This window comes from Xylanibacter brevis P6B11 (assembly GCF_000621825.1).
GTDB lineage: Bacteria > Bacteroidota > Bacteroidia > Bacteroidales > Bacteroidaceae > Prevotella > Prevotella brevis.
The window spans coordinates 1-57,671 of sequence record NZ_JHXG01000003.1 but is presented as its reverse complement, the minus strand read 5'-3'; the positions used below and the strand labels follow the sequence as shown (position 1 = coordinate 57,671).

General features: G+C 49.6%; 46 protein-coding genes, 5 tRNA genes and 2 rRNA genes (1 of these 53 running past the window's edge). 13 read left to right on the top strand and 40 right to left on the bottom strand.

All coding sequences use genetic code 11. The features are described from left to right. The 20 genes from rplJ to T496_RS0100175 form a co-directional block, all read right to left on the bottom strand. Positions 1 to 462 carry the 5' portion of a 50S ribosomal protein L10 gene (gene rplJ, locus T496_RS0100270; RefSeq protein WP_027448961.1) on the bottom strand. Its footprint begins 54 nt before the window's first position, so 462 of the gene's 516 nt are visible here — the first part of the coding sequence; the start codon lies at positions 460 to 462; its stop codon lies beyond the left edge, outside the window. A gap of 20 nt (positions 463 to 482) precedes the next feature. Then, positions 483 to 1,175, bottom strand: coding sequence for a 50S ribosomal protein L1 (gene rplA, locus T496_RS0100265; RefSeq protein ID WP_027448960.1), 693 nt, complete (start codon positions 1,173 to 1,175; stop codon positions 483 to 485). 23 nt (positions 1,176 to 1,198) lie between these two features. Next, positions 1,199 to 1,639 (bottom strand): 50S ribosomal protein L11, encoded by a 441-nt coding sequence (rplK, locus tag T496_RS0100260; RefSeq protein WP_027448959.1) that lies wholly within the window; start codon positions 1,637 to 1,639, stop codon positions 1,199 to 1,201. A 95-nt stretch (positions 1,640 to 1,734) separates the two neighbouring features. After that, a complete protein-coding gene (gene nusG, locus T496_RS0100255; protein WP_027448958.1) occupies positions 1,735 to 2,280 on the bottom strand; it encodes a transcription termination/antitermination protein NusG in 546 nt (181 codons plus the stop codon). A 7-nt stretch (positions 2,281 to 2,287) separates the two neighbouring features. Next, the gene (secE, locus tag T496_RS13035) at positions 2,288 to 2,482 is read right to left on the bottom strand and encodes a preprotein translocase subunit SecE (RefSeq protein ID WP_044109409.1); all 195 of its coding nucleotides are present in this window, start codon (positions 2,480 to 2,482) and stop codon (positions 2,288 to 2,290) included. Between the two features lie 23 nt (positions 2,483 to 2,505). Then, positions 2,506 to 2,578, bottom strand: a tRNA-Trp gene (locus T496_RS0100250). 87 nt (positions 2,579 to 2,665) lie between these two features. Beyond that, entirely contained in the window at positions 2,666 to 3,850 is a 1,185-nt protein-coding gene (gene tuf / locus T496_RS0100245) for an elongation factor Tu (RefSeq protein WP_027448957.1), read from the bottom strand. Between the two features lie 66 nt (positions 3,851 to 3,916). Further along, positions 3,917 to 3,988 (bottom strand) — tRNA-Thr (locus T496_RS0100240). Between the two features lie 12 nt (positions 3,989 to 4,000). Next, positions 4,001 to 4,073, bottom strand: a tRNA-Gly gene (locus T496_RS0100235). Positions 4,074 to 4,091: 18 nt separating this feature from the next. Beyond that, positions 4,092 to 4,174, bottom strand: a tRNA-Tyr gene (locus tag T496_RS0100230). Between the two features lie 49 nt (positions 4,175 to 4,223). Then, a tRNA-Thr gene (locus T496_RS0100225) sits at positions 4,224 to 4,297 on the bottom strand. Positions 4,298 to 4,398: 101 nt separating this feature from the next. Then, the gene (gene hpf, locus T496_RS0100220) at positions 4,399 to 4,698 is read right to left on the bottom strand and encodes a ribosome hibernation-promoting factor, HPF/YfiA family (RefSeq protein WP_027448956.1); all 300 of its coding nucleotides are present in this window, start codon (positions 4,696 to 4,698) and stop codon (positions 4,399 to 4,401) included. Between the two features lie 38 nt (positions 4,699 to 4,736). Further along, a complete protein-coding gene (locus T496_RS0100215) occupies positions 4,737 to 5,612 on the bottom strand; it encodes a tyrosine-type recombinase/integrase (protein ID WP_027448955.1) in 876 nt (291 codons plus the stop codon). A 95-nt stretch (positions 5,613 to 5,707) separates the two neighbouring features. Further along, a complete protein-coding gene (gene rpsU, locus T496_RS0100210; protein WP_027448954.1) occupies positions 5,708 to 5,899 on the bottom strand; it encodes a 30S ribosomal protein S21 in 192 nt (63 codons plus the stop codon). Positions 5,900 to 6,502: 603 nt separating this feature from the next. Further along, entirely contained in the window at positions 6,503 to 7,807 is a 1,305-nt protein-coding gene (locus tag T496_RS0100200; protein WP_027448953.1) for a DUF58 domain-containing protein, read from the bottom strand. 20 nt (positions 7,808 to 7,827) lie between these two features. After that, positions 7,828 to 8,805 (bottom strand): AAA family ATPase, encoded by a 978-nt coding sequence (locus T496_RS0100195; RefSeq protein ID WP_027448952.1) that lies wholly within the window; start codon positions 8,803 to 8,805, stop codon positions 7,828 to 7,830. 2 nt (positions 8,806 to 8,807) lie between these two features. Further along, a complete protein-coding gene (locus tag T496_RS0100190; RefSeq protein WP_027448951.1) occupies positions 8,808 to 10,037 on the bottom strand; it encodes a hypothetical protein in 1,230 nt (409 codons plus the stop codon). Further along, positions 10,034 to 10,624, bottom strand: a complete 591-nt coding sequence (locus T496_RS13030) for a DUF4129 domain-containing protein (RefSeq protein ID WP_044110353.1) — start codon at positions 10,622 to 10,624, stop codon at positions 10,034 to 10,036. Before T496_RS13030 ends, T496_RS0100190 begins: the two co-directional genes overlap by 4 nt. Before the next feature lie 59 nt (positions 10,625 to 10,683). After that, complete coding sequence (locus tag T496_RS0100180) at positions 10,684 to 11,682, bottom strand: hypothetical protein (protein ID WP_155808558.1); 999 nt, start codon at positions 11,680 to 11,682, stop codon at positions 10,684 to 10,686. After that, on the bottom strand, positions 11,657 to 12,625 hold the full coding sequence (locus tag T496_RS0100175) for a stage II sporulation protein M (RefSeq protein WP_027448949.1): 969 nt from the start codon (positions 12,623 to 12,625) through the stop codon (positions 11,657 to 11,659). Before T496_RS0100175 ends, T496_RS0100180 begins: the two co-directional genes overlap by 26 nt. 120 nt (positions 12,626 to 12,745) lie before the next feature. Here T496_RS0100175 and T496_RS0100170 point away from each other — a divergent pair, with 120 nt between their 5' ends. Then, positions 12,746 to 13,459, top strand: coding sequence for an RDD family protein (locus tag T496_RS0100170; RefSeq protein WP_027448948.1), 714 nt, complete (start codon positions 12,746 to 12,748; stop codon positions 13,457 to 13,459). On the opposite strand, the gene T496_RS0100165 is transcribed toward T496_RS0100170, so the two are convergent. Beyond that, complete coding sequence (locus T496_RS0100165) at positions 13,460 to 15,238, bottom strand: aminopeptidase P family protein (protein ID WP_027448947.1); 1,779 nt, start codon at positions 15,236 to 15,238, stop codon at positions 13,460 to 13,462. A gap of 613 nt (positions 15,239 to 15,851) precedes the next feature. Here T496_RS0100165 and T496_RS0100160 point away from each other — a divergent pair. After that, on the top strand, positions 15,852 to 16,838 hold the full coding sequence (locus T496_RS0100160; RefSeq protein ID WP_027448946.1) for a malate dehydrogenase: 987 nt from the start codon (positions 15,852 to 15,854) through the stop codon (positions 16,836 to 16,838). Between the two features lie 62 nt (positions 16,839 to 16,900). Then, positions 16,901 to 17,416, top strand: coding sequence for a gamma carbonic anhydrase family protein (locus tag T496_RS0100155; protein ID WP_027448945.1), 516 nt, complete (start codon positions 16,901 to 16,903; stop codon positions 17,414 to 17,416). Here the strand turns inward: T496_RS0100155 and T496_RS0100150 are convergent. Continuing rightward, complete coding sequence (locus tag T496_RS0100150) at positions 17,394 to 18,488, bottom strand: metallophosphoesterase (RefSeq protein WP_027448944.1); 1,095 nt, start codon at positions 18,486 to 18,488, stop codon at positions 17,394 to 17,396. The two genes, T496_RS0100155 and T496_RS0100150, sit on opposite strands and share 23 nt — an antisense overlap. A gap of 91 nt (positions 18,489 to 18,579) precedes the next feature. On the opposite strand from T496_RS0100150, the gene T496_RS0100145 reads away from it, so the two are divergent. Together T496_RS0100145 and T496_RS0100140 are read left to right on the top strand one after the other, a co-directional pair. Continuing rightward, entirely contained in the window at positions 18,580 to 19,638 is a 1,059-nt protein-coding gene (locus T496_RS0100145; RefSeq protein WP_027448943.1) for a TIGR04133 family radical SAM/SPASM protein, read from the top strand. A 55-nt stretch (positions 19,639 to 19,693) separates the two neighbouring features. Further along, complete coding sequence (locus tag T496_RS0100140) at positions 19,694 to 19,930, top strand: hypothetical protein (protein WP_027448942.1); 237 nt, start codon at positions 19,694 to 19,696, stop codon at positions 19,928 to 19,930. A gap of 44 nt (positions 19,931 to 19,974) precedes the next feature. Here the strand turns inward: T496_RS0100140 and T496_RS0100135 are convergent, their stop codons facing one another. Both T496_RS0100135 and gltX read right to left on the bottom strand, forming a co-directional pair. Beyond that, entirely contained in the window at positions 19,975 to 21,222 is a 1,248-nt protein-coding gene (locus tag T496_RS0100135) for a 3-deoxy-D-manno-octulosonic acid transferase (RefSeq protein WP_027448941.1), read from the bottom strand. Beyond that, entirely contained in the window at positions 21,222 to 22,739 is a 1,518-nt protein-coding gene (gene gltX / locus T496_RS0100130; protein ID WP_027448940.1) for a glutamate--tRNA ligase, read from the bottom strand. The genes T496_RS0100135 and gltX overlap by 1 nt, the downstream gene beginning before the upstream one ends. A 231-nt stretch (positions 22,740 to 22,970) precedes the next feature. Here gltX and T496_RS0100125 point away from each other — a divergent pair, with 231 nt between their 5' ends. Continuing rightward, complete coding sequence (locus tag T496_RS0100125) at positions 22,971 to 25,034, top strand: HD family phosphohydrolase (protein WP_027448939.1); 2,064 nt, start codon at positions 22,971 to 22,973, stop codon at positions 25,032 to 25,034. A gap of 175 nt (positions 25,035 to 25,209) precedes the next feature. Further along, positions 25,210 to 26,820, top strand: coding sequence for an OmpP1/FadL family transporter (locus T496_RS0100120; RefSeq protein ID WP_027448938.1), 1,611 nt, complete (start codon positions 25,210 to 25,212; stop codon positions 26,818 to 26,820). Between the two features lie 15 nt (positions 26,821 to 26,835). Here the strand turns inward: T496_RS0100120 and priA are convergent, their stop codons facing one another. The 9 genes from priA to pflB are packed head-to-tail and all read right to left on the bottom strand — an operon-like array spanning position 26,836 to position 38,788. Next, a complete protein-coding gene (priA, locus tag T496_RS0100115) occupies positions 26,836 to 29,106 on the bottom strand; it encodes a replication restart helicase PriA (protein ID WP_027448937.1) in 2,271 nt (756 codons plus the stop codon). A gap of 3 nt (positions 29,107 to 29,109) precedes the next feature. Beyond that, positions 29,110 to 29,706, bottom strand: coding sequence for a porin family protein (locus tag T496_RS0100110; protein ID WP_162164183.1), 597 nt, complete (start codon positions 29,704 to 29,706; stop codon positions 29,110 to 29,112). 54 nt (positions 29,707 to 29,760) lie between these two features. Further along, a complete protein-coding gene (gene porN / locus T496_RS0100105; protein ID WP_027448935.1) occupies positions 29,761 to 30,801 on the bottom strand; it encodes a type IX secretion system ring subunit PorN/GldN in 1,041 nt (346 codons plus the stop codon). A 25-nt stretch (positions 30,802 to 30,826) separates the two neighbouring features. Then, complete coding sequence (gene porM / locus T496_RS0100100) at positions 30,827 to 32,386, bottom strand: type IX secretion system motor protein PorM/GldM (protein WP_027448934.1); 1,560 nt, start codon at positions 32,384 to 32,386, stop codon at positions 30,827 to 30,829. Between the two features lie 14 nt (positions 32,387 to 32,400). Then, positions 32,401 to 33,261, bottom strand: coding sequence for a type IX secretion system motor protein PorL/GldL (gene porL / locus T496_RS0100095; RefSeq protein ID WP_027448933.1), 861 nt, complete (start codon positions 33,259 to 33,261; stop codon positions 32,401 to 32,403). A 19-nt stretch (positions 33,262 to 33,280) separates the two neighbouring features. Beyond that, a complete protein-coding gene (gene porK / locus T496_RS0100090; RefSeq protein WP_027448932.1) occupies positions 33,281 to 34,744 on the bottom strand; it encodes a T9SS ring complex lipoprotein PorK/GldK in 1,464 nt (487 codons plus the stop codon). Positions 34,745 to 34,775: 31 nt separating this feature from the next. After that, a complete protein-coding gene (locus T496_RS0100085; RefSeq protein ID WP_027448931.1) occupies positions 34,776 to 35,714 on the bottom strand; it encodes a PorP/SprF family type IX secretion system membrane protein in 939 nt (312 codons plus the stop codon). Between the two features lie 54 nt (positions 35,715 to 35,768). Then, a complete protein-coding gene (gene pflA, locus T496_RS0100080; RefSeq protein WP_027448930.1) occupies positions 35,769 to 36,509 on the bottom strand; it encodes a pyruvate formate-lyase-activating protein in 741 nt (246 codons plus the stop codon). Between the two features lie 32 nt (positions 36,510 to 36,541). Then, positions 36,542 to 38,788, bottom strand: coding sequence for a formate C-acetyltransferase (gene pflB, locus T496_RS0100075; protein ID WP_027448929.1), 2,247 nt, complete (start codon positions 38,786 to 38,788; stop codon positions 36,542 to 36,544). Between the two features lie 160 nt (positions 38,789 to 38,948). Between pflB and T496_RS0100070 the strand changes: the two genes are divergently transcribed. From T496_RS0100070 to T496_RS14595, 4 genes are all read left to right on the top strand, one after another. Beyond that, positions 38,949 to 39,875 carry a bile acid:sodium symporter family protein gene (locus tag T496_RS0100070; protein WP_027448928.1) on the top strand — a complete coding sequence of 309 codons (927 nt, stop codon included), beginning with the start codon at positions 38,949 to 38,951 and terminating at the stop codon, positions 39,873 to 39,875. A gap of 310 nt (positions 39,876 to 40,185) precedes the next feature. Next, on the top strand, positions 40,186 to 44,319 hold the full coding sequence (locus T496_RS13025; protein ID WP_081783474.1) for an alpha-L-rhamnosidase: 4,134 nt from the start codon (positions 40,186 to 40,188) through the stop codon (positions 44,317 to 44,319). A gap of 32 nt (positions 44,320 to 44,351) precedes the next feature. Continuing rightward, on the top strand, positions 44,352 to 46,223 hold the full coding sequence (locus T496_RS0100060; RefSeq protein WP_027448927.1) for a hypothetical protein: 1,872 nt from the start codon (positions 44,352 to 44,354) through the stop codon (positions 46,221 to 46,223). A gap of 81 nt (positions 46,224 to 46,304) precedes the next feature. Continuing rightward, entirely contained in the window at positions 46,305 to 51,614 is a 5,310-nt protein-coding gene (locus T496_RS14595; protein ID WP_155808556.1) for a family 43 glycosylhydrolase, read from the top strand. Between the two features lie 120 nt (positions 51,615 to 51,734). Here the strand turns inward: T496_RS14595 and T496_RS0100050 are convergent, their stop codons facing one another. Continuing rightward, positions 51,735 to 53,411, bottom strand: coding sequence for a formate--tetrahydrofolate ligase (locus T496_RS0100050; RefSeq protein WP_027448926.1), 1,677 nt, complete (start codon positions 53,409 to 53,411; stop codon positions 51,735 to 51,737). Positions 53,412 to 53,668: 257 nt separating this feature from the next. After that, the gene (locus tag T496_RS0100045) at positions 53,669 to 54,118 is read right to left on the bottom strand and encodes a GatB/YqeY domain-containing protein (RefSeq protein WP_027448925.1); all 450 of its coding nucleotides are present in this window, start codon (positions 54,116 to 54,118) and stop codon (positions 53,669 to 53,671) included. A 537-nt stretch (positions 54,119 to 54,655) separates the two neighbouring features. Here T496_RS0100045 and T496_RS0100040 point away from each other — a divergent pair. Then, positions 54,656 to 55,351 carry a DUF2975 domain-containing protein gene (locus T496_RS0100040; RefSeq protein ID WP_197018907.1) on the top strand — a complete coding sequence of 232 codons (696 nt, stop codon included), beginning with the start codon at positions 54,656 to 54,658 and terminating at the stop codon, positions 55,349 to 55,351. 13 nt (positions 55,352 to 55,364) lie between these two features. Beyond that, entirely contained in the window at positions 55,365 to 55,568 is a 204-nt protein-coding gene (locus tag T496_RS0100035; protein ID WP_027448923.1) for a helix-turn-helix domain-containing protein, read from the top strand. 125 nt (positions 55,569 to 55,693) lie between these two features. On the opposite strand, the gene T496_RS0100030 is transcribed toward T496_RS0100035, so the two are convergent. The 5 genes from T496_RS0100030 to T496_RS0100005 all read right to left on the bottom strand — a co-directional run. Then, positions 55,694 to 55,915, bottom strand: a complete 222-nt coding sequence (locus tag T496_RS0100030; RefSeq protein WP_027448922.1) for a DUF2795 domain-containing protein — start codon at positions 55,913 to 55,915, stop codon at positions 55,694 to 55,696. 59 nt (positions 55,916 to 55,974) lie between these two features. Beyond that, complete coding sequence (locus T496_RS0100025) at positions 55,975 to 56,532, bottom strand: cob(I)yrinic acid a,c-diamide adenosyltransferase (RefSeq protein ID WP_027448921.1); 558 nt, start codon at positions 56,530 to 56,532, stop codon at positions 55,975 to 55,977. Positions 56,533 to 56,568: 36 nt separating this feature from the next. Continuing rightward, a complete protein-coding gene (locus T496_RS0100020; protein WP_044110285.1) occupies positions 56,569 to 57,087 on the bottom strand; it encodes a hypothetical protein in 519 nt (172 codons plus the stop codon). A gap of 256 nt (positions 57,088 to 57,343) precedes the next feature. Next, a 5S ribosomal RNA gene (rrf, locus tag T496_RS0100010) occupies positions 57,344 to 57,456 on the bottom strand. A gap of 132 nt (positions 57,457 to 57,588) precedes the next feature. Then, positions 57,589 to 57,671 (bottom strand): 23S ribosomal RNA (locus T496_RS0100005); the annotation flags it as partial.

Sequence of the window (57,671 nt, the reverse complement as noted above, 5' to 3'; positions counted from 1 at the left end):
ATTGAGGCCAGAAACAACATTCTTGATCGGCGACTGCAGCAGAGCCACAACTTCGGCGATAAGTTCGTTCTTGCTCTTGATAGCAACAAGCTCGTCAAGTTTGTCAGCACCAACGAAGATGCTCTCCTCGGCATAAGCACCCTTCAATGCAGGGATACCTTCCTTCTTATATTCCTTGATAAGCTTAGCAGGTACATTAGCCGTATTGCAGAACATTACGGCGGTATTGCCCTTCAAGCACTCGTAAAGAGGTGAGAAATCGATTTCTGAAGCTTCGAAAGCCTTGTGGAGAAGAGTGTTCTTCACAACGAGAAGCTTAATCTCATTCTTGAAGCACTTACGACGCAGGTCGCTAGTAGCCTCTGCATTCAGTCCGGTCAGGTCAACCAGATAGAAGTGAGGGAACTTCTTCAGCTGCTCTCCGAGTTCTACGATAATAGTATCTTTTACTTCCTTTTTCATTTTACTAAACTTTTAACGAGTTATTCAACTGATTTAGGATCTATCTTGATACCCTTACTCATAGTGCTTGAAATAAAGATACTCTTCATGTATGTACCCTTAGCGGCAGCGGGCTTCAGCTTGATAATGGTAGAGATAAACTCCTTAGCATTCTCATAGATCTGATCAGCAGTGAAGCTAACCTTACCGATTGAGGTGTGTACAATACCAGCCTTATCAACCTTAAAGTCAATCTTACCCTGCTTTACTTCCTTCACTGCCTTAGCAACGTCCATAGTAACAGTGCCACTCTTTGGGTTAGGCATCAAGCCACGAGGACCGAGTACACGACCCAAGGGGCCCAACTTACCCATGCATGAGGGCATTGTGATAATCACATCAACATCAGTCCAACCACCTTTGATCTTCTCGATATACTCGTCGAGACCAACATAGTCGGCACCAGCTTCCTTAGCGGCAGCCTCCTGATCAGGAGTACAGAGAGCGAGTACACGTGTTACCTTACCAGTACCGTTCGGCAGTGAAACAACACCACGAACCATCTGGTTAGCCTTACGTGGATCAACGCCCAAGCGTACATCGATATCTACTGAAGCCTCAAACTTGGTTGTGGTGATTTCCTTAACCAGTGTAGCGGCCTCTTTGAGAGAGTATGCTTTCCCTGCTTCAATCTTATCAGCTACCAACTTTTGATTTTTTGTCAGTTTACTCATTGTTCTAAAAATTGAAGTTATTGTTATTTACCAGGGAACTCCCCTTGTACAGTGATACCCATGCTACGAGCTGTACCAGCAATCAGTTTCATAGCAGACTCAATTGTGAAACAGTTGAGGTCAGCCATCTTATCCTCTGCGATAGCGCGTACCTGATCCCATGTAACGGTAGCTACCTTCTTACGGTTAGGTTCAGAAGAACCACCCTTTACCTTGGCAGCCTCCATCAGCTGAACAGCAGCGGGAGGAGTCTTGATGACGAAACTGAATGACTTGTCAGCATAGTATGTGATAACAACAGGAAGAATCTTTCCTGCCTTATCCTGGGTTCTGGCGTTGAACTCTTTGCAGAATCCCATGATGTTAATACCCTTTGAACCCAGTGCAGGTCCTACGGGAGGCGAGGGATTCGCAGCGCCACCTTTAATCTGTAATTTGATTAATCCAGCAACTTCTTTAGCCATTTCTGTTTATTATTATTATTGATTGTCATATAAGCCAAGGAGTGGAAGCCTCCTGTGACCGTATACTAGAACAGACACATCGTAACAATTGTGCCCTATTCTTTTTCTACTTGATTGAATGCGAGTTCCAAAGGTGTCTTACGACCGAAGATCTTAACCATCACCTTCAGCTTACGCTTTTCGGCATTAACCTCCTCGATAACACCGCTGAAACCACTGAAAGGTCCATCTGTCACCTTCACAGCCTCGTCGACCATGTAAGGCACTGCAACCTCTTCCGTGCGGATAGCAGTCTCTTCAACAGTACCGAGAATGCGGTTAATATCAGCCTGGCGTACGGGGCTTGGGTTATCCATACCACCTAAGAAGCCAAGCACATTAGGGATGAAACGCAGAGTGTGGGCTGTCTCACCATCAAGGCGAGCTTCAACCAAAACATAGCCAGGGAGGAACAGTTTCTCCTTGACAACACGTTTGCCGTTACGAAGCTGAGCATATTTTTCGGTAGGCAACAAAATCTGACCAACATTGTTAGCCAGAGTTTGATCATTCTTCATCAATGCCTCCAGATACTCTTTGACCTTAGCTTCTTTACCGCTGACGGCCTTCAGAACATACCATTTTTTTCCTGTATCAGCCATCTTTCAATTAAATTCCCATGTAAAGAACGTCGGTCACCAGTCCCCAGATCTTATCCATAGCCAGGACTACCAATGCGATAATCAACGATGCGGTAAGAACGAGTACTGCACTACCAGTAAGTTCCTGACGTGAGGGCCAGGTAACTTGATGTGCCAACTCATTGTAGCAAGTCTGGCAGTATGTAAAGAACTTCTTAATAATATTCATCTTCTTATTCTATTTCGCACGGGAAGGAGGACTCGAACCCACGACCCTCGGTTTTGGAGACCGATGCTCTACCAACTGAGCTATTCCCGTAAGTAAGCCCCCACCCTTGAGCGGGGGCTTGTTATATTATCTAGTGTATAGGCATCATCGGCAAGCCGAATGACCTATGATCTAGAATTAGTCTTCGAAGACCTCTGTGATCTGACCAGAACCTACGGTACGACCACCCTCGCGGATAGCGAAACGCAGACCCTTGTTCAGTGCTACGGCGTAGATGAGCTCAACGGTGATCTCAACGTTATCACCAGGCATTACCATCTCAACACCCTCGGGGAGGTGAATCTCACCGGTGCAGTCCATAGTACGGAGGTAGAACTGAGGACGATACTTGTTTCCGAATGGAGTGTGACGACCACCCTCTTCCTTCTTCAGAACGTAGATAGAAGCCTTAAACTTCTTGAAAGGCTTGATCTGTCCGGGATGGCAGAGAACCATACCACGCTTGATCTCATTCTTATCGATACCACGGAGAAGCAGACCTACGTTATCACCAGCCTGACCCTCATCGAGGAGCTTGCGGAACATCTCAACACCAGTTACAACTGAGTTCTTATCCTCACCAAGACCGAGCAGCTCAACAGCGTCACCAACGTGGATAACACCAGTCTCGATACGACCAGTAGCAACAGTACCACGGCCAGTGATTGAGAATACGTCCTCAACAGGCATCAAGAAAGGCTTATCGGTAGCACGAGGAGGCTCCTGGATCCAAGTGTCACAGGTGTTCATCAGCTCCATTACCTTCTCTTCCCACTTAGCAACACCGTTCAGTGCACCAAGAGCAGAACCGCGGATGATAGGAGTCTCGTCCTCGAACTCGTACTGAGAAAGGATCTCCTGAACCTCCATCTCAACGAGCTCCAGCATTTCCTCATCCTCAACCATATCACACTTGTTCAGGAATACAACCAGACGGGGAACGTTTACCTGACGAGCGAGCAGAACGTGCTCACGAGTCTGAGGCATAGGACCGTCGGTAGCAGCTACAACAAGGATAGCACCGTCCATCTGAGCAGCACCAGTTACCATGTTCTTAACGTAGTCAGCGTGTCCTGGGCAGTCAACGTGTGCATAGTGACGAGTAGCAGTCTCGTACTCTACGTGTGCAGTGTTGATAGTGATACCACGCTCCTTCTCCTCGGGAGCATTGTCGATCTGGTCGAAAGACTTAACCTCAGAAAGACCAGCCTTAGCCAGTACAGTTGTAATAGCAGCGGTCAGAGTAGTCTTACCGTGGTCAACGTGACCAATAGTACCAATGTTTACGTGCGGTTTGGTGCGCACAAATGTCTCTTTTGCCATTGTTTTGTTGTTTTATTAATATTGATTTAATTACTATGTTTTTGCTCCTCCTTATTTCCTCGAGAGAGCTGTAACTGAGAGTTGAACTCAGGACCTCTTCCTTACCAAGGAAGTGCTCTACCACTGAGCTATTACAGCATTTGTTTATAGAGCGGAAAACGGGGCTCAAACCCGCGACCCCCAGCTTGGAAGGCTAGTGCTCTATCAACTGAGCTATTTCCGCAAAAACATCTCTTGAGAGTGGGTGCTGATGGATTCGAACCACCGAAGTCGAAAGACAGCAGATTTACAGTCTGCCCCATTTGGCCACTCTGGAAAACACCCAAAATCTTTGCGTCCCAACTTGTCGAGCGCTTGCTTTTCACTCTTGTAGAGCCTCTTGTCGGATTCGAACCAACGACCCCGAGATTACAAATCACGTGCTCTGGCCAACTGAGCTAAAGAGGCTTTGTAAAGCAGCCGCTCTCGTTTCAGATTTACGACCTGTTGGAAAACGGCTGCAAAGTTACGACTTATTTTTGAATTACCAAAACTTTTCCAAGTTTTTTTTAGTAATTTCTCAATTTTTCCTTGAATTTCTGCAGTTGCACCTTCATTGTGTCAACGCAGAGGTCTATACTCTCTTCAAATGTGTCGCTCACCTTCTCTACATGTAATGTATTTCCAGGCACAGCCACTGACAAGCTCGCTTCTTTATTTTGAGCGGTTGCAGGCTTCACGACCTTTAATTGCACCTCTACTTTCTGAATATCTTCGTACGACTTTTCTAACTTGGCGACTTTCTTCTCAACAAACGCCTCTAATTTCTCGGTAGCGTCGAAATGGATCGACTGAATCTTAATTTCCATAGTTACCTCCTATTATTTTAAAAGTTAAACTATAAAGATCAACCCCTAGGGTGGGATTCTTTGTAAATTCGCCTCAACTGCTCAAACGTGGTGTGCGTATAGATCTCGGTTGTCTCCAGGCTTTCATGTCCCAGCAACTTCCTGACGCTTTCCAGTCCGGCATCGTGATTCAGCATAGCCGTGGCGAAGCTGTGACGTAGCACATGCGGCGAGCGTTTCTTCAGGGTCGATACCTGTTGCAACTGTTCTCTCACAATATTATATACTGTAGTTTGAGAGATGCGCTTCCCATTTCGTCCCAGAAAGAGAGCCTTAGACTGTTTATCCACCTGTTCGTCGCGAACGGCCATATAGTTTTTCAACTGTGCGGCCATCTCTTCGCCGAAAGGTATCAGACGTTGCTTATTGCGCTTACCAGTCACTTTCAACTGCATCGCAGCAAAATCCACATCGTCATCATCCAGGCCTATCAACTCCGCCCTTCGCAATCCCGCCTCATAGAGTAATATAATAATGGTACGCGCACGTACCGTCTTATAATCATCTCCACAGGCCGCATCCAATAGTGCATCCATCTGCCCTTCTTTCACGAATTGTGGTAAGGGCTTCTGCTTCTTGGGTGCCTGCACCTGATGTGCGGGATCCTTCTTGACCAATCCTCTGGCGAGGGCGAACCTATAGAACGAGCGAACTGCTGAGAGTCCGGTGCCTACAGTTGTAGCCTTGTCGCCTCTGTCCATCATGTCTTCCATCCAAGAACGGATCACATCGGCATCCACCGATACCCAATCCAGACTATCCTCCTTGCTCTTGAAGTATGCTTCAAAGTGTTTTAGACTTTTCTCATACGTCAGAACGGTCAGCTCACTGCGATTCCGTTCGTAGCGCAAGTAATTGAGGAAGAGGTCAATCATTTCACGTTGCTGTTGCTTAAAGTACCATTTATAGTGGTTTTCGGCAACGAATTTACGGAAATTTTATGAAACTACCAAATTTTCAAGAGAAAATTTTATTCCTCGTTGGTGCGAAGCTGCTGAACGTAGATGGCATGCTCCATCTTCAGGCGCTTCAGGACAGAGGGCTTGTCAAACTGCTGACGACGACGCAGCTCCTTAACAACACCTGTCTTCTCAAACTTTCTCTTAAACTTCTTGAGGGCTCTTTCAATGTTTTCGCCTTCTTTTACGGGTACAATAATCATACTGTTTTTTGACTTTAATTGTTTAAAATGTTATACATTAGCGCATAGTTCGGGCATAGTGCACACGAAATGCGGGTGCAAAGGTACTACTTTTCCCGGAAACTGCCAAGCTTTTAGCGAGTTTTTTGCTGTTTTTGTGATAGTTACGTCTTTTTGGCTCCTATTCTTCCTGCGCCTAAACTGGCCTCAAACAGCCCTTGCAAACGTCCTTCCCTACCCCGTCGAAGCCCAGATGCAAGCTCAGCCATACTGGGTCAGGAAAGTATGAGTTTCATACAACAGGAGTATTGGTTTTAACTATCAATACTTCAACTCTTTACGAGCTATCGTGGCACTTTCGTGAATGGTCTAGCCCCTGGAATGGCGCATTCTAGCCCCTAGATGCGGTCAATCTAGCCCCTGCATGGAGTCGGTCTAGCCCCTGGATACGACCATTCCAGCCCCTAGAACGACACCAAAACCTTTAGTATTGCATGACAAAAGTGGCACTTTTGCGCATCAATAGCTATTGTTTAACGAAGCAAAAGCGGCAGTTTTGCAAATCAGCATCCGCTATATAGCGAAAAAAGAGCGGATGCGGAGTGAGCATAAAGAGCAAAAGTTTTAGAACTTTGACTTAATCTCCAGATATTTGTTGATGACCTCTACCGACAGATTTTTCGGTGTGGTGAGCAGCGACTGGATGCCGTACTGACGCAAGGTCTGCACGATGGTGCGCTGCTCGTATTGGAACTTCTCGGCGATGACATGCTGATAGACCGACTCCACGGTGCGCGCCTCGGTGGTGACGTATTCTCGGAGCTCTTCGTCGGCAAAGAACACCACAAGCAGACGGTGGCGAAGGGCCAACTGGCGCAGGAACGGTAGCTGGCGGCGAAGGGCAGCCATCGAGGTGAACGAGGTGAAGAGCACCAGCAGCGAACGACGGTTCACGTGCTTGGCCAGTCCCACGAGCAGCGCCGAATAGTCGGTCTCGCCAAAGACGGTCTGCTCGGCATAGAGTGTCTCCTGCATGGTCTGCATGTGGCCGGGCTGGTTGGAGGCCGGCACGAAGGTCTCAAACTGGTCGGCAAAGGTGATGAGTCCCGCCTTATCCTGCTTGTTGACTGCTACAAACGACAGCACCAGCGAGGCATTGATGGCATAGTCGAGCAGCGTCATATCCTGAAAGGCCTGTTGCATCATGCGCCCTTTGTCGATGATGGCATACACATGCTGAGCCCGCTCCTCCTGATAGACGTTCACCATCAGTTGGTGGCGGCGGGCTGTGGCGCGCCAGTTGATGGTGCGATAGTCATCGCCCACAACATAATCTTTGATCTGATCGAAGTCCGTGTTATGACCAATGCGGCGAATGCGCTTGATGCCCATCTCCGTGAGGTTGTTGCTGATGGCCAGCAGTTCGTACTGGCGCAGCATCATATACGAGGGATAGACCTTCACATCACGAGCCTCATCGCAGGTATAGCGGCGCTGCACCAGGGCCAGACGGGTGGCAGCGAAGACACGCACGCGACCGAAACCATAGACGCCTCGATGCGTGGGGCGCAACTGATACTTCACTGTGGCCTCGCCCTTGGCAGGTAATGCCGCGCGAAAACTCACGTTGCGCCGCTGGAAGACGAACGGTATCTCGTCGATGACCTCGACATCCACAGGGAAGCCATAGTTGCTCTCCAGGCGGATGCGCACATCATTGTCATCGCCATTAGAAAAACGTTCCGACATCAGTCGCATGGCCGTGATGCCCCGTCGGCTCCACAGCAGCCACACATCGGCAGCCACAACGATGGAGAGCAGCAGCAACAAGACCCTGCCCACCACGAACAAAGGCGCGATGGCAAAGCCAGCAGCCGTCAGCAGGATGACGACTGTCATCAGCAGATAGAAGCGACGAGTCAGAAACATCTTTCCCTTTACCTTATTATTTATTTAGGAACCTCCACTTTCTCCATCAGACGATGGATGGCTTTCAAGGGGGTGATGCCCTCCATCTCGGCCTCGGCCGTGAGGATGATGCGGTGCTGCAGCACGCTGGGCACCACAAAGCGCACATCGTCGGGGGCCACGAAGTCGCGTCCCTCCAACAGGGCATGGGCCTTAGAGGCCTGCAGGATGGCCACCGATGCACGGGGTGAGGCACCGAGGAACACCGCCTTGCTCTCGCGCGTCTGTTGCACGATGCCAGCGATGTAGCGCAGCAACACAGGATCCACAAACACCTGTTGCAACATCTGTCGCAGTTCTATCAGTTCGTCTTTGGTCAGCACGGGCTTCACCTCGTCGAGCGAGGTCAGTCGAGTGTTCTCATGATGACGCTGAAGGATGGCCACCTCCTCGTCTATCGAGGGATAGCCCATGGTCAGCTTCATCATGAAGCGGTCGGTCTGTGCCTCGGGCAGTTTATAAGTACCTTCCTGTTCCACAGGGTTTTGCGTAGCCAGGATGGTATAAAACTGTCCCATCTGGTGGGTCTCACCGTCGATGGTGACCTGTCGTTCCTCCATCACCTCGAAGAGGGCGGCCTGCGTCTTGGCGGGCGCACGGTTGATCTCGTCCACCAGCACCACGTCGGCAAACACAGGACCGGCGTGGAAGTCGAACTCAGACGTCTTCATGTTGAACACGTTGGTGCCCAGCACATCGCTAGGCATCAGGTCGGGCGTGAACTGCACACGACTGAAGCGGGCGTCTATCAACTTAGACACCAAGCGGGCCAGCAGCGTCTTGGCCACACCGGGCACACCCTCTATCAGCACATGGCCATTGGCCAGAATGGCTGTCAGCAACAGTGTCACAGCCTCATCCTGTCCGACGATGACCTGCGAGATCTGCTGGCGCAACTCGTTGATACGCTCGGCAAAAGCCGTCAGGTCTATTCTTTGTTCATTGTTCTCTTGTGTCATATCTATAGGTTTTGAGTCATTTCATTCAAATCGGCAATGTGTGCCTTCAGTTCTTTGTCGCTGACGTCGTACACCCCCGAAGCTGCCACCTTGGCATTGATCACGATATCGTTGAGTCGCTGGGCATCCATACCGGTGAGCCTCACCAACATATCCATGTTTGTCTTCATGGCCTGCTCGTCCATAATGTCTACCCCAGTCTCGCGGCGCACCGTCTCTGCCGTGTAGTTCAGCTTCTTTTTGATCAGGTCGGCATGGTTATGTTCCTGCCAATAGAGGCTGCCAATGAGTTTCACGAACTCCAAGTTGCGATTCTCAGGGGCCTTTACCACTGGTATGGCACGCTGACGGCGGCGGGCGGTGAACACCATCAATAATAAAATGGTGACGAACGACAGGTAGAGCGCCCAGCGCAATGGGGGCTTTTGCAGGAGCACATAGAAGGGCGAGGTCTGGTTGTGGGCCGTAGCCTGCATGTATCTCTGTGTGCGGACGACGTGCAGATGCTTCATGTGGTCTAGCAATCGACCGATGACTGCCGAACTACCATCATCGAGCATCGTATAGTTGGTCATCAGCAACGGGGCCGACAACACAATCAGTTCGCCTTTGCCCACTGGGAACGACGCCGCCACGACACACGTGTCGCTAAGGTTGTTAGCAGATACCATTTCGTATTGCAACAGTGGTGTGCACACGGCATTCTCATCCAAAATGATGCGCTCCGTAATCAACTTATTATATACGGAATAGACAGCTGGATGATTGGCATAGCCACTCTCCTGCCCTATCCATCTCAGGCGACCTTTGACGGCGTCCTGACCAGTCATCTCGTTGAGAATAAAGCGGGTGCGCCACGTCACTTCAAAGTGCAACGAATCTTTCAAATCATTTGCGTTGCTACATCCCAACAGCACTACATGACCACGTTCGGCCAACCTATAGGCGCGTGATGCATCCGCCATGCGCTGGTCTGTCAGAGCGATGATGCCTATGGGGGCCTTTATCGTGCTATCCTCGAGCATCTCTCTGAAGGTGCTATTCTGCACTTCGTAGCCATGAGGCAGCGATGCCGACAACACGCTGTCCATGATCATACAACCGAAAGGCTGGTCGTCCTCATGACTGAACGAGTATTCCCAAGAGAAACGGCGGGGCATCTGGTATTCAATGGCGAACGCCACTGCCACCAGCAGTAATATCACGATGACAAACTTCACATTGATCTTCATGCCTCCTCACCTCCTTCCGTCGGTTGGTTGAGCCAGCGTCCAACATTCTCTTGCAGGATATTCATCCGCTCTGCCAGTTGCTTCGTGGCCGTGAAATTACCGTATCTCACACGCATGAACAGGTGCGACAGCTCTGTAAAGTCTTCCTGCCTTACCTCAGCCACATACTGTGTGGGTGTCTTAGAGGCCTGCCAGTTGACACGCCTTGCGTCGCTCAGCATCTTCAACGTCTGCAGATAGACCAGGCGCACCACCTGACCACAGTCCTCGCGCGCCATGGCTTCTTGTATCAACTGGACGAAGTCCACACCATAGATGGTATCTCCCTCGAGTTCATAGTCGAGCGCGTCGATGCGATGACTGCTGCTGAACAGCTTGAGGCGCTTTCGCCATACAAACCAGCCGACAGCAACAACGATCACCACCCCCAACGCAGCCAGGAGCCACTGCACCCTTTCGTCGTGCACTGCGGCAGAGAACAGTTCTTCGAACCATCCCATGACGACACGCTGCAGCCATTCCAGCAGACTTTCGCCACCGCCCATCAGTTCGCGGTTGTAGTCATACCGGCCATCCTGTTGCCACATGGCAACCTGCGCGCTGTCTATCTGTAAGGTATCGAGAGCCTCCAAGGTCTTATCTGCGATTAGACGTTATCGAACTGGTCAAAATGGTCAATATGTTGGGCAACGCCACGTCCGTCGATTTTGTCGGCAGCATGACCATACTGGATAGTGATACCCACTATTGAGAGGGTCGAGGCAACCATCATACCAAAGCATTGAAGAATGCAGAACAGGTACTGCGTAAAGCTGAAAAGGAACGAGCCCGTCATGCCGGCATCACCATCGTGTGCCAACGTAAAGATATGCTTAGTGATAATCATCACATACCAAGGCATCGTGGTGACCATCTCGAAAATGGTACTCACAAGTCCTATCACAAACGACACAGCAAACACGCCTGCCCATGTAGCAAAGCCCAAGCGGAAGGCCTTCATAAAGGCATTGACAACTGAGCATTCTGGCTCCAGCATATAGATGGGCGTCACCAGCAGTAGGGGTATTGTCACAGCGACAACGGCCAAGATAATGAACAGATATATCGGGAGAAGGGCAAAGCGCATGCTGCTAAACAGGAAGGTGAGGCCTACTAATACCACCACCAGCGCAATCGAAGCCACGATGCACAGCACCAGTGTCACCAGCGACAAAACGAGGGAACGCTTTGCATAATACCATAGGCGGGGTTTCAGCTCCTCGAAACTGACTTCCGTCATTTTCTTATCGGTGAAGAAAACGAAGTAAATCACGGCATAGACTACTGCACTGAGAGCTATAAAGGCCGCTCCGTAGCAGACAAAAGTGCCAAACAGATTGATGAACCACTCCAATATATTGTCATAGTTACGATAAAAGCCTGATCCATACATGGTAACACCCATCATGCCAGTAAGCATGCCAGAATAATCGGAAACGAGATTATTCGTAAAGAAGGCCAGTATCACACTGATTGGCAGCAACAGATAGGTCTCGTAGCGCAACAGCAAGCGCCAGTTGCTGCGGATAAATTCTATGGTGTCCGACAATTTCCTTCCGAAGTCTCGTGTAACGTAGAGTTCAGTTTGTAGTTTTTCCTGATTCATGATGTTTTAAATATGGTAATACAACGAAATAATAGACAATAAAAAGAGCCGAGAACGCGATGATGCCCAGGCGCCATGCATCGCCCATGTCCACATGGCGGGTGGCAAAACTCTCGATAAAGCCAGCCACGATGAACACAGGTACCGTACCAACAACAATCTTCAAACCGCGTTTCACACCCCGGCGGAAGGCATCCATACGGGAATAAGTGCCGGGAAACAGCCATCCATTGCCCATGGCCAGACCGGCAGCTCCGGCAATGACGATGGCAGAAATCTCCAGCGTGCCGTGCAACCAGATGGCCAATGCCGACTCATAGAGCAGCCCATGCTGAGCAAAAAAGGTTTGAAAAGCGCCCAGCATCACAGCGTTCCGCATGAGAAGAAAACCCGTGCCAAGACTTGTAAAGATGCCCATGACAAAGATAAAGAAGGACACCCTGACATTGTTCAGGGTAATCTCTACAAACATCGCACCCTCTTCCGTACTATCATAGACCGCCATCGGCGACCCCTTAGCGATATTGTCGAGCGTCATATCCACATAGCTATCGCCCATGATGAGGCGCGAGAACTCTGGATCAAACCATTGCGACAAAGCACCAACAAAGGAGAACAGCAGGAAAATCAGCAGTGACCAGCACAACTCGCGACGGGCATCCCACATAGTGGCGGGCACCTCTTGGGTCCAAAACGTATAGATACGGGTCCAGCGCTCACGCTTGTTGCGGTATATCTTGTTGTGTATAGATATACCGAGGTTGTTCAAATAGAGCGTGATACGTGATTGCGGATAGTGTGTCTGTGAGAAAGCCAGGTCTGAAGTAACGTCGATATAAGCATCTGCCAAATCATCAGGCGTAGAAAAGACCTCTTCTTCGAGCACCTTTTCATAACGTCTCCATTTGTCAAGGTTTTGTCTGATAAAAGTTACTTCTTTCACTGACGGTTATTGGATTGACTAATTTCATGGGCAAAAGTATATAAAAAAACTTATACTTGCAACGATTTTAAAGAAAAAACACTAATTTTGCAGCGATTTTAAACTAAACCTTGCCAAAATATGTCGGAACCAAGTTTTCTTACAGGACAATACGTGCAACTGCAGCTGACACCCGCCAGTGTGGGCGACCGCATCGCTGCACAGTTGATAGACTGGTGCGTCATGCTGGCCTACGCAGTTTTGATGGCAAGGGTCCTGAAAGAACTGAATGCCGGATTCTCAACCAATATCTTAGTGGTGGTTCTGCCCTTATTTTTCTATACGCTGCTTTGCGAACTGTTCAACAACGGACAGTCGGTTGGAAAGATGCTGATGAAGACGCGCGTGGTGAAAGCCGACGGCTCGACACCAACAATCGGCGCATTCCTGATTCGCTGGCTGATGTACATGGTTGACGGTCCTCTACTGAGCTATGCCGGCGTACTGGTCATGATACTGAACCGACGCAACCAGCGCATAGGCGACATGGCCGCAGGCACAATGGTCGTCAAACTGAAAAAATACAAGGATATACAGGTCAGCTTGGACGAGTATGACTTTCTGGAAAGCAACTACAAGCCGCGCTATCCGCAGGCTGCCGACTTATCACTGGAACAGATAGAGATTGTCAGTCGTACGCTGGCCATGAAAAACGACGACTTCCTGCCGCGCACTGCCGCCCTGGCCAACAAGGTGGCACAGAAGCTGGGCATAGAGCGGCAGGAAGCCAGCGATACAGCATTCTTACAGCGCATCGTACGCGATTATCAGTACTATGCGCTTGAGGAAATCTAATTAAATCTTCGAGGTTTGTGCTCTGAGCCATTCGTTCTCTTCATCGTTTAGACAAGGAGAAAGACGCTGATAGACCAGCGCATGATAGTCGTTGAGCCAACGACGCTCTTCATCGGTCAGCATCTCCACCATGATGGGGCGCTTATCGATGGGACAAAGCGTGAGGGGCTCGAACTGCAGATAGCGACCGAAAGCGGTCTCCATGGCCGGTACCACCAACAGCGTGTTTTCTACGCGGACACCAAACTTCCCTTCCAGATAGAGGCCGGGCTCATCGGTGATGGTCATGCCGGCCACCAATGGGGCTGGCTTCCACTCCATGCGGAACTGGTGGGGACCTTCGTGCACGTTGAGGTAGGAACCGACGCCATGGCCCGTGCCATGCAGGTAGTTCATTCCTTCGCGCCACATATACTGGCGGGCCAGCACATCCAGTTGGGTGCCACTGGTGCCCTCAGGGAAGATGGCACGCGACAGGGCGATATGGCCTTTCAGCACCAACGTATAGATCTTTTTCTCTTCGTCGGTCACCGGTCCTAAGGCTATGGTACGGGTGATGTCGGTGGTGCCGTCCTGATACTGGGCGCCACTGTCCAGCAGCAACAGTCCTTCGGGTTTCAGATGTATGGCCGTGGCGGGCGTTGCCTCATAATGCACAATGGCACCATGGGCAGCATAGCCTGCAATGGTATCGAAAGACAAGTCGCGATAGAGGGGTTGCTCGGCGCGCAGGGCGGTGAGCTTCTCGTCGATGGTCAGTTCTGTCAACTGTGTCACGTCAGGATGCTCCGTCAACCACTTCAAGAACTTCACCATCGCTACGCCGTCTCTCAGCATCGCTTTGTGGTAACCTTCTATCTCAACATCGTTCTTCCGTGTCTTCATACGTTTCACTGGCGATTCGGCCTCAATGATCTTTCTCGTCACCACTTGCGAGAGGGTGTAGTTCACCTCGTCGGGATCCATCAGGATGTTATACTCGAAGTAGTGTTTCAGCCCATCGGCTATCTCTTCGTAGCCACGGATCATCACGCCCTCGGCAGCCAGATACGCCTTGACCTCGTCGGTCAGCTTTACGGGATTGACATAGAGCGTTGCTTCGACAGACGACACCAGCAGGTAGGCCACGAAGAGGGGCGTGCAGTGCACATCGGTGCCACGCAGGTTCAGCGTCCAGGCGATATCATCGAGCGATGCCATCAGCATACCGTTGGCATGTTGACAGCGCAGGGCCTTGCGCACACGTGCCAGTTTCTCGTGGGCGGTCTCGCCGGCATACTCCAGTGGTTGCAACTCAATCTTGTTCTCGGGAATAGCCGGACGGTCCTGCCATATCTGATTCAGCGGGTCGAGATTGGTTCTCAGTGTGAGTCCTCCCTGCTGGCGCAGTTCCTGAATCAGGTCGCGCACATCGCGCGTCGAACTGACCATGCCATCGATGCCCACCTCGGGACTTTGGATGGTCTTCAGCTCTTGTCCCAGCCACTCTGCGATGGTGGGTGTGCCGGGCATCTTCAGCTTCATCAACTGAAACTCGGTATCCTTGAGTTGGTCGGCGGCAGCAATGAAATAGCGGGAGTCTGTCCATAGCGCAGCACTGTGAAGCGTCACCACGGCAGTGCCTGCCGAACCATCGAACCCGCTGATCCACTCACGTCCCTTCCAGTGGTCGGGCACATACTCCCCCTGATGCGGATCGGTGCTGGGGAAAATAAAAGCGCTCAGATGCTCGCGGCGCATCAGTTCGCGGAGCGCAGTCAGTCGTTCTGATATCATCATTGATCTCTTTCTTTTTCTGCAATTAAACAAGATATCGCAAAATTAATACTTTTTCCCTCAACCGCCAAGGAAAAAGGAGTTTTTGTCATTGACCGGTGACCGTTGAACATTGAAAAGCGTTAGTTTTACGAGGCAATAGCAGCCTGGTCAATAACCAATAGTCAATGATCAATGAAACAAGAGTGCCACTATTACGTCGCATCTAGAGTCTAGAAGTCAGCATTCTAAAGTCTAGAGCCGCTCCATCTAAAGTCTAGAATTGCTCCATCTAGAGTCTAGAATGACCGTTTCTAGAGTCTAGATGCGGAGCAAAACTTATACTATTGGAGGACAAAAGGGCTACTTTTAATTTGCAAAACGTACGGAGTAGGTCGTCCATTCAGGTCAAACTAAAGCATGAAACGACGACGGAGCCGGCGTTATCACAATAGTGATAGAATGACAGCCTATCCCTTAGACTGCGGTTTTGATAGATGCAGTTTACAAAAGGCTACCTATTATCAATATTTAACGTTATTAAATGCGGAAGTTCTGACTTTACTTCCGCATTTTTTTTGTAATTTTGCAGCATTCAAGAATAACAGTAAATAATATAAAAAACACTAAAGAAATTATGGCATTTTTAACTGACGAGAAATTGGTAATTGTTGGTGCCGGTGGTATGATCGGTTCTAACATGGTTCAGAGTGTGCTGATGCTGGGTCTGACTCCTAACATCTGCTTGTATGATATTTATGAGCCCGGTGTTCATGGCGTTTACGACGAGATGTGCCACTGCGCCTTCCCCGGTGCAAACATCTCTTACACCGTAAATCCTAAAGAGGCTTTCACTGGTGCTAAGTACATCATCTCTTCTGGTGGTGCTCCCCGTAAGGAGGGTATGACCCGTGAGGACCTGCTGAAGGGTAACTGCCAGATCGCAGCTGACTTCGGTGAGAACATCAAGAAGTACTGCCCAGACGTGAAGCACGTGGTTGTAATCTTCAACCCCGCTGACGTTACCGCTCTGACAGCCCTGATTCACTCAGGTTTGAAGCCCAACCAGCTGACCTCTCTGGCAGCACTCGACTCTACCCGTCTGCAGCAGCAGCTGGCTCAGGAGTTCGGCGTACGTCAGGACAAGGTGACTAACGCTTACACCTACGGTGGTCACGGCGAGCAGATGGCTGTATTTGCCAGCAAGGCTCTGATCGACGGCAAGCCCCTCTGCGAGCTTCCTCTCTCTGAGGAGCGTTGGGCTGAGATCAAGCACATGACCACACAGGGTGGTAGCAACATCATCAAACTGCGTGGCCGCTCTTCATTCCAGAGCCCTGCTTATCAGGCTGTGAAGATGATCGAGGGTGCTATGGGTGGTGAGCCTTTCAAGTGGCCTGCTGGTTGCTATGTAAACGCTTACGGCTTCAAAAACGTGATGATGGCTATGCCTACCGTTATCGACAAGGACGGTGTGCACTTCACACAGCCCGAGGGTACTGCTGAGGAGATGGCTGCACTGCAGGCTTCTTACGAGCACCTGCAGAAGATGCGCGACGAGATCATCTCTCTGGGCATCATCCCCGCTGTAGAGGACTGGGCAAAGGACAATGCCAACCTGTAAGCAATTGATAATTCTTGGCAAAGCCAAGCGGCGGAGCCGAACGAACAATTAACAATTCAGGTATGGCTTTGATTAAATCATATCGCGGTCTCGCTCCCAAATGGGGGCGAGACTGTTATTTTAGTGAGAACGCCACCATCGTGGGTGATGTAACGATGGGCGACGAGTGCTCGGTGTGGTTCAACGCGGTGGTACGTGGCGACGTGGCCCCTATCACCATCGGCAACTGCACCAACATTCAGGACGGCAGTTGTGTGCACGTGACCCACGAGACGGGGCCTACACACATTGGCAACTACGTGACGATAGGCCACAACGTGACGGTGCATGCCTGCACCATCCACGACAACGCACTGATAGGTATGGGCTCTACCCTACTGGACGGTTGCGAGGTGGGCGAAGGCGCAATAGTAGCGGCAGGAGCCCTGGTGCTACAGAACACCAAGATTCCTGCCGGTGAGATATGGGGAGGCGTGCCTGCTAAGTATATCAAGCCTGTACGTCCGGGACAGACCGACAATGCCAAGCACTACGTAGAATATTCGAAATACTATCTTAACGAACAGAACGGAGAGTAGCTACGACATACTCGCTCTGGGTGCCGATGCGGAACTTACCGCCCCAGATGCCTATGCCCGACGAGACATAGTACTGGGTGGCGCCACGCTGATGACTGCCCCACGAGCATTCGTAGAGGCGATCCGTGATCCAAGAGATTGGCCACACCTGTCCACGATGGGTGTGGCCACTTAGTTGAAAGTCAACGCCTGCAGCCTCGGCACGCTCCAGATTGTAAGGCTGGTGATCGAGGACAATGGTGTAAAGATCGCGGTTGGTCACCAACTCATCAATCGGCATGCGGTGCAGGTTTGTACGGTCGTCGCGGCCCACAACGACCAGACTGCTATCGACGACGGCAGCCTCATCCACCAGCAAATGGATGCCAGCAGCCAGATAGAACTGGTGGGCTTCGGGCACACCGGCATAGAACTCATGATTGCCCAAGCAGGCATAGACGGGTGCCTTAATGCGACGAAACTCCTCGGCCATGTTTTCTTCTAAGAGCGGACGCATGCTCATGTCGATGATGTCGCCTGCTATCAGCACATAGTCTGGCTGTTCGGTATTGATCATATCCACCCAACGGTGCAACTCAGTGCGGGGGTTATGATAGCCTAGGTGCAGGTCGCTCAGCATCACCAGCTTCAAGGGCTTGCGAAGGGTCTTTGTGGTGGTAAGGTTCAGCTCCACTCGTTTCTTGTGATGATACTTCAGGTTGCCGGCCATGAACACCACAAACATGCCCAAGGTGATGGCCATGGTGGTATAGAAGTTTTGGTGCAACCACGCTGCAGGCACCAGACGCAAGAGACGCCCAAGGTCGAGCACCAGAAAGATGAGCACCAAGTAAAGCAGCACGATGACAGAACTGTCGCCCACGTCATAGCACAGGCGAGCCAGGCCCAGCGGCAAGTGGTCGATCACACGACCCAGATTAAGAAACAACAGGAAGAAAGACAATAGGCCAAAGCCTATCAGACCGCCACGGAACCAGGGCGACAAGGGCACTAATGTCCATACGTGCCAACCAATATATGCGATGCCCAGCAGAGGCATCAGCAAGAAAACCATCATCCACATAAATCTCATTATTTTGTTTTTTGAGGTACAAAAATACGAAAGTTTTTGTGTTTACAAAAATCATTTGTATCTTTGCAACATCGAATAACATTTTTAAACGATGGAGCTACGCCGAAGAATAGCCCTTGAGGCCAACCGCTTGCGCAACCATAACCTGCAACAACTACACCCTCTACGACAGTTGTTTTGGGAGTGTACCTTGCGCTGCAACGTGCACTGCAGGCATTGTGGCAGCGACTGCAAGCACGAGGCACAACAGGCCGACATGCCTCGCGAGGATTTCTTCCGCGTGCTGGACAGCGTAGCCCGCAAATGTAATCCCAACAAGGTCTTTATCATTCTGAGCGGCGGCGAACCGCTGATGCGCGACGACCTGGAACTGTGTGGTCGCGGCATCATGGAACGGGGCTTCCCCTGGGGCATGGTGACCAATGGTCTCTACCTGGACGAAGAGCGGTTTAGGGCACTCCGGCAGGCAGGCCTCTGCTCGGTGGCCATCAGTCTGGACGGACTGGAAGACAACCACAACTGGCTGCGTTGTCATCCGGAGAGCTTCAAGCGTGCCAGCGCTGCCATCGACCTGCTGGTGAACGATGGCGACATCAAGTATGACGTGGTGACATGCGTGAACCAGCGCAACTACGACCAGCTGAACGACATCAAGGAGTTTCTGATAGAGAAGGGCGTCAGCGACTGGCGCCTGTTTCCCATCTTCCCGATGGGACGAGCCGCCAACGACCCGCTGTTGCAACTGCCACCCGACAAGACACGCGGTCTGCTGGACTTCATACGCGACACACGACACGAAGGACGCATCCGTGCCAACTATAGTTGCGAGGGCTATCTGGCAGACTACGAAGGTGAGGTGCGCGACTGGTTGTTCCGCTGTGCTGCCGGCATCACCGTCGGGTCGGTGCTCATCGATGGCGCTATCGGGGCATGCACCAGCATCCGCTCTGACTTTTCACAGGGAAACATCTACCAAGATGACTTTATGGAGGTGTGGGAGAACCGCTACCAGCCTCATCGACATCGCGAATGGATGAAACGTGACCAGTGTGCCAACTGCAAACACTGGCGATACTGTGAGGGCAACGGGCTACATCTGAGGACAGCGGAAGGGCGACTGATCAAATGTAGCTTAAAGGAGATCATGTAAAAAGGGGATTAAAAAAGAGAATACTAAAGAAGACTGAACATAAACACTTGAGTATATGAAAAAGAAAGTACTGAAGACTACGAACATCTTGCTGACCGGTGCGATTGCAGCACTGGGCTTTGGTGCCTGCAAATCGAGCAAGAACGTAGTAAAGGAGACAAAGCCCGCACCTGCTCCGGAGATGATCAAAGAGGGAGATATACGCGTGGTCTATGGACCACCACCTGCCTATCTGCAGAAGGAGATGCCTGACACCATCAAGACAAAAGAGGCGAAAGGCAAGAAAAAGTGAGAAACGAAAAGCGGCTATGCTCGATGCACAGCCGCTTTTTGTTTTTATTTGATTTGTACGCCGCTCAACACTTTTTGTGTGGCACCAGCCAGTTGTTGCACCAGCTTGCCGGCCTCTTGACCGGCGGACGTTATCTTCTGAGCATCAGCATCAAAGAGATTCATCTGATGCTCGAAGTCTTCGTAACTTGAAATCTCTAATCCTCCACCGCAGGCTTTCAACTTCTGTGCCTCCTGGAACTTCTGATTGTTGGGACCAAAGAACACGGGAACATCCCACACGGCGGCCTCCAACGTGTTGTGGATGCCAACACCAAAACCGCCACCGACATAGGTCACATCACCATAGCGATAGATGCTGCTGAGCAGGCCGAAGCAGTTGATGATGAGAACGTCGGAAGATGAGAGTTGAGAGGTGAGTGTTGAGAGGTGAGATTCTGCCTCCGTATAGCGGATGACCTTGCGACCTTCGAGCAGTTTTTCGATTTGCTGGAGGTGGTCTTCACCTATCACGTGAGGGGCGATAATCAGTTTCCAATCCTTATGCTGATTGAAATACTTGATGAAGATCTCCTCGTCGGGCTGCCACGAAGAGCCGGCCACAAACACATGTGGAGCATCCTTAACGAAAGCCTCAACGATGGGCAACTGCTTGGCAGCGGCCCTGATCTGGAGCACACGATCGAAACGGGTGTCACCAACCACCGTCGTATTGGTCAGGCCAATGCCTGCCAGCAACTCACGACTCTTCTCGTTCTGCACGAAGAAATGGGTGAAGCACTTCAGCACACGACCATACTGACGACCATACCAGCGGAAGAACACCTGTCCGTCGCGGAAGATACTGGACACGCTATACACGGGTACATGGCGATGCTTCAGTATGTGCAGGTAGTTGTACCAGAACTCATACTTGATGAAGAAAGCCATCTCTGGACGTATGATGCGCAGAAAACGACGTGCATTGGTGATGGTGTCGAGGGGCAGATAGGTAATGATGTCGGCACCCTCGTAGTTCTTGCGCACCTCATAGCCTGAGGGTGAGAAGAACGTGAGCAGGATCTTGATGTCGGGATGCTCGCGCTTGATCTGTTCGATCAAGGGACGGCCCTGCTCAAACTCGCCCAACGAGGCTGCATGGAACCACACATAGCGAGCATTGGGATCTACCTTTTCGCGCAACACGCGGAAAGCATCGCGCTCACCACGCCACATCTTACGCACCTTCTCGTTGAAGCGGCTATAGATAGCCACTCCAAGAAGATATAGATATATGATCAGGTTGTATAACATTAGCCCAGCACTTCGATGGCACGTTTCATTCTGGCAATGGTTTCATCCTTGCCCAAGAAGGCTGAGATATCGAACATGCCAGGACCCTTACCCTCACCAACGAGCGTCAGACGCCAAGCATTCATCACGTTGCCCAACTTATACTCTTTCTGTTCAACCCAGGCGTGAACAATCTGTTCCTGGTTCTCGAGCGAGAAGTCCTCAATACCCTCAAGCACGCCGATGAGCTCGGTCATCACCTGAGCAGAGTCTTCCTTCCAGCGCTTCTTGGCTGTCTTCTCGTCATAGGCGGTGGGAGCCTCAAAGAAGAATGAACAGAGAGGCCACAGCTCCTTGACGAAACTGATACGGTCTTTCATCATCTCACAGACCTTAACGATGCGGTCGAACGAGTCATTGACGCCATGAGCACGCACCTCGGGTTCCCACAGACGGGCAATCTCCTCAGCACTCTTCTTCAGGACATACTCGTGGTTAAACCAGATGCCCTTCTCGTAGGCGAACTTAGCGCCGGCCTTTGAACACTTAGAGATATCGAACAGAGGCACCAGTTCGTCGAGGGTGAAGAGCTCCTGCTCGGTGCCAGGGTTCCATCCCAACAGAGCAAGGAAGTTGATGACAGCCTCGGGGAAGTAACCCTGCTCACGATAGCCTGTAGAGGTGACGTTGCCCTGCTCGTCTTTCCAGTCGAGGGGGAACACGGGGAAACCAAGACGGTCGCCATCGCGCTTAGACAACTTACCCTTGCCATCGGGCTTCAGCAACAGGGGCAGGTGGGCAAAGCGGGGCATAGTGTCCTGCCAGCCAAAGGCCTTGTAGAGCAGCACATGCAAAGGGGCACTGGGCAACCACTCCTCACCACGGATCACGTGGGTAATCTCCATCAGGTGGTCATCAACGATGTTGGCCAGGTGATAGGTGGGCAGCTCGTCGGCACTCTTATAGAGCACCTTATCATCGAGGATGTCGCTCTTCACGCGCACCTCACCGCGAATCATATCGTCAACAAGCACTTCCTCGCCAGCGTCAATCTTGACGCGCACCACATACTGCTTGCCCTCGGCAATCAGCTTCTCCACCTCTTCCTGAGGCATGGTCAGCGAGTTGCGCATCATGGTGCGGGTCTTATTGTCGTACTGGAAATTCTCGATCTCCTCACGCTTCTGGGCCAACTCCTCGGGGGTATCAAAGGCGATATAAGCCTTACCGTTGTCCAGCAGCTGCTTCACATACTTCTTGTAGATGTCGCGACGCTCGCTCTGACGATAGGGGCCATGCTCACCACCGAAAGATACGCCTTCGTCGAACTTGATGCCCAACCAGTTGAAGGCTTCGATGATGTAGGCCTCAGCCTGGGGCACAAAGCGCGTGGTGTCGGTATCCTCAATACGGAACACCAGATCGCCACCATGCTGCTTGGCGAACAGATAATTGTACAAGGCGGTACGTACGCCACCGATATGAAGGGGTCCTGTGGGACTGGGTGCAAAGCGCACCCTCACTTTTCTTTCTGCCATGTGTTTTTTTAGTTCTTTTTATATTTTGGTGCAAAGGTACTAATTTTTAATCATTCAGCCATCAATTTTCCTAATTTTATTTAAATAGGTGTAACGTGGCGATTCGGGGGTGACGCAATCAAACCTTTTGAAGCCGTTTCACCGCTGTCACATTGCTATAATTTCGGTTAAAACCTTGGTTGTATGCGAAATAATGTATAAATTTGCTGCCAGAAACAAAGACTTATCTACATGAAAGGTATTAACTTTAAGATAGAACTGACGTGGCAAGACATCGCAAAACGCATTGCCCTGATGCTTGGCACCGTACTCTTCATCGTGTGGTTTATGCCACGAGACAACAAGCCTTCGTTCAAAGTGGAGATGGACAAGGTGTGGCGGCATAACGACCTGATAGCACAATTCGACTTCCCCGTTTACAAAAGCGACTCTGTGATACAACAGGAAAGAAGACAGGTGCTGAAGGACTATGAGCCATACTACATCTACGACAAGGAGAAAGGACAGCAAATGGAGCATCTGTTTATCACGGAGATAAGACAGAAGCAACCTGGACTTTCCGGCAGTTTTATCAACGCGGTAAGCTCTCGCATTCGCGCACTCTACAAGCAGGGCATTGTGGATACGAAGAAACCCATGAAAGTGGCTGAAGACACGGTGAGGGCAATACGCCGCATTGACGACAAAGAGGCCACAAGCATTGACGCCGGTTCGGTGCTGACCCCCGTGGAAGCCTACGAACGACTGAGGCTGGACCCAGGCCTGATGTACTACCACGAGGCCATCTCTAAGATGGACATCAACAACTATCTGGTGCCCAACCTGACCTACGACAAGTCGCGCAGCGAGGAGAGCATGGAAGACCTGGTGGCCAGCGTGCCACTGGCTATTGGCGTGGTGCAACGAGGTCAGAAGATTGTGAGCCGTGGCGATCTGGTTGACGAGCATACGTTTCAGATCATCACCTCGTACCTGAAAGAGATAGAACTGAGACATAAGTCTGAATCCACCTTTAACAGTACGGTAGTGGGCGAACTGCTCTTTGTGACACTACTCATAGGTGCTTTCACCATCTATCTGAGCATCTATCGCCGCGACTATTTCGAGCGTATTCGCTCGGCCATGATGATCTATGCACTCATCGTGCTGGCCACGGTGGATGCGTCGCTGCTGGTAGAACACAACCTATTCCATGTGTTCCTGCTGCCTTTCGCCATCGTGCCCATCTTCATCCGCGTGTTTATGGACTCACGAACGGCCTTCATGGCTCATGTGGTGGTGGTGCTGATCTGTGCCACCATGCTGCAACGCCCACTGGAGTTTATATCCGTGGAGATAGCTGCAGGACTGGCAGCCATCTTCTCGCTGAGGGAACTGTCGAGCCGTTCACAACTGTTCTGGACCGCCATCATCACATCGAGTGTGGCCATGCTGGCCAACCTGGCAGTGTTTATGATTCGTTCTGGCAACATCGAGCGCATAGAGCATACTGAATATGTGTTCCTGGTGCTGAGCGGCATCATCCTGTTCTGCTGTTACCCTCTACTCTATCTCATCGAGAAGTTCTTCGGGTTTACGTCAGACATCACGCTGATTGAGTTGAGCGACATGAACAAGGACCTGCTGCGACGCATGAGCGAGGTAGCGCCCGGCACCTTCCAGCACTCTATCCAGGTGGGCAACCTGGCTGCTGAGATAGCACGTAAGATTGGCGGCAACCCGCAACTGGTGCGTACGGCAGCTCTGTATCACGACATCGGCAAGACACAGAACCCCATCTACTTCACCGAAAACCAATCAGGCGGCATCAGTCCTCACGACCAACTGTCGTATATTGAGAGCGCACAGATGATCATCAGCCACGTCACCGAGGGACTGAAACTGGCCAACCAGCATAACCTGCCCAAACAGATTCGTGACTTTATTGCCACACACCACGGCCTGGGCAAGGCAAAATACTTCTATATCAAGTATAAGAACGAGCATCCCGACGAGGATATCGATGAACTGCTGTTCACCTATCCCGGTCCTAACCCGTTCACCAAGGAGCAAGCCATCCTGATGATGGCCGACGCCGTGGAGGCTGCTTCACGCTCGCTGCCAGACTATACGGAGCAGAGCATCCGCACACTGGTCAACAAAATTGTTAACAGCATGGTGGAAGAGGGCTATTTCCGCGAGTGTCCTATCACCTTCCGCGACATTGCATACGCACAAACCGTGATGATAGAAAAGCTGAAAACAATCTATCACACCCGTATCAGCTACCCTGAAGAGAAGAAAAACGGCGCATAAAATGCACACTTAAACCCACTTTTGTGCAACGAAAAACTGCACAAACTGCACTTTTTGTGCAAGTTTGTGCAGTTTTTTAGTTAATTTATCTTAATCTAGGCGATGTATTAAAAAAGTTTTAAAACAAACTCTATACCTTTGCAGCCGAATTTTTTCAACAAAGTTTTAAATTGAAATGAAAACAAAATCAATTTTGGCCAGCCTTCTGCTGGCAACAGCCACCACAGCGAATGCTGGTGGTATCTTAACCAACACGAATCAAAGCATCGACTTTTTGAGAAACCCTGCACGCGACGCTGCCATCAGTTTGGACGGTGTTTACTCGAACCCTGCAGGTGTTGTCTTCCTGCCCGAGGGATTCCACCTGGGATTCAACTGGCAATATGCTCACCAAACACGTACCATTGAGTCAACCAGCGAATACTTTAAGTATGGCAAGAAGAACAATGGACAGACCACAAAGACTTATGAGGGTGTGGCCGATGCTCCATGTATTCCCTCTATTCAGGCTGCGTGGAACAAAGGCGACTGGAGTCTGCAGTTCAACTTCTCAGTGCCCGGCGGTGGTGGTGCCTGCAACTTTGACAACGGTCTGGGCTCGTTTGAGCGCGTAGTTGGTAACATTGCCAGCGGACTGATGACGCTCGACGGTGCTGCCAAGCAAATCAACGGCATGCTGAAAATGAATGGTCAGCCAGCTGTTCTGCCTGAATACAATATCATCGGCTACGACATGGACGGCTATATGCAGGGACGCCAGTACTACTTCGGCTTCCAACTGGGTACAGCCTACAAACTGAACGACGACCTGTCGGTATATGGTGGTCTGCGACTGCTCTATGGTACCGCCACCTACAAGGCGCGTATCAGCAATATCCAGGTTGGATTTAGCGGCGACATCGCTCCTTCATACATGAACTTCGGCAGCTTCCTGCCACAGGTAGAAGCTCAGGCTCAGGGCTGTATCAGCACACTGAACGGCATGATCACCCAGGTGAGCAACGGCATGAGTCAGCTGGAGGCTAACAACATGACGAACACACCTCAATACACAGAACTGGCAGCTCAGAAGGCACAGTTGGAGGGCAGTCGCGATCAACTGCACGCCAGCAGCACACGTCTGGCTCAGTTGTCAAAATACTCAGACGGTGTGAACCTGCTCTGCAACCAGTCGAGCGTGGGTATTGCTCCTGTGATTGGTATTGACTATCGCTTCAACCGCTTCAATCTGGCTGCAAAGTACGAGTTTAAGACTGAAATCAGAATGAAGAACGAGTCAACAGTCTTCGAAGCCAGCGAGATTGAATCTGTCAATAAGTTCCGCGACAGCGAAGAGGTGAACGAAGACCAGCCTGCCCTGCTGACACTGGGTGCCATGTGGACGCCCATCGACCCACTGCGCCTGAACCTGGGCGGCCACTACTACTTTGACAAGGACGCCAACTGGTATGGCAATACACAGCATAAGCTGGACAACAACTCATGGGAGGTGCTGGCAGGTGCTGAATGGGACGTCAACGACCGCATCACCATCTCACTGGGTGGACAGCTGACACGCTATGGTCTGACAGATGAATACATGAACGATATGTCGTTCGTAGTAAACAGCTATAGTCTTGGTTTTGGTGCCAACTATAAGGTGAACGACAACATCACACTGAAAGGTGGTTACTTCCAAACTTACTACGACAACTACAAACGCAACAACTATCCCACTGCTGGAGAGAGCGACGCTTTCACCCGTACCAACCGTGTGATCGGTATCGGTTGCGACATCCACATTTAAGAATAAAGAGACCTCCTACAGAGGATCTACATCATAATAGATCTGAAGTGAACTATAACGCTTGTCTTGCAGCAACTGCTGTTGGGCAAGCGTTAAATATTGACGGACCTTGGGCATATCGATGCCGTTCTCAAGTTTGAGAACCATCTTACGGATGCACAAGGTCTTTACTTTTGCCACGGCTGGTTTGTCGGGACCAAGCACACGACCGCCAAACCACTGACGCAGGCGAGCACCGAATTCGAGACTGGCAGTATTGACCACATCATCGTTCTTGTGTTTCAGATACACGTAAATCAGGCGATAATAAGGAGGATAATGGAACAGCTGACGCTCGGCCACCATGTCTTGATAGAGCGCCTGGTAGTCATTGCGAACCACCTGCTGAATGACAGGCAACTGAGGATTCTTCGTCTGGAGAATCACCAAGCCACGCTTTCCCTTACGACCGGCACGACCACTCACCTGTGCCATCATCATGAAGGCGTGCTCATAGGCACGGAAGTCGGGATAGTTGAGCATGGTATCGGCATTAAGGATACCAACCACACTGACCTTATCGAAGTCAAGACCCTTACTGATCATCTGAGTGCCAATGAGCAGATTGGTACGTCCGGCAGAGAAATCGCTGATAATACGCTCGTAGGCATTGCGGGTGCGCGTGGTGTCGAGGTCCATACGCGAGATACGTGCATCGGGGAAGATATCGCGTATCTGGTCTTCTATCTTCTCGGTGCCATAGCCACGGCCCTGCAGGTCCTTACAACCGCAGGCCGGACACTCGGTGGGGATACGATAGGTGAAACCACAGTAATGACACGTCAGTTGGTTCATACTGCGGTGCAATGTCAGGCTGACGTCACAATGTTCGCAACGAGGCACCCAACCACACTGCTTACATTCTACCATCGGAGCCCATCCTCGACGGTTCTGAAACAGAATAGCTTGTTCGCCACGATCCAAAGCCTCGCGTACGCGTGCTAATAAAAGAGGTGAAAACGGACCATTCATCATCTTACGATGCTGCAGGTCTTGAGTATCCACAACCTGAATCTCGGGCAGTTCGATGCCCTGGTAGCGCTCTTTCAGTTCAACAAGTCCGTACTTTCCGGTCTTCGCATTATGATAGGACTCCACACATGGGGTGGCAGTGCCAAGAAGCACACGCGCGCCCTTCTGCGCCAACATGATAGCAGCACTGCGAGCATGATAGCGCGGCATGGGGTCTTGCTGTTTATAACTGGTTTCATGTTCCTCGTCAACGATGACCAGCCCCAAGTTCTTAAAAGGCAGGAACACCGCAGAACGAGCACCAAGAATGATATCGTAAGGATTATCAGAGAGTTGTTTCTGCCATATCTCCACACGTTCGGCATCACTATACTTAGAGTGATAGATACCTAAACGATGTCCAAAGACGCGCTGCAAGCGCTGCATCATCTGGACGGTGAGTGCAATCTCGGGCAAGAGGTAGAGCACTTGGCGGTGTTGCTCTATCTCGCGCTGAATAAGATGAATGAAAATCTCCGTCTTGCCGCTAGAGGTGACACCATGCAACAGAGTGACGTTCTTCTTCATGAACGACATCAGAATCTGATTGTAGGCATCCTGCTGAGCTGGGTTCAACGCCTTGATGAGTTCGGGATGTGGCTCACCGCCGTGATTCAGGCGTCCCACCTCCACCTCGTAGGTCTCAAGAAAACCACGCTTTATCAACTGATTGAGCGTGGGAAGTGTTGCGCCGGTGGAGTTCATCAGTTCCTCGCGAGTGATTTCTATCACGCTCTCGCGACAGGTATCGCCATCGATGGTGTCCCATCGCGACAGTGAGAGATAACCAATAAAGGCTTCCAACTGTTTGGGAGCGCGCTTCAAAATATTGAGCGCCACATGCAGAGAAGCCTCCTGACGGTAGTTGGCGGTCAGACGGATATAAGTCTCTGTACGAGGACGATAGCCATCTTCTGCCTTCAGTCCGGCAGGAAGAGCAGCCTTATAGACCTCGCCAATGGGCGACATATAATAATCGGAGATCCATTGCCATAGCCTGAGCTGCTGTGGCAACAGAATGGGGGAAGAGTCTATCTGCTGAAGAATATCCTTCACGGCATAGCCTTCTGGCTTCTGCTGATGAAGACGAGCAATGATAGCAATATAGGTCTTGCTTTTACCAAAGGGTACCAACACACGCATGCCTGTTGCCACTGTGCATTCCATCGACTGAGGAACAGCATAGGTAAAAAGGCCGTCTAACGGCACGGGCAATATGACGTCTGCGTAGGTCAAGCGTTAGAAATAATAAGAAACGGAAATACGCCAAGCGTTGGTCTTAGACTTGGCGGTGTGCATATCTAAATCCTGAAGTTCTGAAGCCAGCGTATCCCAGGTAAAATCGGCAGTCTTGCCTAGGGGCACGTTATAATAGATGCCAGCTTCAAGGTTGCCACCAATCTTGGCACCCGCACCAAGGTTGATGCTAAGGGTGGTCTCTTGGAAGGTGAAGTGCTTACGATAGTGATCGATGTCTTCCCATTGGAAAGAAGACTTACCCAGATTATAGCTCAACTGAGGACCAGCACTGACAAAGATGCCCAGCAGATCGCCGATAGACACCCCGAAACGAGCATTGGCCGGAACCACCAGACTTTCCTGTGTGAGCGTGCGTGTGCCCACCTTGATGTTACGCTGATCATAGAGTGCCGACACATCGACAGAGAGTCCCATCACAGGTGTATCTATACGCATGCTGGGACCAATGAAGAAACCGGCACGGTTGCTCTTGTCAAGATCACCACTTGAAAACTCCATAGACGTCAGGTCAAATCCGCCCTTGGCGCCTATCTGTATATCTTGCGCGAACGATGACATCGTCAGAAACAATGCCATCGCCGTCAGATATAATCTTTGTATGAACCTCCCTTGTATCATCATATCTAGATATTAATGTCGCTGTCTGCGCACGGAGACACGTGCTGCCGAGGAACCTCCGCCCGAAGAACTCTTCGTTTTGGTCTTCGTCACTTTTTCTTTCTTTGTTGTAGTGCGCGTCCTACGTGTAGCCGTCTTTTTATCCTTTGCCGTATTAGCGGCTACGCTATCGGGCTCTGCAGGTTTCTCTCTTTCACCAAAGATGCCATTGCGGAAATTCTCCAGTTCTTTCTCAATGCGTTTCTGCTCAGAAGACAACTTGGTGGTATCGTTTCCTGCTATCTGCGCCAAGGTCTTACCCAGACGATTCGCCGTCTTATAGATCTTACCCTGATACTTATTCAGTGTGAAATAGTCGTCCATGTTCATCACTGCGGCATCGTTGATATCACTGGTCTTCACGGTTTGACGACTGAGATAAGGTTCCACCTCACTATATTTCACCCAGAACAAGGGGTATTTAGCAGCCTCACCACCGAAGTCATCTTCGCGCAACATCACAGGGCACAATGCCAACGGTTTGATATGGAAAGTGGAATTAGCCTGGTTATAATAGGCACTCTCCTTCAGATAGTACATCTTCACCTCAGAAGAAGGAATATCACTGTTATCCACCTTTAGTTTACCGTCTTTCTCCTCATAGAAGATATGATAGTTGTCGAGCACGGTCTTCATGTCAATCTTGGCACTGGCCTCCAGTACCTCGTTGCCATCCAGACGGTATTCGTACACAGGGATATAGCCCTGAAGAGCCAATTTGAAGATATAAGTGAACAGATTCATCTGTTTGCCAACAGGCTCCACAGGATCATAAAGGCCCGCATTAGCTTCATGACTGAGGTCTATCTCGCGGTAGATATCACGACGCCACACCACATCCTCGGGCATATCGAGTGCCGTGGGATACTGAATGCGCATGCGCTGTGTCATTCCCTGAGAATTTGACTGCTGCTGTTTTTTCTCAGCAGTCTGCTGATTACGACGCTGCTTAGGTTGCGCCATTGCGCCACCAGCCACCAGCGTTATCATCAATAAGAATAATAGTCTCTTCATATCTTTCTTAACTCTTATATCTTCACTACTTTACAATAATCTCCATCGACGTAGGCAACGTACGCTCTATACCATCAGGGCCAATAGCCTTTACACGTGAGATATAGAAGCGGCGATTGCGCGTCAACTTGCGGAAGGTTTCTTTCTGGCGTGCAGAGAACTTACTGCCTTCGCCCACCCAAGGTACGGCATTACCCATGTTATCATAGAACACCGTCTCAAACGAGATAACGCGGAAGCCAATATCCAGGATACCATCATCGATAGCAGCACCGATGCCATCGAGCGACATCAGACTGGCCTTTGACATGCCACCACCCTTGAAACGAACGGGATTACCTTTCTCATCCTTTATATCTATATAAGGTGTAGGATCGGGCAAACGGCGCACACGGAAAGCAAACTGTCCCATCTGCTGAGGGCGACCTGTATTCGTAGAAGTGACAGTGATAATCGCATTCTCACCAATTTTCGACGGACGAGCAATATACTTGCCAGGACCTGCCGAGGTCAGCGAGCCATTAGTCATCGTGGCCGTAATCTTATTCTGGGGGACACCGGGCACAGAGATGCTGATGGGGTTATTATATCCGGCATAGAGCATATTCATCAAATCAGCAGATACCGTTGCGCTGGGATCCACCACGGTGTACTTCTGTTCAAAGTCGCGACGCAACCTATCACCATTACCATTCACCGTTTCTATAAAACCTTTCAGAGTAAAATCGCCCGTCTTACCGCAGACAGTCTCGTAGAGACCATCTTTCAGGTTCATCTTCTGATTATTGATATAGATATCGGGCACCTGCGTGGTATCCACGGCAGCCATTACGATATGGGCAGAGAACTTGTCACCGCGAACGATGGTCTGCGAGTTAGGAATCACAAAAGCATCAAGTGCATTCACACGGATATCCTTCACATCGACATTTTGAATCAGCGTATGCAGCACTTCCGTCTCTGCATAGCGAACATCACTCTGCAGCTTAGACAACAAAGTGACTGCAGCCGATGTAGGCATAGACTCAAACATATACTCCTGCCAGTTCTTACCCAATCCAGTGTGAGGCACCTCGGTAGTCAGATTGCTTGCAATGATTTTCTGCTGTGCAGGATCGGGCACCATCTTCAACATCCGTTCACGGAATGAGTTGATGGCCTGACGCAGCTCTTCGCCACGACCGCGTCCCGGAGCCAGCATCACCTGGTTGGCAGCTTCAAGGTCTTCCTTGTTCTTGATGTTAGCAGGATCTCCATCTTCACCATCAGCTTCCTTCACAATGGCAAGCTTCAGTTCGGCAGCAAAGTTATAGAGCGAATCGCACATATGCTTCACCATCTGAGCTTTGTCATACCACACCTTGGTCTTTTGAGGATTAGAAGCCATCTGCTGTTCGAAATCCTCATATATTGCAGCACTCTCCTTTGACGCATTAGCCGTTGTACGATTCAGGCTTTCCTCCACGATAGAGAAGCCGTTGAGCACCTCGTTTGAGACGTTCAGAGCAAGCATAGCCATCAAGACGACATACATCAGGTTAATCATCTTTTGGCGTGGAGATACTGGTCTTTTCTTTATAGCCATAATATAAAAGCCACTTAACTTAGAGGATTCTTAGGCATATTCACCGTCATTGCCTCAATCATACGAGCATAGATCTTATTGAGCTCTACAATCTGATCGGCCATCTTGCGGGTCTGCTCATTGATTTCATCGATAGTACCGATTTGCTGACTTGCACCCTTCAACTGCATCTCGTAAACCTTGCAGATGCCGGTGAGCGTGCGGTTGAGGTTCTCCATTTCCTCACTGTCGCGCGTCAGGCGCTCGCTCTGCACGGATACCTTCTGCAACATCTCGGTGAGTCGTTTCAGTTCATCCACATAATTTGAAGTAGCCTCCTCCAGTTCGGGGTTGACAGCAGGTGCAGGAGATACTACTGTACCGCCAGCCATGGTACCTACCGACGAAGAAACAGCTGCGATCGCTTCTGTATTGACAGCCTCAGCAGCACCCGAACCAACTGCAGCTGGCTGACCACCGGCAACGCCGCCGACCACACCACCACCGATGATGATGGTACCGCCACCAGCTACACCGCCACCAATAGCAGCAGCGGGCTGATTGCCCTGAGTCTCGGGGATGTCAAGGTCTTCAATATTGCCTTCCGGTACCTGACCACCAGCAACCATTCCCACATGCGTAGGCAACTCCATGCCATCGGCAGTCTTATCAAAAGGACGGTCAAAAGCCGAAATAAAGAACACGAACACCTCGGTGCCCATACCCAGGAACAGGAAGAAGTTGGCACCAGGCAAGTGGGTCAGTTTAAAAAGCGTACCCAGGATCACGATAGAGGCACCCCAGCTATAAGCATAGTTCAGGAATGTCTGTCCTGGAACACTATCTATCCACTTCTGCAAGCGATAGACGATATTGAATTTACTGTAAATAGTCATTCTGCTTCAAGTTTTTTAGTTATTTCCTTGTTTTCTTAGCGCTTGCCTTTGCAGGACGAGCCTTATCACTTGTGGTGTTTGCCAAACTGCGCACACAACGGAAGCCTATGTATGAACGAGGCTGGTTCTGATACTCCGATGAGCGCCACGCTGAACGGATATAGCTCTCGGGATCTTTCCACGAACCACCGCGTACGCTCTTCTTCTTTAAGCGATAGGGGTCTTCCTTGGCAGCATTATACTTCAACTGAGGGTTAATGTCATTCATGGCATCTACGCCAGCCTCGGTATAAATAGTGGATGTCCACTCAGCCACATTACCGGCCATATCAAACAACCCATTAGAATTGGCTGAGTAGATACCGGCACGACTGGTTATCAGGTTGCCATCCTTGGTATAGTTACCATTGTCGGGTTTGAAATTAGCAAAGAAGCATCCTTTTCCGCTTGTCACATCCTCGTTCTGCCAGGGGAACTCGTTTTGGTCTTTACCACGAGCAGCATACTCCCACTCAGCCTCTGTCGGCAGACGATAGCGCTGCACATAGCGAGCTGCAGCACCAAGTCCTTTCAGCAGATATTCCGTACGCCATGCACAGAAGGCATTGGCCTGTTCCCATGTCACGCCGACCACGGGATAGTCATTATAGGCAGGAGCCGAGAAGTAGTTGCGCATATACACCTCGTTATCGGCATTGGGGAAATCGTTCACCCAGCATGTCGTATCAGGGTATATATTGACAATGTATGTGTTCAAGAAATCCCAAGGACCAGAAAGAGGACGGTTGATGGTCTCGCGTACGATACGTCCTTCGTCATTGATATAAGCCGTGTCCTTAGAGATCCATACCTCTTCGTTGGGGTTGGCCTGAACATCCGTATTCAGATTACGCTCTTCGGGGTTCAGACGGTTGCGTCGCAGTGCAGCCTCTGTATAGTCATATACCTCGTAACGAAAGTTCATCTGACTGGCGTCGAGCATCTTCTCGCCCGTCACGGGATTGGTCACATAGACGCTCTCCATGGCGCGCAGCTCCTCGTCATTGGGTTTACGAGGCAGGTTCTTCTTCCAGTTGAGATGAGGTTTGATGGGGTCACCATTCTTATCTTCCACAATCATGTAGCTCTCGTCGCCACCATAGTTTGGATCTGCCAGGCGCTGACGGATGATAGAGTCGCGGACATAGTTCACAAACTGGCGATATTCAGAGTTGGTGATTTCGGTATCATCCATCCAGAATCCCTCCACTGAGATATCTCTCACAGGTGTCTGTTTGCCCCAGAGCGAGTCAACAGATTCCATGCCCATACGCAGATGACCACGCTTGATAAGAACCATGCCATAAGGAGCAGGTTCAGAGAACGCGCGTCCTGATGCTCCAGTCAGCTCACCGCCAGTAGATGTTGTCTCCTTGCCGCCAAAACAACTGGCAAGCAGCAACACCATCATGGCGCTTAGTACTATCATTACATTCTTCTTCATATTCTTAAGCTTCGTTTTATTCTTTTGATGGTCAAAGCAGTCTTACTGACTGATGACGGTTGCGACCCTTCTTAAACAGGTCAATGTCGGTCTGATAACCGACAAACAGCTCGTGGGAACCATTTCCTAGACTGACGCCATTGGTATATATCTCGTAGGCGTAGCCCAGTCGAACACCATGGAAGTCGCCCCCCAAGAACACTGTCACCGAATTGCTAGGACTGTAGCCTAAGCCGGCATACATGACTCTGTTTTCATGCTTATAGGTTAGTCGGCTCGTCACATCGGCCCTATAGCCCACACCGTCGAAGCGTCCTAAAACAGAGGGCTGTATTGATAAGAACGGATTTCTCAGTTGAATATTGCATCCTCCGGTAAAATAATACGTCTGCGACACTGCAATTTCGTTAGTTTCGCCCAATTCTACGGTAGGAGCCAGTGCATGTTGCACCGAAGCGCCAACATACCAGTGACGTTGCTGATAGTAGAGTCCTGCACCCAGATCAAAGGCAGAACCGGTTATTTCCGACGTAGAGAAAGCAGGGTCGCTACCTTTCTCCAGATCCAGTTTCGAACCATTAAACGTTTCGCTCAGCATTGCTGCCTGCAAGCCGATGCTCAGCGTTCCACCAAACAGTTTTTGCTTGTTGGCATATTGCAAAGCGAATGTCTTATGCGAAAAGAGACCGATAGCATCATTGATGATGCGTGCACCGACGCCATGATACCCGCCAAGCATAAAGAAAGGCATGTCGGCAGAGACATACATGGTCTTAGGACTATGCTCAAAACCGGTCAGCGTCATGTTGTAGGCTCCCACAAAGTTGATTTTCTCCTGTTTTCCCGCGGAAGCAGGGTTGAACGAGGTCTCCATCGTCCAGTAATGACTGAACGAAGGATCGTATTGTGCACTGACTTCAAGCACCGTCACAACACTGAGGGCCAATATCAACAGAATTCGCCTAAACACGTTTATTATAACGTAAGGGTTCTCCTTTTATTATATAATAATAGGAAAAAGCGGCTACTTCACCAGTATCCGCTCTGCCATTTTAATTTGTTCTGAAGTAGGTGTTGGTACATCCTTCAGCGTATATTCTACGCCAAGCTGTTCCCATTTGAAAGTGCCTAACGTGTGATAAGGCAGCACCTCTACCTTTTTCACATTGTGCAGTGTGTCGATAAATGCGCGCAGCCTAGTCAACTGTTCTTCGTCGTCGGTAATACCAGGCACCAGCACATGACGAATCCATATAGGTTGTCCTATTTCGTCCATATAGCGGGCACAGTCTATGATGCGCTCATTGGGATGACCTGTCAGCCACTGATGGCGCTCCGAGTCTATGTGTTTAATGTCCAGGAGCACCAGATCGGTGCTTTGCATCAGTCGTTCAAACTTCGAGAAGAAATCTGTGTTGCGGTTAAACGGTTGGGCAGAAGTGTCCAGACATGTATTGATACCTCGACGCTTAGCCTCCTCAAAGAGATCTATCAGGAAGTCAATCTGCAACAGGGCCTCGCCGCCACTCACCGTGATGCCGCCTTCTTCGCCCCAGTAGCTGCGATAACGCTCGGCTTTTTTGAGGAGCTCATCGACGGTAACCTCTGTGCCTGCCTTCTCGCCATCACCCATTTTCCATGTGTCTGGGTTATGACAGTAGCGGCAGCGCATGTGGCAACCCTGCAAGAAAATCAGAAACCGAATCCCCGGCCCATCAACGGAGCCGAAGGATTCGGTGGAATGTATATAGCCTTTGCTAGTCATACTAGTTATTCGGTTATACTCGACAGCCAGACTTAGAGGCTCTCGTGCGACTGACGTGCGATTACATCCTCCTGCTGCTCACGAGTCAGGTCGATGAACTTCACAGCGTAACCAGATACACGGATGGTGAAGTTAGCGTACTCGGGCTTCTCGGGATGCTCCATAGCATCGCGCAGCTTGTCAACACCGAATACGTTCACGTTCAGGTGGTGAGCACCACGGCTGAAGTAGCCGTCCATAACGCCAACCAGTGTGTTAGCGCGCTCCTCGTCGTTGTGACCCAGTGTGTTGGGGCTGATGGTCTGTGTGTTAGAGATACCATCGAGTGCATACTCGTAAGGCAGCTTAGCTACAGAGTTCAGCGAAGCCAGCAGACCGTTCTTCTCAGCACCGTAGCTGGGGTTAGCACCAGGTGACAGAGGAGTACCAGCACGACGACCATCGGGCAGGTTGCCGGTGTACTTACCGTAAACCACGTTAGAAGTGATGGTCAGGATAGAACATGTAGGAGTAGCGTTACGATAGGTAGCGTGCTTGCGGATCTTCTTAACGAAGGTCTTCAGCAACCATACTGCAATCTCGTCAGCGCGGTCGTCATCGTTACCATAGCGGGGGAAGTCGCCCTCAGCTACATAGTCAACGTTGAAGCCCTCTTCGTCGCGGATCATCTTCACCTTAGCATACTTCACAGCAGAGATTGAGTCAACCACGTGAGAGAAACCAGCGATACCGGTAGCGAAGGTACGACGTACGTTGGTATCGATCAGAGCCATCTCGGCAGCCTCATAGAAGTACTTATCGTGCATGTAGTGGATGAGGTTCAGGGTGTTTACATAAACACCAGCCAACCAGTCCATAGCCTGATCGAAGCGGGGTTCCAGTTCCTCCCATGTCAGATACTCATCCTTGATAGGACGGAAACCAGGAGCTACCTGCTCGCGGGTCTTAGCATCCACACCACCGTTACAAGCATAGAGGAAGCACTTAGCCAGGTTAGCACGTGCACCGAAGAACTGCATCTCCTTACCGGTCTGTGTAGCACTTACGCAGCAGCAGATGCTATAGTCGTCGCCCCATACAGGACGCATTACCTCGTCGTTCTCGTACTGGATAGAGCTGGTCTTCACCGAAATCATGGCAGCATACTTCTTGAAGTTGGCTGTCAGACGGGGAGAGTACAGCACGGTGAGGTTAGGCTCGGGTGAAGGACCCATGTTTTCCAGTGTGTGGAGGAAACGGTAGTCGTTCTTGGTCACCATGTGACGACCGTCCATGCCCATACCACCTACTTCCAGTGTTGCCCATACGGGGTCGCCAGAGAAGAGCTCATTGTATGAAGGAATACGAGCGAACTTCACCATACGGAACTTCATTACCAGGTGGTCGATCAGCTCCTGTGCTTCGCTCTCATTCAGTGTACCCTCTTCGAGGTCACGCTGGATATAGATATCGAGGAATGTTGACACACGACCTACAGACATGGCAGCACCATTCTGAGTCTTGATGGCAGCCAGGTAGCCGAAGTACAGCCACTGCACAGCCTCGCGTGCGTTGTTAGCAGGCTGAGAGATATCGAAACCATAGATCTGAGCCATGGCCTTCATCTCCTTCAGAGCCTTGATCTGCATAGAGATCTCCTCGCGCTGACGGATGATATCATCGCTCATCACGCCAGCACCACAGTTACGCTTGTCAGCTTCCTTCTCGGCAATGATGAAGTCGATACCATAAAGAGCCACACGACGATAGTCACCTACGATACGGCCACGGCCATAAGTATCGGGCAGACCAGTCAGGATGTGGTTGTGACGTACATGCTTCATCTCCTCGGTATATGCGTCGAACACACCGTCGTTGTGGGTTTTGCAATACTTGGTAAAGATCTCGTGCAACTTTTCTGAGGGCTTGTAACCATAGTTTGTGCAAGCCTGCTCTGCCATCTTGATACCACCGAAGGGCATGAATGCACGCTTCAGGGGTTTGTCGGTCTGCAGACCTACTACCTTCTCCAGGTCTTTCTTGCTCTCGTCGATGTATCCAGGACCATAAGCAGTCATGCTTGACACGATCTCAGTCTCCATGTCGAGCACACCACCCTTGGCACGCTCTTCCTTCTGGAGCTCCTGCAGACGACCCCACAACTGGTCGGTTGCCTCGGTAGGACCTACCAGGAATGACTCATCGCCTTCGTAAGCCGTGTAGTTGTTCTGAATAAAATCTCGCAGATTGACCTCTGAAGTCCACTTGGTTCCTTTAAAACCTCTCCATTCTTTTCTCATAATACTTATTTAAAATACCTTATTCAATCTTTTCGGGTGCAAAGGTAATACTTTTTTTGCGCAATCGAAACACTTTCTTGTAAAAATGCTTATCTTTGCACTCAATTAATAGTCAGAGGCATATTAAAAGCACCTATTTTCTGCCTTACCTTATATTTATATGAAAAGTATTTGTAATTTCATAGCCCGTTGGATGGGACTTATGGTCTTGCTCGTTGCAGGTATTTCTTTGTTGTTTCCCAATTCTTTTATTTGGATAGACACCTGGACCATCAACCCCATGCTCGGCGTCATCATGTTTGGCATGGGACTGACGCTCTCACCTCATGATTTCCGCATCGTGCTGAGTCGTCCAAAGGATATCTTCATCGGTTGTCTGGCACAGTTCACCGTCATGCCGTTGCTGGCTTGGATGCTATCCTGGCTTTTCGCCTTACCCAAAGAGCTGGCGCTGGGTGTCATCCTGGTGGGCTGCTGTCCTGGTGGTACCGCTTCTAACGTTATCACCTATCTGGCCAAGGGCGACCTTCCGCTGTCTGTCGGTATGACGGCCACCTCTACCCTACTGGCTCCGCTGCTGACACCTTTTCTGGTTTGGCTCATGGCAGGTACGATGGTAGATGTTGACACACTGGGCATGCTGCAAAGCATCGTATATGTGGTGATTGCGCCCATTATTGCCGGATTGCTCTGCCAGCGCTTCCTACCTGGCATAACTAAAGCTGTCACGCCCTATCTGCCCGCCTTCTCATCGATTGTCATCGCACTGGTCGTAGGCATCATTGTGTCTCACAGTGCCGATCGTCTGTTGGTTGGCGGCATGGTTGTCGTCCTCGTCGTCATGCTCCACAACCTGTTGGGGTTGTCAATTGGCTACCTTCTGGGGCGCCTGCTTCATCTCCAGAAGTCAAAGTGTGTGGCCCTCAGCATCGAGGTAGGCATGCAAAACAGCGGGTTGGCCTCATCACTGGCCGTACTTCATTTTGCCACCTTCCCACTTGCCACCATCCCCGGTGCCGTGTTCAGTGTTTGGCACAACATCAGCGGTGCGCTGGTGGCAAAATTCTACAGTTCCGATTCCAAATAAACACGTTGGTCATAGCGAAGTATAGCTTTGGTTACGGCAAAGTATAACTTTAGTCGTACTAAAGTGCCGCTTTGCCGTAATGAAAGTGCCGCTTTGCCGTAATGAAAGTGGCACTTTTCTGGTGTCAAAAAACCACTTATCTCAAAAAGCAAAGGTAGCTTCTCAAAAAGCAAAGTAAGTAATCCGCCCTATTCAGCCCGTTGAAAGAAATTATCCTTTTTTGAATAGTTTTTTTCCTTATCTCACTTGAATTTTGATGTACCTTTGCCACACGTTTCACATACCTAATCAAACTATAAATTAACCTCTTATGTTTAAAACGAGTATTTTAAGTCTATTCGTAATGACTGTCAGTAGCATTTCATCTTATGCTCTTACGGTAGACCACCTGCGCGTACAATCTTTGCGCAATCCTAATGGCATTGATGTACTGTCGCCTCAATTTTCATGGCAACTGCATTCCGACGAACGAAATGTGGTGCAAACTGCTTATCAACTAATGATTTTTAACGATGCAAACGACGCTCAACCCATCTACGATTCGGGAATGGTGGAGAGCAGTGAATCCGCCCACGTCACTATCAAGGACCTGCCTTTACAACCGGCTACGCGCTACCATTGGCAAGTGACGGTCTGTGACAACAAAGGTGGCAAGGCCACTTCCACCGAAAAGGCTTGTTTCGACACAGGCCTGCTGGGTTCAGGATGGAGCAACGCCAAATGGATTCAATATAGTGATTATGCCTCTGGCCTGACGCCCGAGGTGATTACCGACTACACCATTGAGGGCAAGATAACCATCGAGCACACAGCTGCAGGCCTATGCTTTGCCATGCAGGATGCCGGCAACTTCTATTACTGGCAGCTGAATACCGAGGGCGACTATCCTCGTCTGCGCCCGCATGTGTGGAGCAATGGCAATCCAGCCTGTCTTGCAGACATCAATCTCACAGGGAAAGTAGCTCTGAACAATACTGACGAGTTTACATTACGCATCGAAGTGACCAATGCCTCGCTCGCACGCACATACATCAACGATGTGCTGGTTGACGAACGCACCGGCAACTTTAAATTTGGCAAGATTGGTATGCGCGAGGATCATGGTGAGCGCGACGGACTACCCGAAATAGGAGTTTACGACGACATCAAAGTCAAGAAGTCCGATGAAACCGTACTTTTTTCCGAAGATTTCTCTTCTGGCAGCCTCTTCTCAGGTGGCACCGTAACCGATGGAAAACTGCGTATCGTGGGCTCTACCAACAACCACGTGCTTGTTTGGCAGAAGGATGCTAACGAGGAAACGACACACTTCAGTATCGACTACGACATGTATATCGTTAAGGCTGCCGCAGCCGTCGTCTTTTCTGCTACCTCAGGAAACACCTATCATATGTGGCAAATCAACGTCAACGACAATGCCAATCCCTCTGTTCGCCACCATGTCTATGTCAATGGTAACCTGACCTGGAACGATGCTCAGTTCACCCAGTTCTCAAAAGCCGACCTTACCGGCCATCTGCATCACTACAGGATAGAAGTGAAGAATGGTGTCATCAGCACCTATATCGACGATATCCTCGTGGACACCTTCAACGACAATAGCGGCAGCGCCGTGATGGGCAATATCGGCATGCGCGTTGACAACAACACCGGCGAGGAGGCCTATTTCGACAACATCGTGCTGACGCAATACAACAGCGAGGGCACGCCTTCTGTGTTGATAAACGAGGACTTCGAGGCCCTGTCGTCCGACCATTTCTTTGATGCTGACGTCGAGAAGTTCTTGGACAACCAGATGTGCCATGTCAAATCAGCATCTGGCGAAAAGAAGGTCATGCAGACCACCACAGACGGCATGCCGATGTTCCGCAAGACGTTCTTCGTCAACAAGAAGGTTCTTTCTGCCACGCTCTTCACGTCAGGTCTCGGCGTATATGACCTGTTTGTGAACGGCCAGCGTACAGGACATGTTCAGCCCGATGGCACCACCATCTACGAAGAGTTGAAACCAGGATGGACCGAATATCGTAAGCGTGTATTCTATAGCACGCACGATGTCACCTCTCTGCTGCAAGAAGGAAAGAATGCCATTGGAGCCATCGTAACTCCAGGTTGGTGGGCTGGTGCTGTGATGCATGGTGCCTATGGTTCTCCCACCGAGGGTTTTCTTGCTAAACTTCTCATCACTTACGACGACAACACTCAAGACGTGATTGTCAGCGACCTCAGCTGGCTTTCGTCCAAGAAGGGTGCATTAAAGCTGGGCGATATTTACGATGGTGAAATCTATGATGCGAGAGTTGCCTCGTCTTGGACTGCCGCCGACTATGACGATAGCGACTGGAACGGCGTGGAAGAAAACCACGAGTTCAATGGTGAGGTGAACGCGTTCACCGGCGGATATGTGTTGACACTGCCCGACCTTGTCCAGCATATACGCACTGCTACCATTCACGAAGGCAACAAGTCAACAGGCACAGACTTTGGCATGGCCAATGTCGTATCAACACAAGAGGGTGATGGCACTATTTCATTGAAGAAAGGTCAGTCGGTGGTCATCGACTTTGGACAAAACATCGTCGGATGGGTCAACTTCAAAGTGAAAGGACAGACAGGCAACCGACTGAAGATGCGCTTCGTCGAAATGCTTAATGACACCGGTGAACGCAGCCGTGGCAACGATGGACCTGGAGGTACGCCCTATCTGGCTAACCTGCGTTCGGCAAAAGCGTCACTCTACTACACCCTGCGCGGTGATGCGGATGGCGAGAGCTATCATCCCTCTACCACATTCTTCGGATTCCGTTATTGCGAGATTACTCCCAGTGACGATGTTGAAATCCTGTCTATCGAGGCTCAGCCCATCAGTTCTTCAACAGAAGACACTGGCTCTGTAGAAACAAGTAATGCGCTGGTCAACCAACTCTTCTCGAATATCACCTGGGGACAACGAGGCAATCTGCTTAGCATTCCCACCGACTGTCCGCAACGCGACGAGCGCTTGGGATGGACAGCCGACACACAGGTATTTTCTCGCACAGGCCTTTTCAATGCCAATATGGAGTCGTTCTATCGCAAATGGATGCAAGACATGCGCGATGGTCAAAACGGAGAAGGTGCCTATCCAGGTGTTGCGCCCGAATGTTGGGGCACGCCCTTCGGACAGACCGTATGGGCAGATGCTGGCATTCTGGTTCCTTACAACCTTTATATGATGACGGGCAACAAGGAAGTGCTCCGCGAGAACTATGAGTCAATGACGCGCTACATGAACTACCTCTCTAAGCAGGTATTCGATGGCTATAAATATAATGGTGGTGGACTGACCTGGGGCGACTGGCTTTCGTTTGTCAATACTGACACACGCTACATTGCCGTGGCCTATTATGGACTAGTTGCACAACTGATGAGTCAAATGTCTATGGCTCTCAGTCAAACCGACAACGACGATTATGCACAGAAAGCACAGACATATCAAGAACTCTATCAGAACATCAAGGCTGAGTTCCGTAGTCGTTACATCACGCCTTCTATACGTCAAAACACACAGACAGCCTATCTCATGGCACTCGACTACAACCTGCTGGAAGACGATGCTGAGATTGAGCAGTTCAAGAACCAGCTGGCACGCAATATCCGCATCAATGGCTATAAGCTCAACACTGGCTTCGCCGGTACTGCCATTCTCAACACCACGCTTTCGCGTTTCGGCCTCAACGACTATGCCTACGATCTACTACTTCAGCGTAAATGTCCTTCGTGGCTCTACAGTGTCGATCAGGGTGCCACTACCATTTGGGAACGATGGAATAGCTATACCGTGGAGAGCGGGTTCGGTGATCCTGGCATGAACTCTTTCAATCACTATGCTTATGGTGCTGTTGGCGAATGGATGTATCGCTATATGCTCGGCATTGAATACGACCCGAAAGAGCCTGGTTTCCGTCATATCATTCTGCAACCTCAGCCCGACCGCCGCACCACGTTGCCCACCGGACAGGAAATCATTACCCGTGCCACAGGCCATCATCTGAGCCATTATGGTGAAATACGTTCCAGCTGGCAAACCACAGATCAAGACGACATCACCTACGACTGCACCATCCCCGCTAATAGCTCTGCCACACTCTATCTTCCCGTAGCCGATGAAAAAACTATCGTCATGGAAAGCAATCAGGCTGCGACTGAAGCCGAAGGGGTAGAATATCTCGGATTTAAGGATGGATGTCAGGTCTATCGACTTGGCTCTGGTAGCTATCACTTTACAACAAAGCTTAAGACAACAGCCATTCACTTACCCTCTGCCACAGAGGGTAAGCTGAAGGCCAACCTTATCTATGATTTGCAAGGCCGCTATATTTGTACTGACCTCAATCAACACAACTTAAAAAAAGGAATTTATATCGTCAAAGGCGATAAATCAAAAATCATTATCATCAACTAACAGCCTAAACAATGAAAAAATTATTTTTAACTATGGCACTTGTATTTATGGCAAGTGTCCAGACATGGTGTTACACATTTACCAACAACTACACCATCGAAACAAAGTTCAAAATCAATGCTATCGGCGCGGGAATTATCTTCTCAGCCTGCCAAGGGCAAGGTGGCAATCTCTACATGTGGCAGTACAACGTGGGAGAGAATGGCGACCGCTCACTCTTCCGGCCGCACCACTGGAATCCTGGAGCTCTGCTTGAAGAGAAAGGCACCGGCGATGTGACACTGAACACCACCGATTGGTTTATCACCAAGATTGAGATTACGAATGGTAGCCATGCCCGCACCTACCTACGTAAAGCAGCCGATGATGTTGACGTTCTTATTGATGAGCGCGATGGCGATTTCCGTTATGGCATGATTGGCACACGTCAGGATCATGATGGTAACACCAATGAATCAGCCTCGTTCGACTATTTCAAGATTACCGATGATGATTCTCAGAAGATTCTCTATCTCGAGGACTTTGATGAGACAGATGGTAACTGGACGAATAATCCTATATGGGAAGACGGCACGCTTCGCACCGATGGAGTTGATCTCTCTGAACGCCGCTATTTTCCTGACAACATGTTCAAACAGGCCATTGACATGCACTACGCTGTAGAAGCCGACTTAACTATCGAGAAGGGCTACCTCTCTATCATCTTCGGTCTGAATGAAAATGGCAGCAACTACATGTGGCAGATTTCACCCAACTATTATAACGATGGCTCAGCCAACATCTACTACCATCTGGACCGTGGCAATGAGCAATGGAAAGCTCACGCCGCTGGTGCTCGATTCCCCGACTTCAATGCTGAGGATTTCTTGAATCCACATCACATCAAGATTGAGGTTGACGGCAACGTCGTATATACCTATATAGACGACAAGCTACAAGACACCTTCAAACAGAACGATATAACCGACCTTGAGTTGCTCAATCTTGGCGGCATCGGTTTCCGCGCTGATGGTTCCAACAACATAGAGCACAAGAGTCTTATCGACAACATCAAAGTGACTACTTATGACACCGAAGGCGAGCCTACAGTGGTTCTCTACGATAATTTCACCGGTGGTCAATCTCGTTATTTCAATCTTGACGTCAACGAACTGACAAGTGTCGTCAACAACCAGCTGGTTATAGATGTTCCTGCCGGTTCCTATGCAGCTCGCTTATTACAAGAGGAGAATCCACTGGTCGCTTTGCTCATCAGCGAAAATGAAGACAACACCAACTTGCCGGTGTTAATGGGTAGTGACATCACACTAAAGAAAACATTTGTTGCCAACCAATGGAACACGCTCTGTTTACCCTTTGCACTTTCAGCTGAACAATTGACATCACTCTTCGGAGAAGATTCTCGTGTGGCTGCTCTCAGCAATATTGACGCAAGCACTTCTTCGTTCTTTTTCTCTTCTATCACCACTGGAACAGAAGCTGGAAAGCCCTATCTTGTATTCCCCACCAAAGACATCAATGGTCCCATCGAACTGACTGGCATAGACCTTGTTTGCGAGGATGCTACATCTGAATCTAACGAAGGATTTGCATTCTGTGGTCTGCTGGCACCCATGTCAACTACTGCTGACGGGAAGACGTTCTACTTGTTGGGCGACAACTATAACCTGAAAAAGGCTACTGAGGAAGAAAACATGCCAGCCTTGGGAGCCTATTTCACTGTTCCCGAAGAGACGACTGATGCACTGTTGTTCATTGACAATATCTCTACCGACATTCGCACCGTCGGCAATCAAAAACTGCATGACAACATCCAAAGCTTCGACTTGCAGGGACGCCACGTGAACATGTCACAGACAAAGAAAGGCATCTATATTAAATCAGGAAAGAAATTTGTTAAGTAATAATGATGATTGATGAAAGGGGGCGGAACTATACGACTCCGTCCTCTTTCTCTATTTGACTATTAATTCGAACGCGCAATAATGATTAGAAAAACGCTGAATGCTGCAAGATTAACCATCGTTGCTATGCTGTCAATGGTTCAACCTATGCAGACCACCGCCGACAACACGTCTGCAGCTGTCACCTTTGAGACCAAACTATTCCGTACGCCTCCCATGGACTACAGGCCCATACCATTGTGGTTCTGGAACAACACGACCATCAATGCCTCAACACTTGAGGAGCAACTTGAGCAGATGGTCAACACCGATGGTTATGGTGGTTGTGCTATACTGCCATTTGGTACCAACTTTCGTCCTTCGTACCTCTCTACCGACTATTTCGCGCTCTATGCCCGTGCCATCGAGAAAGCACGCCAGTTAGGAGCCCACATGTCGATATACGACGAATATGGTTTCCCCTCTGGCAGTATGGGAGCCATCAATGGGTCTGGCGTCAAAACCTTTATGAACAACCATCCGGATTATACCGTCAAGCGGCTTGACAAGATTGAGTATCGCATCGATCGTGGTGCTACATTCAATCGTCTGCTGACTTATACCGGCAAGCTGATGTCTGTCGTTGCATGGAACTCTGAAAGCAAGCAGATTATCAATCTGCGCTCAAATCTCAACGAGGACACGAAACGACTCACTTGGACAGCTCCAGATGAAACAGGTTGGCACATCATGGTATGTCAGTGCATCACCGATGGCGACCCCAACGTTGATTACCTCTCTCCAGAGGCTGTTAAACTGTTTATTCAAGATACGCACGAAGCCTATTTTAAGCAGTATTCTAATGACTTTGGTAAAACCATCGTCTCAACATTCTTCGACGAGCCAACCATGTATCGTGCACAAGGACGCATGTGGACCAGCGACTTCAATGAGCAATTTGAACGACGTTACGGCTTTTCACCCGAAGAGCTCTACCCTGCCCTATGGTATAATATCGGAGAACGCACGCCATGGGTCCGCAACTTGCTTTTCGGTCTTCATTCTGCGCTCTATAGCGAAGGATTCATGAAGACCATCAGTGATTGGGCCAGTGCACATGGCATTCTGGCTACAGGACACCAAGATCAGGAAGAGATTGCCAACCCTACAAGTGTGGCTGGCGACTTGATGCTAGTTGGCAAATATCTCTCTATGCCTGGTATCGACAAGATCGGTGGCGGACGCCCTACGGAGAATTTCTATAAGGTGGTGTCGTCTTCTGCCAACTGCTGGGATAAGACCTATGTCATGTCTGAGACCTATGGCGACATGGGGAATCTGCCTGTCGAGGAACTCTATCACATTGCCATTGAGCAATATACCAAAGGCATCAATCATCTCATACCTCATGCCGTGTGGTATAACAATGGCGATGTCACATTCTTACCAGAACTGTCTTGGCGCAACCCTCTCTACAAAGCTGAGCTACCTCGTTTCAATAGTTTCCTGGCTCGTTTGAACTACCTGCTGGCTCGTCCTTCACGCCATGTAGCAGATGTGGCAATGGTATATCCTATTCAGACACTCTATGCAGGTCATTATCTTGACGGTCCTAAAGGATTCTACCAAGGTGGTGTCGATGTTGAAGGAACCGATTATCCTGAGATATCACGTCTTCTAACCGATGAACTGGGTTTCGATTTCACCTACCTTCATCCGGAAGTCATCGATGACCGTTGCGAGGTATCCAACGGACAACTGAACATGCTTAACACCATCAACACGGAACACTTCAAGGTGATTATTGTGCCTGGAATGTCAACTATTTCCTCGTCTAATCTCCAAAAGATTGAAGAAGCGTGGGAACAGGGGGTTGGTGTCATTTTCACCACTCAGTTGCCCAAGCATAGTGCCGACTCGAAAGGTTCTGATACCAGCATCGCAGAAACCATCAATCGCATGTTGAATGGCGAAGGCCAGCATACGCCTGCCCTATTCGTTCCTACACCAACAGCCGAGAGCATGAAGACGGCTCTTGACACTCTGTTACCACAGCCCGACGTACAGTTCACCAGTGGTAAGCATCCTTTCAATTACCTACATAAGGTAGTTGACGGACATCATGTTTACTACTTCGGAAATATCGACACCTCAAGTGCCGAATGCACCATTCGCCTTAAGGATGTGTCTCCATCGGCATCAATGACACTTCTTAATCCTCATAACGGCGCAGACCAACCTGCGCACCTTACAGCCAGCGGTGATGATGCTATGCTGACCATCACGCTTCGCCCCAACCAGAGCATTTTTCTTGTTGACGATGCCTTGCTCAACAAGAATGCTACAGGCGAAGTAGCCATCGAACAACATTCATCATACACCATTGAGGCTCGTGTCAACATCCATCAGCTTAGCGCAGGCATCTGTTTTGCTTCGACCGACGCACAGAATTTCTACATGTGGCAAGTCAATGTTGCCGATCCTGCGCATCCACTGTTACGTCCACATCGCTGGACAGGCGGCAATCCCAGTCTCTTGGCAGAGATTCCCATTCCTTCAGAAGCGAACATCGGTGTAGAAAAGCCATTCAACATACGCATTGAAGTTGAAGACGAAAAATACGTCTGCACCTATATTAACGATATACTTATCGATGAACGGAACGGACAGTTCCAATACGCCAATATGGGATTCAGACAATCACACGATGGCACTCTTGGAAAGACGGAGAAGGCTTCTTTCGATAATGTACGTATCACAAAGAAAGAGGCCGACAGCAACACACCGCAAGTCATCTTAGACGAAGATTTTAGTCAAGAGAATCCGTTCACCTCAGGAATCTTGTCGGATGGATGGTTACGTATTGATGGTCAAATGACCTATGACGAACTGGTATGGTTAAAGACCACGCCACAAATCGACCCAATCCCACAGACTGATGAGTGGGTCAACCCCATGGTACTGCCAGGACTTGACAACAGAAGTCTGGGCGACCCATACATCATGAAGTATAAAGGCTACTACTACCTCTATGTCAGCGCTGGCGACCGCAACATCTACTGCTGGCGTTCGAAAGACTTGGTAAACTGGTCTTCTTCCTATATTTGTTGTACCGACGAGACAACGGCTGTGGCCTATGCGCCCGAGGTCATCTATTGGAACGGCAAGTTCTATATGTGCACATCGCCACGAGGCGGCGGCCACTATATGCTCACCAGCGACAGTCCGCTGGGTCCGTTTGTTCATCAGACAGGCAACATGGGACGCGACATTGATGGTTCTATGTTTATCGACGACAATGGCAGCTGGTATTTCTATCATGCCAACAATGGTGGCATTCGGGGCTGCACCATGCCCACGCACCTCTCATATGGTGATGATGTAGATCTTGGATGCTGCATGACAGGGCAATGGACAGAGGGACCATGCGTGTTCAAGCGCAACGGGCTCTATTATCTGCTTTACACCGGCAACCACGTGTGGACCAACGGCTATCGCATCGACTATGCCATCAGCAACAGCAGTCCGCTATCGGGATTCCGCCCACAAAGCGACCAGAACCCGATTCTGATTGACACAGAGACACCCACCCATAAGGCTCTTGGACACGGAACGGCCTTCGTTGGTCCCGATCTTGACACCTATTATTTCTGCTACCACAACCTGCAGGACAACAAGGCTCGCCGTCTGCTCAACTTTGAACGCATCGGATGGTGTGGCGACAAGTTGATGATGACAGGCCCCACCAATTGGGAACAAGACAAGCCCATCGTTGCTGACAACGATTATTTCGAGCGTCAGGAACTGGGCAAAGACTGGACCATTTTGAGTGGTGACCAGTGGAAGATAGCCAATAGTGACCATCTGACTCAGACTGCCACTGAGGGTCAGCAATCCATCATTTTCGACAAAGGGGCATACGAACAATACACGGCAGAGTTCACCCTTCGTTCTTCCTCAGCTACGGGCTCTTTCGGTGCCATCTTCTCTTATCAGGATGCTGAAAACTATGGTGAGGCGCTCATCAACGCTGCCGAGAAGAAGCTAGAGGTGAACTTCTATGTCAACGGCTCTACCCTACTCGACAAAACCATAGCGTTGCCTGCCGACTTCGATCCAGCATGCTGGCATGCTATCCGCATTGAGAAGAACGAGCGTTTTACGTATATCTATATTGACGGCATGAAAAAATGCCAAATCATCAGAAAGACGAATGGAGGTCAGATTGGCTATATCACACATGGTGCTGCTGCTGACTTCTCTTACACAGCCATCAGCCCCTACGTTGATGGTAGTGGCATCCGTGATTATAGTCTGCCTGTGCCGGGCCTCATGGCTGCTTCCATGTGCAAGGAGAAGAGCGCGGATGTTGTGCAGACATCCTACGGCATGACTGTGGGTACGTCCAACTATCTGAAGAGTGCCACCGGCAGCAAGATTTCCTATCATGTAAATATTCAGAAAGACAACATCTATAACCTCGGCCTACGATACAATGCTTCGGCAACAGCCCGCATTCGACTGCTATTGGACGGAAAGGCTATTGCCAACGATATCGAGCTGCCAGCAACGAATTCGGTGGTTACCACCATGCCCATCTACAACCTCTCGATGAAGGGCGGACGACATACGTTCTCGATAGAGGTTCTCGATGGTGCACCATCCTTCTATGAGTACACCTTCAAACCTGGTGTAGCCCATCCACATGTCATGGCCGACAACTTCGACAATGGCTTCAGCAATGAATGGGACTATCGCGAAGGCAATTGGACCATTCAGAATGGGCAACTGGAATCAACGGGCCGTTACGGAAAGATGCTGATGGGCGGTTTCGACGACATCCACCTCACAGACTATACCGTGGAGTGCGACGTCATCTACACCAGCAACGACATGAACGGTGGTCTGCTGTTCCGCACCACCAATGCATCTACGGGCGGTGCCGACGACAACCCCGTATTGGGAACCGACTTTCTGCAGGGCTACATCTTCATGGCGGGCGCCACTTCAGTGGCACTGGGCAAGCACAACTATGGCTGGCAGACCCTGACCACCGTCAACAAGACCATTTCGCCCACCGTTCCGCATCACATGAAAGTTGAGGTTGAAGGGGCCACCATCCGTTGTTATATTGACGACATGGAGACACCCATCATCACATATACCGACCCCAAACCATACATCACCGGACGTGCGGGCTTCCGTACACACAACACCGTCATGCGGTTCGACAATTTCCAGGTGACACCAAAAGAGTACGGGGCATCCGGGATTCGTTTTCCACAAGCATCCACCCACAAGCACACCGACACCTCTGGGCACTGCTACAATCTCTTAGGACAGGTTGTAAATCCCTCTGCCAATCTGCATGGAATCTTTCTGAAGGGGCAAAAGAAAGTGCTTTTAAAATGAGTCACCGGCACAGAGAGACATACTAAGTTTTAGTTTGTAATAATGATTGTTAGAAAGGAAGAAGAGTCCGCCTGAACAGGTCAACCTCTTCTTCCTTGTTTTTTATAATGTCGATGCAGACTACGACAATCCTTCTATCTCACCGTTCACAATGGTGATGCGTTCGGCCTGCGGACTCTTTGGCAGTCCTGGCATGCGGAGCATATCACCGGCAATAGCCACAATCATCTCGCTACCGCAGTTTAAGATCACATCGCGGATGCGTATGGTAAAGCCTTCGGGCGAGCCATAGCGTGTGGAGTCGGCCGAAAACGAATATTGCGTCTTGGCTATGCAGACAGGATAATGACAAATGTCCTTGTCGTCAGCAAAGATCGTTCTAATAGACTCCAGCTTCCTCATGCCAGTCTTGCTGAACTCCACGGCAGCAGCGCCATAGATGCGCTTACATACTTTCTCTATCTTGCCTTCTATCGTATCATTCTCAGGATAAGTGAAGTTCACGGGCAACGGCTGTATTCGACCGATGGTGTCTGCCACCTTCTGTGCCAGTTCCACTGCACCATCGCCACCCTTCAGGAAGGCCTCGTTGACAGCAAAGCCCACGCCAAGGTCTTCGCAGTTCTTACGAACAATGGCTATCTCTTCCTCGGTATCGGTGTCGAAACGGTTCAGTGTGACAATCACTGGCTGTCCAAAACTCTGCATGTTGTTGATATGACGGTTCAGGTTCTTCAGTCCCTCCTTCAGACCATCGGCATTAGGCGCTTTGATTTGGTCGAGTGCTACGCCGCCATGCATCTTCAGGCCCTGTGTGGTAGCCACGATGACCACCAACTGAGGCTGCAGTCCAGCCTTTCTACATTTGATATTAAAGAACTTCTCGGCACCGAGGTCAGCACCGAAGCCAGCCTCTGTCACCACATAGTCGCTATAGGTCATAGCCATCTTCGTGGCCATCACGCTTGAACAGCCGTGCGCAATATTGGCAAAAGGCCCGCCATGGATGAAGGCAGGTGTCTGCTCGGTGGTCTGTACCAGGTTGGGCGAAAGAGCATCGCGCATCAACACGGTGATAGCGCCAGCTACACCCATATCGCGCACACGGAATGGCTTTCCGTCTGAGGTGATACCCAACAGGATGTTTTCTATACGTCTCTGCAGGTCCTCTTCACTGGTAGCCAGACAGAGGATGGCCATCAACTCGGAGGCAGGTGTAATATCGAATCCTGTCTCAGAGACCACGCCGTCGCCACGAAGTCCCGTCACCACATTACGCAGCGCACGGTCGTTCACGTCGAGCACACGTTTCCAGTAGATCTCACGCAGCGAGAAGCCCTCTTTCCGATGCTGATAAAGGTAGTTGTCCAAAAGAGCACTGATGGTATTGTGAGCAGAGGTCACTGCATGGAAGTCGCCCGTAAAATGGAGATTGATTTTCTCCATGGGCAGCACCTGAGCATAGCCACCACCTGCAGCACCACCCTTCATACCGAAACAAGGTCCCAGCGATGGCTCACGCAGTGACACGGAAGCATTCTTACCAATCTTGTTCAAGCCCATAGCCAGACCGATGCTGACGGTTGTCTTACCGATACCAACCTTGGTGGGACTAATCGCTGTCACAAGAATCAGCTTACTCTTTTTCACCTTCTCTTCGTCAATAAGCGAAAAAGGCACCTTAGCCATATAACGGCCATAAGGCTCAATATTTTCCTTATCGATACCAAGCTTTTCTGCAATTTCGCCAATGGGTTTCAACTCGCATTCGCGTGCAATCTGTATGTCTGTTTTCATAGTCGTTTATGGGATATTCATGAATATCGGGTGCAAAATTACAAAATCTACTTGAAAATCAGTCATATTTAGCATTCATTAAGTAGCCGGCGTACAATTCCACACCTTGTTCCATACCGCCACATTAAAAAAACACAAAAAGATTTGTACTTTTTACTTTTATGCATTATCTAAAGACAAGCCTCAATTCCCTTAAGCATCGGGAATTGAGGCTTGTTCTTTATTATATAGCCTATGATGAGACCCAGAGACAGAGGTTATGCCAAGAGCTTCTTCACAATCTCTGAGATGATGCGGCCATCGGCCTTTCCTGCCAACTGCTTGCTGGCGGTGCCCATTACCTTTCCCATCTCTTTCATGCTTGTGGCTCCCACCTCAGCAATAATCTTCTTCACCTCTACCTCTATCTCCTCCTGAGAAAGTTGTTTCGGCAGATAAGTCTCAAGTACCTCCACCTGTGCCAACTCTGCGTCAGCCAGATCCTGGCGTCCTGCTTGAGTATAGGTAGCAGCTGTTTCCTTGCCCTGCTTAGCCAGTTTTGAGATAATCTTCAGTGCATCAGCATCAGACAGTGTGTCGTTGGCACCTGGTGCCGTCTTTGCCTCCAGGAATACTTTCTTGATGTTGCGAAGCGTCTCCAGACGCACCTTGTCGCGAGCTTTCATCGCGGCCTTAATATCTTCACTAATTTGATCAAATAAATCCATAATACCGTTATTTAATGAATTGTTTTATACTGCAAAAGTAGTTATTTTCCATTTGAACGAACCACTCTTCTATAAAGATTTAGTTTTATTTAGCGATTAAACCGCAACGTGTAAAGGTTGACAGATAGAGAACTGTTCGGAAATTCCGAACAATTCAAAGCTACTATAAAACACCAGCGAGACAAACAAATAACATTTGCTTATCTCGCTGATATTCAATTGGGGTTAAGCCAGCTTTTAGGCTTTAATACTCATCCTCGTTGAAAACTTGGCCTTCTATTGATTATCAATCCGTTACACCATAACCATTTTTAGCCAAACAAACCAGGCGGTTTGAGACGGTCAAAGGCGATTCGTTGGCGGGTTAGACAAACAAACTATCGAGTCCACTTGTGGCCTGTACACCTTTTTCTGTATGAACGAAACAGTTTTTATTGATATTCGATAAAAAAGTTCTGTTTTTCTTTGGAGATAAAAAAATAATGTTTACTTTTGCACCGAAATTAATTATCGTCTAACAATAAAATTATGTTGATTATGAACAAAAAGCTAAAGATTTACAGCACGTTGTTCGTTGTGGCACTCATTTTTCTTGCCGCTTCCAACACGTTCCATTACAGCACTTATTCCACCTGTTCGACAGATGCTGAAGAAAAATTGGAATTAGTAGAATGTCCTCCAGAGTTTATGAGCACCGACACGCTTCCTAATGGGGAAGTCCGCACTACCAGACATCGATACGTTTCTTATACGGTAAATGTTGAGCCGAGGAATCTGCCAAACCAAAAAGTGATTCTGTCTAAATCGTCAGGGCGGACCTACAGGGTTAATCTGAATAAGGTGAACCTTGAAGTACCTGCTTCACAAGTGCAGTCATATTATCCCATGATACTCTCATCACTGCTGGTAGTTGCCGTTGTTTTGGTATGGATAGGAATCTTGGTCTTTAAACTTATCCGAAGCATTCGTAGAGGTGAGATATTTGTGAGCAAAGTAGCTCAGTACCTAGAAACAACAGGTATTCTTCTCACCACCCTTTATCTTTATACTTTTGCTGTTTCATACATATCGACACAGTATTTTATTAGTCATGTACATATAGCTAACTATTACATCGTATTCAAGAATGAATGCGACAGCATGTATATCATCACAGGTTTGGCACTGATGATCATCTCGCAAATCATCCTGATGGGCAAGGAGTTGAAAGAAGAACAAGATCTTACCGTTTAAACATCCTAATGCTATGAGTATCATAGTTAATGTAGACGTGATGATGGCTAAACGAAAGATGTCATCTCAAGAACTTGCCGAGAGAATCGGCATCACCCAGGCTAACCTCTCCATCCTTAAGACAGGAAAAGCAAGAGCCATCCGCTTCTCCACCCTCGAGGCTATCTGTAAAGCTTTAGATTGTCAGCCGGGCGACATTCTTGAGTATAGGGAATAGTTGCCGCCCTCTGGCTGTAAGTGATAGACTTAAAAGACCGAAAAAAGCAACATGGAAAATTTTAGCGATTTATCCATGTTGCTTATTTTTAATTAGTTACGTAAAATCAGTGCATAATTAAATGATCAATACTCATCCTCGTTGAAGAGGAAATCTTCTTTCGTGGGATAGTCGGGCCAGATATCCTCGATACTTTCATAGACATCGCCCTCGTCCTCGATCTCCTGCAGGTTCTCAAGAACCTCTAAAGGACAACCTGAACGCATGGCGTAGTCAATGAGTTCATCTTTTGTTGCAGGCCAGGGTGCATCTTCCAGCTTTGATGCTAATTCTAGAGTCCAATACATAGTTTTATAGTTTTTGAAATTTTTACTGATTTAGGTGTGCAAAAATAACAAAAATATTTTTATTTGCAAGCATTTTGCCACAATATTTCACTGCGATGAGCATGAAAATTGATTTTTTTTGCTAAAACAAACAAATAGTCGCTCAGACGGTTCAAAAAATGAATCACATCGTCATCTACCGGTGCCACCTCTGCAAGCGTCAGGACGCGCCGTTCTGCGCGTCTGCAAACGGTACGACAGACATGTGCCTGGGCTGCTGCATGACAGCCTCCTGGCAATATAAACCCGTGAAGTTCGGGCAACTGGGCCTGCATCAGGTCTATATGTTCCTCGAGCATCGTGGTCTCTCCTTCCGGAAGGATGGCCGAGGCAAAGAGCCGTGTGGTGGTTTGGTCGGTGGCCAGGTGCGAACCTACATAGAACAGATCGTTCTGGATGCGCAGCACGGTGTCACGCTCATCGTCTCCCTCCATCCAGGCTGCCAGCAGCCCCAGATGCGAGCTCAGCTCGTCGACGGTGCCATAGGCCTCCAGTCGTACATCGTTCTTCTTGATGCGGATGCCACCTATCAGGTCGGTCAGTCCGCTGTCGCCACGTCGTGTGTAGATCTTAGTCATAGGTTTAAGTCATATATGGTTAGAAAGGAATCGGTGTTAGAAGTTAATGAGGTAGTTTTGTTTTGTCCGCTTGTGGTCGAACATCACGATGCCGCAGTAGTAGAGGTCGAAGGTGATTGTGGTGCGCTGATCGTACTCTATGCAGTGCCACAGCGGCAACTTACGGTGAATACCTTCGAAGATCACGATAGAATGGTCATCACACATGTCCAGCAGTTGCTGGTATTCGCATTCGATAGGTACGAAGGCAATATCCACATGGTCCGTGTTCTTCACCACCTCAGCCCCTGGGCATGCTCTCTTAGCATAAGGTGCTGCGCCCACCATATCTATAATAGTGCTAGGCTGGCGGAAGTTCGTCAGTCGGAAGTAGAGCTTGCCCAACTTCCGTTTCAGCCAGTCGGGCTCGGCGTCGAAGTCGTCGTAGGCATAATAAGGCCACGACTCGTTGATCACCGTGCGCGAAAAGCGGTAGTCGGTAGGCGACTGAATGCCGAACCCCAAGGAATGCGTGATTCGCTTCAGTGCGATATATGATCGTATCAATTGATTCATTTCGCAGGCAAAGATACAATAATTTTTGGAAACTATAACAAGCGGGAAATTTGTTTTTGCAAAAATTCAAAAAAAATGCATGGGGGCGGCGGGGCTATTCTTTTGAAACAATAATAAGGGCGCGAGATTGTTTTTGCAAAAATGCAAAAAAAATGCATGGGGGCGGCGGGGCTGGCCCTTGTTCCTCCCCCTTGGGGAGGCCAGGAGGGGGCACAAAAAAAGCCCTGACTCATTGCTGAATCAGGGCTCTCTGTAAAGATGGCGGCCTCCTACTCTCCCGCATTGCATTGCAGTACCATCGGCGCAAGCGGGCTTAACTTCTCTGTTCGGAATGGGAAGAGGTGGGACCCCGCCGCAATAACCACCTAATGTTCGTTTCGTATTGACAATTGACAATTGATAATTGACAATCTTGTCAACCGTATAGGTAGACATCTTGCACACAAGAACTGATAGTATAACCATAAGGCAAAACCATACAGTTGAAAGTAAAAGCGCGTTTAAGCGAAAGCTTTCGGGCAATTAGTACAGCTCGGCTTTGACGTCACCGTCTTTACACCTGCTGCCTATCAACGTCGTAGTCT

Bases quoted from the DNA above. Each gene is read 5' to 3' on its own strand.
- rplA (WP_027448960.1), bottom strand. From the start codon at position 1,175: ATGAGTAAACTGACAAAAAATCAAAAGTTGGTAGCTGATAAGATTGAA.
- rplK (WP_027448959.1), bottom strand. From the start codon at position 1,639: ATGGCTAAAGAAGTTGCTGGATTAATCAAATTACAGATTAAAGGTGGC.
- nusG (WP_027448958.1), bottom strand. From the start codon at position 2,280: ATGGCTGATACAGGAAAAAAATGGTATGTTCTGAAGGCCGTCAGCGGT.
- tuf (WP_027448957.1), bottom strand. From the start codon at position 3,850: ATGGCAAAAGAGACATTTGTGCGCACCAAACCGCACGTAAACATTGGT.
- hpf (WP_027448956.1), bottom strand. From the start codon at position 4,698: ATGGAAATTAAGATTCAGTCGATCCATTTCGACGCTACCGAGAAATTA.
- T496_RS0100215 (WP_027448955.1), bottom strand. From the start codon at position 5,612: ATGATTGACCTCTTCCTCAATTACTTGCGCTACGAACGGAATCGCAGT.
- rpsU (WP_027448954.1), bottom strand. From the start codon at position 5,899: ATGATTATTGTACCCGTAAAAGAAGGCGAAAACATTGAAAGAGCCCTC.
- T496_RS0100200 (WP_027448953.1), bottom strand. From the start codon at position 7,807: ATGTTTCTGACTCGTCGCTTCTATCTGCTGATGACAGTCGTCATCCTG.
- T496_RS0100195 (WP_027448952.1), bottom strand. From the start codon at position 8,805: ATGACACAAGAGAACAATGAACAAAGAATAGACCTGACGGCTTTTGCC.
- T496_RS0100190 (WP_027448951.1), bottom strand. From the start codon at position 10,037: ATGAAGATCAATGTGAAGTTTGTCATCGTGATATTACTGCTGGTGGCA.
- T496_RS13030 (WP_044110353.1), bottom strand. From the start codon at position 10,624: ATGTGGCAACAGGATGGCCGGTATGACTACAACCGCGAACTGATGGGC.
- T496_RS0100180 (WP_155808558.1), bottom strand. From the start codon at position 11,682: ATGAATCAGGAAAAACTACAAACTGAACTCTACGTTACACGAGACTTC.
- T496_RS0100170 (WP_027448948.1), top strand. From the start codon at position 12,746: ATGTCGGAACCAAGTTTTCTTACAGGACAATACGTGCAACTGCAGCTG.
- T496_RS0100165 (WP_027448947.1), bottom strand. From the start codon at position 15,238: ATGATGATATCAGAACGACTGACTGCGCTCCGCGAACTGATGCGCCGC.
- T496_RS0100160 (WP_027448946.1), top strand. From the start codon at position 15,852: ATGGCATTTTTAACTGACGAGAAATTGGTAATTGTTGGTGCCGGTGGT.
- T496_RS0100155 (WP_027448945.1), top strand. From the start codon at position 16,901: ATGGCTTTGATTAAATCATATCGCGGTCTCGCTCCCAAATGGGGGCGA.
- T496_RS0100150 (WP_027448944.1), bottom strand. From the start codon at position 18,488: ATGAGATTTATGTGGATGATGGTTTTCTTGCTGATGCCTCTGCTGGGC.
- T496_RS0100145 (WP_027448943.1), top strand. From the start codon at position 18,580: ATGGAGCTACGCCGAAGAATAGCCCTTGAGGCCAACCGCTTGCGCAAC.
- T496_RS0100140 (WP_027448942.1), top strand. From the start codon at position 19,694: ATGAAAAAGAAAGTACTGAAGACTACGAACATCTTGCTGACCGGTGCG.
- T496_RS0100135 (WP_027448941.1), bottom strand. From the start codon at position 21,222: ATGTTATACAACCTGATCATATATCTATATCTTCTTGGAGTGGCTATC.
- gltX (WP_027448940.1), bottom strand. From the start codon at position 22,739: ATGGCAGAAAGAAAAGTGAGGGTGCGCTTTGCACCCAGTCCCACAGGA.
- T496_RS0100125 (WP_027448939.1), top strand. From the start codon at position 22,971: ATGAAAGGTATTAACTTTAAGATAGAACTGACGTGGCAAGACATCGCA.
- T496_RS0100120 (WP_027448938.1), top strand. From the start codon at position 25,210: ATGAAAACAAAATCAATTTTGGCCAGCCTTCTGCTGGCAACAGCCACC.
- T496_RS0100110 (WP_162164183.1), bottom strand. From the start codon at position 29,706: ATGGCATTGTTTCTGACGATGTCATCGTTCGCGCAAGATATACAGATA.
- porN (WP_027448935.1), bottom strand. From the start codon at position 30,801: ATGAAGAGACTATTATTCTTATTGATGATAACGCTGGTGGCTGGTGGC.
- porM (WP_027448934.1), bottom strand. From the start codon at position 32,386: ATGGCTATAAAGAAAAGACCAGTATCTCCACGCCAAAAGATGATTAAC.
- porL (WP_027448933.1), bottom strand. From the start codon at position 33,261: ATGACTATTTACAGTAAATTCAATATCGTCTATCGCTTGCAGAAGTGG.
- porK (WP_027448932.1), bottom strand. From the start codon at position 34,744: ATGAAGAAGAATGTAATGATAGTACTAAGCGCCATGATGGTGTTGCTG.
- pflA (WP_027448930.1), bottom strand. From the start codon at position 36,509: ATGACTAGCAAAGGCTATATACATTCCACCGAATCCTTCGGCTCCGTT.
- pflB (WP_027448929.1), bottom strand. From the start codon at position 38,788: ATGAGAAAAGAATGGAGAGGTTTTAAAGGAACCAAGTGGACTTCAGAG.
- T496_RS0100070 (WP_027448928.1), top strand. From the start codon at position 38,949: ATGAAAAGTATTTGTAATTTCATAGCCCGTTGGATGGGACTTATGGTC.
- T496_RS13025 (WP_081783474.1), top strand. From the start codon at position 40,186: ATGTTTAAAACGAGTATTTTAAGTCTATTCGTAATGACTGTCAGTAGC.
- T496_RS0100060 (WP_027448927.1), top strand. From the start codon at position 44,352: ATGGCACTTGTATTTATGGCAAGTGTCCAGACATGGTGTTACACATTT.
- T496_RS14595 (WP_155808556.1), top strand. From the start codon at position 46,305: ATGATTAGAAAAACGCTGAATGCTGCAAGATTAACCATCGTTGCTATG.
- T496_RS0100050 (WP_027448926.1), bottom strand. From the start codon at position 53,411: ATGAAAACAGACATACAGATTGCACGCGAATGCGAGTTGAAACCCATT.
- T496_RS0100045 (WP_027448925.1), bottom strand. From the start codon at position 54,118: ATGGATTTATTTGATCAAATTAGTGAAGATATTAAGGCCGCGATGAAA.
- T496_RS0100040 (WP_197018907.1), top strand. From the start codon at position 54,656: ATGAACAAAAAGCTAAAGATTTACAGCACGTTGTTCGTTGTGGCACTC.
- T496_RS0100035 (WP_027448923.1), top strand. From the start codon at position 55,365: ATGAGTATCATAGTTAATGTAGACGTGATGATGGCTAAACGAAAGATG.
- T496_RS0100030 (WP_027448922.1), bottom strand. From the start codon at position 55,915: ATGTATTGGACTCTAGAATTAGCATCAAAGCTGGAAGATGCACCCTGG.
- T496_RS0100025 (WP_027448921.1), bottom strand. From the start codon at position 56,532: ATGACTAAGATCTACACACGACGTGGCGACAGCGGACTGACCGACCTG.
- T496_RS0100020 (WP_044110285.1), bottom strand. From the start codon at position 57,087: ATGAATCAATTGATACGATCATATATCGCACTGAAGCGAATCACGCAT.